Source organism: Corallococcus caeni (genome assembly GCF_036245865.1).
In the GTDB taxonomy this organism is placed as follows: Bacteria; Myxococcota; Myxococcia; order Myxococcales; family Myxococcaceae; genus Corallococcus; species Corallococcus caeni.
Map to the genome: position 1 here is coordinate 746,052 of NZ_BTTW01000003.1, position 57,671 is coordinate 803,722.

38 protein-coding genes (2 of these 38 cut by a window edge) are annotated in these 57,671 nt (G+C 71.9%); 28 read left to right on the forward strand and 10 right to left on the reverse strand.

What is annotated here, in order from left to right:
• Nucleotides 1–916, forward strand: the 3' portion of a protein-coding gene (locus tag AABA78_RS17260) for a PH domain-containing protein (protein WP_338264129.1). It extends 659 nt beyond the left edge of the window; 916 of the gene's 1,575 nt are visible here — the last part of the coding sequence; its start codon lies beyond the left edge, outside the window; it ends in the stop codon at nt 914–916.
• Here AABA78_RS17260 and AABA78_RS17265 read toward each other — a convergent pair.
• Nucleotides 879–2,576, reverse strand: a complete 1,698-nt coding sequence (locus tag AABA78_RS17265; RefSeq protein ID WP_370469469.1) for a dihydroxyacetone kinase family protein — start codon at nt 2,574–2,576, stop codon at nt 879–881. The two genes, AABA78_RS17260 and AABA78_RS17265, sit on opposite strands and share 38 nt — an antisense overlap.
• 290 nt (nt 2,577–2,866) lie before the next feature.
• On the opposite strand from AABA78_RS17265, the gene mxcK reads away from it, so the two are divergent.
• The 10 genes from mxcK to AABA78_RS17315 all read left to right on the forward strand — a co-directional run bounded on the left by mxcK (nt 2,867) and on the right by AABA78_RS17315 (nt 20,012).
• Nucleotides 2,867–4,093, forward strand: a complete 1,227-nt coding sequence (mxcK, locus tag AABA78_RS17270) for a myxochelin export MFS transporter MxcK (protein WP_338264131.1) — start codon at nt 2,867–2,869, stop codon at nt 4,091–4,093.
• Nucleotides 4,094–4,123: 30 nt separating this feature from the next.
• Complete coding sequence (gene mxcL / locus AABA78_RS17275) at nt 4,124–5,407, forward strand: myxochelin B biosynthesis transaminase MxcL (RefSeq protein WP_338264132.1); 1,284 nt, start codon at nt 4,124–4,126, stop codon at nt 5,405–5,407.
• A 91-nt stretch (nt 5,408–5,498) separates the two neighbouring features.
• Nucleotides 5,499–6,272 (forward strand): 2,3-dihydro-2,3-dihydroxybenzoate dehydrogenase, encoded by a 774-nt coding sequence (locus AABA78_RS17280; RefSeq protein WP_338264133.1) that lies wholly within the window; start codon nt 5,499–5,501, stop codon nt 6,270–6,272.
• A gap of 83 nt (nt 6,273–6,355) precedes the next feature.
• The gene (dhbC, locus tag AABA78_RS17285) at nt 6,356–7,639 is read left to right on the forward strand and encodes an isochorismate synthase DhbC (RefSeq protein WP_338264134.1); all 1,284 of its coding nucleotides are present in this window, start codon (nt 6,356–6,358) and stop codon (nt 7,637–7,639) included.
• 74 nt (nt 7,640–7,713) lie between these two features.
• Nucleotides 7,714–9,348 carry a (2,3-dihydroxybenzoyl)adenylate synthase gene (locus AABA78_RS17290; RefSeq protein WP_338264135.1) on the forward strand — a complete coding sequence of 545 codons (1,635 nt, stop codon included), beginning with the start codon at nt 7,714–7,716 and terminating at the stop codon, nt 9,346–9,348.
• Nucleotides 9,349–9,362: 14 nt separating this feature from the next.
• Nucleotides 9,363–10,268, forward strand: a complete 906-nt coding sequence (locus AABA78_RS17295) for an isochorismatase family protein (protein ID WP_338264136.1) — start codon at nt 9,363–9,365, stop codon at nt 10,266–10,268.
• Between the two features lie 19 nt (nt 10,269–10,287).
• Nucleotides 10,288–14,790 carry a non-ribosomal peptide synthetase gene (locus AABA78_RS17300; RefSeq protein WP_338264137.1) on the forward strand — a complete coding sequence of 1,501 codons (4,503 nt, stop codon included), beginning with the start codon at nt 10,288–10,290 and terminating at the stop codon, nt 14,788–14,790.
• Nucleotides 14,787–16,067, forward strand: coding sequence for a 3-deoxy-7-phosphoheptulonate synthase class II (locus AABA78_RS17305; RefSeq protein WP_338264138.1), 1,281 nt, complete (start codon nt 14,787–14,789; stop codon nt 16,065–16,067). Before AABA78_RS17300 ends, AABA78_RS17305 begins: the two co-directional genes overlap by 4 nt.
• Nucleotides 16,068–16,149: 82 nt before the next feature.
• On the forward strand, nt 16,150–18,702 hold the full coding sequence (gene mxcH / locus AABA78_RS17310) for a TonB-dependent siderophore myxochelin receptor MxcH (protein ID WP_338264139.1): 2,553 nt from the start codon (nt 16,150–16,152) through the stop codon (nt 18,700–18,702).
• Nucleotides 18,703–18,755: 53 nt separating this feature from the next.
• Nucleotides 18,756–20,012, forward strand: a complete 1,257-nt coding sequence (locus tag AABA78_RS17315) for a hypothetical protein (protein WP_338264140.1) — start codon at nt 18,756–18,758, stop codon at nt 20,010–20,012.
• Nucleotides 20,013–20,085: 73 nt separating this feature from the next.
• Here AABA78_RS17315 and AABA78_RS17320 read toward each other — a convergent pair whose 3' ends face one another.
• Nucleotides 20,086–22,122, reverse strand: coding sequence for a membrane dipeptidase (locus AABA78_RS17320; protein ID WP_338264141.1), 2,037 nt, complete (start codon nt 22,120–22,122; stop codon nt 20,086–20,088).
• 154 nt (nt 22,123–22,276) lie between these two features.
• Between AABA78_RS17320 and AABA78_RS17325 the strand changes: the two genes are divergently transcribed.
• On the forward strand, nt 22,277–23,425 hold the full coding sequence (locus tag AABA78_RS17325; protein WP_338264142.1) for a hypothetical protein: 1,149 nt from the start codon (nt 22,277–22,279) through the stop codon (nt 23,423–23,425).
• Between the two features lie 3 nt (nt 23,426–23,428).
• On the opposite strand, the gene AABA78_RS17330 is transcribed toward AABA78_RS17325, so the two are convergent.
• Together AABA78_RS17330 and AABA78_RS17335 are read right to left on the reverse strand one after the other, a co-directional pair.
• Nucleotides 23,429–26,215, reverse strand: coding sequence for a hypothetical protein (locus tag AABA78_RS17330; RefSeq protein ID WP_338264143.1), 2,787 nt, complete (start codon nt 26,213–26,215; stop codon nt 23,429–23,431).
• On the reverse strand, nt 26,212–28,851 hold the full coding sequence (locus AABA78_RS17335; protein ID WP_338264144.1) for a hypothetical protein: 2,640 nt from the start codon (nt 28,849–28,851) through the stop codon (nt 26,212–26,214). The genes AABA78_RS17330 and AABA78_RS17335 overlap by 4 nt, the downstream gene beginning before the upstream one ends.
• A gap of 374 nt (nt 28,852–29,225) precedes the next feature.
• On the opposite strand from AABA78_RS17335, the gene AABA78_RS17345 reads away from it, so the two are divergent.
• Nucleotides 29,226–29,981 (forward strand): DUF5953 family protein, encoded by a 756-nt coding sequence (locus AABA78_RS17345; RefSeq protein ID WP_338264145.1) that lies wholly within the window; start codon nt 29,226–29,228, stop codon nt 29,979–29,981.
• Nucleotides 29,982–30,042: 61 nt separating this feature from the next.
• Here the strand turns inward: AABA78_RS17345 and AABA78_RS17350 are convergent, their stop codons facing one another.
• Nucleotides 30,043–30,405: a YciI family protein gene (locus AABA78_RS17350; RefSeq protein WP_338264146.1), complete on the reverse strand. Its 363-nt coding sequence runs from the start codon at nt 30,403–30,405 to the stop codon at nt 30,043–30,045.
• Nucleotides 30,406–30,531: 126 nt separating this feature from the next.
• On the opposite strand from AABA78_RS17350, the gene AABA78_RS17355 reads away from it, so the two are divergent.
• From AABA78_RS17355 to AABA78_RS17385, 7 genes are all read left to right on the forward strand, one after another.
• A complete protein-coding gene (locus AABA78_RS17355) occupies nt 30,532–32,973 on the forward strand; it encodes a penicillin acylase family protein (protein WP_338264147.1) in 2,442 nt (813 codons plus the stop codon).
• Between the two features lie 137 nt (nt 32,974–33,110).
• A complete protein-coding gene (locus AABA78_RS17360; RefSeq protein WP_338264148.1) occupies nt 33,111–34,580 on the forward strand; it encodes a complex I 51 kDa subunit family protein in 1,470 nt (489 codons plus the stop codon).
• On the forward strand, nt 34,568–37,231 hold the full coding sequence (gene fdhF / locus AABA78_RS17365; protein ID WP_338264149.1) for a formate dehydrogenase subunit alpha: 2,664 nt from the start codon (nt 34,568–34,570) through the stop codon (nt 37,229–37,231). Before AABA78_RS17360 ends, fdhF begins: the two co-directional genes overlap by 13 nt.
• 98 nt (nt 37,232–37,329) lie before the next feature.
• Nucleotides 37,330–38,568, forward strand: a complete 1,239-nt coding sequence (locus AABA78_RS17370) for an efflux RND transporter periplasmic adaptor subunit (RefSeq protein ID WP_338264150.1) — start codon at nt 37,330–37,332, stop codon at nt 38,566–38,568.
• Nucleotides 38,565–39,263 carry an ABC transporter ATP-binding protein gene (locus AABA78_RS17375; protein WP_338264151.1) on the forward strand — a complete coding sequence of 233 codons (699 nt, stop codon included), beginning with the start codon at nt 38,565–38,567 and terminating at the stop codon, nt 39,261–39,263. The genes AABA78_RS17370 and AABA78_RS17375 overlap by 4 nt, the downstream gene beginning before the upstream one ends.
• Nucleotides 39,260–40,426 carry an ABC transporter permease gene (locus tag AABA78_RS17380; RefSeq protein WP_338264152.1) on the forward strand — a complete coding sequence of 389 codons (1,167 nt, stop codon included), beginning with the start codon at nt 39,260–39,262 and terminating at the stop codon, nt 40,424–40,426. The genes AABA78_RS17375 and AABA78_RS17380 overlap by 4 nt, the downstream gene beginning before the upstream one ends.
• A gap of 3 nt (nt 40,427–40,429) precedes the next feature.
• Nucleotides 40,430–41,587, forward strand: coding sequence for an ABC transporter permease (locus AABA78_RS17385; RefSeq protein ID WP_338264153.1), 1,158 nt, complete (start codon nt 40,430–40,432; stop codon nt 41,585–41,587).
• Between the two features lie 18 nt (nt 41,588–41,605).
• Here AABA78_RS17385 and AABA78_RS17390 read toward each other — a convergent pair whose 3' ends face one another.
• Nucleotides 41,606–42,697 carry a hypothetical protein gene (locus tag AABA78_RS17390; protein ID WP_338264154.1) on the reverse strand — a complete coding sequence of 364 codons (1,092 nt, stop codon included), beginning with the start codon at nt 42,695–42,697 and terminating at the stop codon, nt 41,606–41,608.
• A 165-nt stretch (nt 42,698–42,862) separates the two neighbouring features.
• Between AABA78_RS17390 and AABA78_RS17395 the strand changes: the two genes are divergently transcribed.
• The 4 genes from AABA78_RS17395 to AABA78_RS17410 all read left to right on the forward strand — a co-directional run bounded on the left by AABA78_RS17395 (nt 42,863) and on the right by AABA78_RS17410 (nt 46,025).
• Nucleotides 42,863–43,567 (forward strand): TVP38/TMEM64 family protein, encoded by a 705-nt coding sequence (locus tag AABA78_RS17395; RefSeq protein WP_338264155.1) that lies wholly within the window; start codon nt 42,863–42,865, stop codon nt 43,565–43,567.
• A 65-nt stretch (nt 43,568–43,632) separates the two neighbouring features.
• Complete coding sequence (locus AABA78_RS17400) at nt 43,633–44,337, forward strand: phosphoribosyltransferase (RefSeq protein ID WP_338264156.1); 705 nt, start codon at nt 43,633–43,635, stop codon at nt 44,335–44,337.
• Between the two features lie 162 nt (nt 44,338–44,499).
• On the forward strand, nt 44,500–44,991 hold the full coding sequence (locus AABA78_RS17405; protein ID WP_338264157.1) for an Hsp20/alpha crystallin family protein: 492 nt from the start codon (nt 44,500–44,502) through the stop codon (nt 44,989–44,991).
• A gap of 74 nt (nt 44,992–45,065) precedes the next feature.
• Nucleotides 45,066–46,025, forward strand: coding sequence for a lysylphosphatidylglycerol synthase transmembrane domain-containing protein (locus AABA78_RS17410; protein WP_338264158.1), 960 nt, complete (start codon nt 45,066–45,068; stop codon nt 46,023–46,025).
• Between the two features lie 197 nt (nt 46,026–46,222).
• On the opposite strand, the gene AABA78_RS17415 is transcribed toward AABA78_RS17410, so the two are convergent.
• A complete protein-coding gene (locus AABA78_RS17415; protein ID WP_338264159.1) occupies nt 46,223–46,645 on the reverse strand; it encodes a CBS domain-containing protein in 423 nt (140 codons plus the stop codon).
• A gap of 264 nt (nt 46,646–46,909) precedes the next feature.
• On the opposite strand from AABA78_RS17415, the gene AABA78_RS17420 reads away from it, so the two are divergent.
• The 3 genes from AABA78_RS17420 (at nt 46,910) to AABA78_RS17430 (ending at nt 51,572) form a co-directional block, all read left to right on the forward strand.
• A complete protein-coding gene (locus tag AABA78_RS17420; RefSeq protein WP_338264160.1) occupies nt 46,910–47,314 on the forward strand; it encodes a lysylphosphatidylglycerol synthase domain-containing protein in 405 nt (134 codons plus the stop codon).
• Nucleotides 47,315–47,549: 235 nt separating this feature from the next.
• A complete protein-coding gene (locus tag AABA78_RS17425) occupies nt 47,550–49,763 on the forward strand; it encodes a Kelch repeat-containing protein (RefSeq protein WP_338264161.1) in 2,214 nt (737 codons plus the stop codon).
• Between the two features lie 99 nt (nt 49,764–49,862).
• Nucleotides 49,863–51,572, forward strand: a complete 1,710-nt coding sequence (locus AABA78_RS17430; protein ID WP_338264162.1) for a glycoside hydrolase domain-containing protein — start codon at nt 49,863–49,865, stop codon at nt 51,570–51,572.
• On the opposite strand, the gene AABA78_RS17435 is transcribed toward AABA78_RS17430, so the two are convergent.
• The 3 genes from AABA78_RS17435 to AABA78_RS17445 all read right to left on the reverse strand — a co-directional run bounded on the left by AABA78_RS17435 (nt 51,539) and on the right by AABA78_RS17445 (nt 56,175).
• Entirely contained in the window at nt 51,539–52,333 is a 795-nt protein-coding gene (locus AABA78_RS17435; protein WP_338264163.1) for a cation transporting ATPase C-terminal domain-containing protein, read from the reverse strand. The genes AABA78_RS17430 and AABA78_RS17435 overlap by 34 nt on opposite strands.
• 99 nt (nt 52,334–52,432) lie before the next feature.
• Nucleotides 52,433–53,755 (reverse strand): cytochrome-c peroxidase, encoded by a 1,323-nt coding sequence (locus AABA78_RS17440; protein WP_338264164.1) that lies wholly within the window; start codon nt 53,753–53,755, stop codon nt 52,433–52,435.
• A gap of 158 nt (nt 53,756–53,913) precedes the next feature.
• Nucleotides 53,914–56,175 (reverse strand): Kelch repeat-containing protein, encoded by a 2,262-nt coding sequence (locus tag AABA78_RS17445; RefSeq protein ID WP_338264165.1) that lies wholly within the window; start codon nt 56,173–56,175, stop codon nt 53,914–53,916.
• Nucleotides 56,176–56,491: 316 nt separating this feature from the next.
• On the opposite strand from AABA78_RS17445, the gene AABA78_RS17450 reads away from it, so the two are divergent.
• Nucleotides 56,492–57,671, forward strand: the 5' portion of a protein-coding gene (locus AABA78_RS17450) for a hypothetical protein (RefSeq protein WP_338264166.1). The gene runs 242 nt beyond the window's last position; the window shows 1,180 of its 1,422 coding nt (coding positions 1–1,180); it begins with the start codon at nt 56,492–56,494; its stop codon lies beyond the right edge, outside the window.

Consider the following 57,671-nt stretch of genomic DNA (forward strand, 5'->3'; position numbering starts at 1 on the left):
GCTGCCGTGGATGGAGGCGCACTGGGAAGCGCTGGCGGCGCCGGGCATGGGGTGGGTGGCCGCGACGGTGGCGGCGCTCGTGGGGCTGTTCGGGCTGTGGCTGGTGAGCGGGGCGCGGGCGGTGCTGCGGTTCCACGGCTTCCGGCTGGTGGACACGGGCACGCACCTGCGCGCGGTGGGCGGGCTCATCACCCGGCGGCAGGTGACGGTGCGGCGGGCCCGCATCCAGCAGGTGGTGCTGGATGAACCGCTCCTGCGCCGCACGCTGGGCTTCGGTTCGGTGGAGGTGGAGACGGCGGGCGTCCGCACGGGCAAGGAGTCCGCGGACCGCGCGGAGCTGCTGGTGCCGGTGGTGCCCACGGCCCGCATGCCGGAGCTGCTGCGGGAGTTCGTCCCGGAGCTGCCCGACGCCATCGCCGCCCTGCCCCTCCAGGGAGCCCATCCCAAGGCGCTGCTGCGAGCGCGGATCCGCGCGGTGGGCCTGAGCGTGCTGGTGGCCGCGCCCGCGACCTGGTTCTGGGGAGCCTGGGGCGCGGTGGCGTGGCTCCTGCTGCCCGCGCAGCTGCTGGGCGCGTGGTTCGACTGGCGCTTCCAGGGGTGGCTCGTGACGGAGGCGCTGGTGGTGGTGCGCCAGGGCTTCTGGCGCAGGCGCACGACGGTGGTGCAGCGCGCCCGCATCCAGTCCGTCCGCGCCAGACAGGGCCCCCTGGAGCGGGGCTACGGTATCGCGCACGTGCGCATCGACGTGGCGGGCTCACACGTCATCCTGCCGAGCGTGGGCTGGACGGAGGCCCAGTCGCTCATCGACGTGCTTCCCGCGCGACGGCCTACGCGGCACGCGCCCCCCGCCAGGCTCCCGGACGCATCGCAACCGGAAGTCAGCGCCCACTGCCCCCCAGCGCCTTCATCCCGATGACGACCGCCACGGCACCCGCGTCCGGAATGCCCTTCGCGCGCTCGCCCAGGTAGCTGGCGCGGCCCAGTCGCGGAGACATGCTCGCGGTGTCCTGCGCGCCCTGCTCCGCCGCGCGCGTCGCCTCCGCCCACGCCTCACCGGGTGACTTTCCCTCGCGAACGGCGCGCGTGAACGCCACCGCCGCCGGGTGCAGCGCGTCCACCATGGTCCGGTCTCCCGGCCGCGCGCCGCCCAGCTCCGACACCGCTTCGACCCCCACCTCGAAGGCCTTGGCCCAGGCCGCCGTATCCACCGGCCTGTTCGCCAGGTAGCGCGCCGCCCGGAGCAACGCCGTCGCGTAGAACGGCCCGGAGCTGCCGCCGATGTTCCGGCGCAGCGCCTGCCCCAGCTCCGTCAACGCACCCGCCGGCGTGGCCCACGCCCGCTCCGGCAGCGCGCGGATGGCCGCCGCGCCTCGCGCCAGACTCAGCCCCAGATCGCCGTCCCCGGCCTGGCTGTCCAGCTCCGTCAGCCGCGCCTCGGCGGCGTCCCACGCGTCCGCCACCGCCAGCGCCGCCGCGCGCACCCGCGCCATCACCGGCTGGGGCTTCGGGTGGCCCTCCACGGTCGGGAGCGCACCGCGCGCGGTCACCACCTTTCGCTGCAGGACCACCTGCCCACGCCCCGGCCAGGCCGGGGCCTCCGTGGGCGCATCCAGCCTCGCGAGCCGCGCGTCATCCACCTTCAACAGCGTCAGCGAGCACCCCGGCATCTCCAGCGCCGACAGGAACGTGCCCTGCCACGCCCGCTCCACCTTCAGGCCCCGCTCCGCCAGGAACGCCAGCGCCCGGCGCGTCATGATGGCCAGCTCCATGGGCGGCGTGCCTCCCAGCCCGTTGACCATCAACGCCACGCGGTCACCCCGGCCCAGCTCGCGGTCCTCCACGATGACCGACAGCAACGTGTCCACCAGCGCGTCCGCGGGCTGGTGCGCCACGCGGCGCACGCCCTGCTCGCCGTGGATGCCCAGGCCCAGCTCCACCTCTCCCTCCCCCAGCGTGAAGCCCGGCCGGCCCGCCGCCGGCACCGTGCACGGCCCCAGCGCCACGCCCATGCTGCCCAGCCCCGCCGCCGCCTCCGTCGCCTCGCGCGCCACCTGCGCCAGCGACGCCCCCGCCGCCGCGGCGGCCCCCGCCACCTTGTGCACCAGCACCACGCCCGCGATGCCCCGGCGCCGCTCGGGCTCCACCGTCTCCCTCAGCGCCACGTCATCCGCCACCACCACCACTTCCGTGGGGATCCCCTCCGCCCGCGCCAGCTCCGCCGCGAGCCCGAAGTTGAGCCTGTCGCCCGTGTAGTTCTTCACGATGAGCAGCGCGCCCGCCGTCCCCGCCACCGCGCGGATCGCCGCCAGCACCGCGTCCGCGCTGGGCGACGTGAACACGTCCCCCGCCACCGCCGCGTGCAGCATCCCCGTCCCCACGTAGCCCGCATGCGCCGGCTCGTGCCCGCTGCCTCCACCCGACAGCACCGCCACCTTCCGCGCGCCCAGCGCCGCCGGCACGTCCGAGCGCACCACCACCGTCTCCCCCTCCAGCAACGCCTGCCCCGGAGCGAGCGCCACGAACCCCTCCAACATCTCCTGGACCACTGCGCGCGGCGCGTTGACGAGCTTCTTCACCATCGACTCCTGGGCGGAAGGGAACGGGGACGCAAACGGTGCTCGGCACCCACCCTTCCGCCCCGCCTCCACCCCGTCAAGCCGGACGAAGGGTGCAAGCCCGCCGCCAGATGATTCCGTGACGGAACCCGCTTTCCCATTGACTCCCGGAGTTTTATGAAGATGATTCTCATTATCATTCGCCACATAGCAACTGCTCACGGCGGTCCGGCGCGAAGCGCGTCTGGGCCTGGCCGAGCCCTGTCTGGCATTGCCGGGCGGGGTCGGGGCCGACGTGTGTCTGGATTCAGGTGATTGTCTTGAGAGCTCCATCCCCCGCCGCGCGAGAGCGCCCGCTGTTGTGGCTGCTGGCCGCGGTGCAGTTCACCCACGTCGTCGACTTCATGATGCTGATGCCGCTGGGGCCGCTCTTGATGCAGCGGCTGGGGCTGTCCGCGACGCGGTTCGGAGCGCTGGTGTCCGCGTACACGCTCGCGTCCGCGGCCATGGGCGTCCTGGGCGTGTTCTGGCTGGATCGCCTGGAGCGCAAGCGCACGCTGCTTTTGCTCTACGCGGGCTTCATCGCGGCCACGCTCCTGTGCGGCGCGGCCACCGGGGCCACGGGGCTGCTCATCGCGCGCACCGTGGCCGGGGCCTGCGCGGGGCTGATGGGCGCGGTCGTCATCGCCATCGTCAGCGACGTGGTGCCCGCGGAGCGCCGGGGCCAGGCCATCGGCACCGTGATGACGGCCTACGCCCTGTCCGCCGTGGCGGGCGTGCCGCTGGGCCTGGGCCTGGCGAACCTGGGGGGCTGGCGCTCGCCGTTCATCGCCCTCGCCGCTGTCGCGGGCGCCGTGTGGTTCCTGCTGCTGCGCTTCCTCCCGCACGTGGACGGGCACCTGTCCCAGGCGTCCGGCGCCGGGGCGTCCACCCCGGGCCTCACGCCCCGGCTGGCTCTGGGCTGGGGCCTCACCTTCACGGTGGTGTTCGCCAGCTTCCTGCTCATCCCCTACCTGGGCGCGTTCATGGTGGGCAACGTGGGCCTGTCCCTCACGGACCTGCCATGGGTGTACCTGGCGGGCGGCGCGGCGACGTTCGTGAGCTCTCGCGGGATTGGCCGGATGGCGGACCGCCTGGGCCCGGCGCGCGTGCTGGCGCTCCTGCTGGTCGCCACCATGGGGCCGCACCTGCTCTTCACGCACCTGCCGCCGTCCCCGCTGCCGGTGGTGGCCCTCGTGTTCGTGCTCTTCATGACGCTCACCTCCGGCCGCGCCATCCCCACCATGGCGCTGGTCGCGTCGCGGGTGCCGCCGTCGCTGCGGGGCCGCTACCTCGCGGTCAACATGGCAGCCAGCGACGGCGCCTCCGGGCTCGCCGCGTGGATGGGCGGCCTGGTGCTCAGCACCGCGCCGGACGGCACGCTCCTCGGCTTCGCGCGGCTGGGCTGGCTGGCGGTGGGCGTGTCCGCGCTCGCGCTCGGTCTCTTGTGGTCCTTCGCGGGCCGCGCCGTGCGGCTGGACGTTTCGCCCGCGCCCTGAATCCCTCTCAACCCCTCACCAGGACCCGCCATGTCCCAGACAGCACCGCGTCACCCGTCCCTGCCCCGCCCCATCGTGGGTGACATCAAGCTGGAGCGCTCCAACCAGTTGCTCGCCGAGGCCCGCCGGTGGGTCCCCGGCGTCACCCAGACGATGATGAAGAAGCCGGACCACTTCGCCCCCGGCGACTTCCCCGTGTTCCTCGCGAAGGGCCATGGCGCGCTGGTGGAGGACGCGGACGGGCAGGAATACATCGACTACATCCAGGCGCTGGGCGCCAACATGCTGGGCCACAACCACCCGGCCGTCACGGAGACCCTCCGCAAGCACCTGGCGGAAGGCATCATCCACTCGCTGCCCACGCCGGTGGAGGTGTCCTCCGTGAAGGCGCTGGTGGAGGTGATTCCGGGCGCGGAGATGGCCCGCTTCTTCAAGACGGGCGCGGACGCCACCTCCGCCGCCGTGCGCCTGGCGCGCCACCTCACCGGGCGCGAGCACATCGTCACCGTCGGATACAACGGCTGGCACGACCACTTCATGTACGACACCCCGGGCGTGCCCCCGACGGTGGCGAAGCTCACCACCCGGCTGCCCCTCTTCACGCCTCCGGACGAGGTCGGGCTCATCATGCACCTGGAGCAGCACGGTCCCCAGCTGGCGTGCCTGCTCCTGGCCCTCCCGTACAACCGCACCCTCACGCGCGAGTTCCTCCTCCGGGTGAAGGAGATCTGCGCGAAGCACGGCGTGATGTTCGTCCTGGATGAAGTCGTCACCGGCTTCCGCCTGGCCCTGGGCGGCGCGCAGCAATACTTCGACGTGCGGGCGGACTTCGTCACCCTGTCCAAGGGCATCGCCGCGGGCATGCCCCTGTCCGCCATCGCGGGCCCGGAGAAGTACCTCTCCCGCCTGAGCGAGCTCCAGGTGTCCACCACCTTCGGCGGCGAGATGCTCTCCCTGGCCGTATGCGAGGCCGTCATCGGCGAGTACCGCCGCACGAACTACATCGAGCACATCGCCAGCCTGGGCCGCCGCCTGCGCGACGGCGTCAACGCCCACGCGCGGGAGACGGGCTCCACGCTGGAGGTCATCGGCTACGACGCCGTGCCCTTCTTCCGCTTCAGCCACGTCATCCCCGAGCACATCGAGAAGATGATCCCCTTCCAGGCCGGCATGGCCCGCCGGGGCGTCCTCCTCCGCCGCGACCTCAACTTCATCAGCGCCGTGCACACCGTGGAGCAGATCGATCACACCATCGCCGCCGCCGGCGAGGTGCTCCGTGAACTGTCCGCGCGCTCCAAGGCCAGCGCCGCCTGAGTCTTGACAGGAATTCATGACCATGGCACTTCCTGATCATGAAAATGAGAACCGTTCTCATCTTCATCCAGACAATCCGGGCGAGCGGGTGATGTCTTCAATGACAGGGCACGCGGTGGTGACGGGCGCGGCGCAAGGCATTGGCGCCGCGGTGGCGCGCAAGCTGGCGCGCACCCTGCCTGTCGCGGTGTTCGACCAGAACGCCGCCGGGTTGGAGCTGCTGGTGGCGGAGCTGCGCCAGCAGGGCCTGAAGGCCACCGCGTTCCCGGTGGACGTGCGGGACAAGGACGGCATCGAGGACGCCATCGGGCACATCGAGTCCAGGCTGGGCCCCATCCAGGTGCTGGCCAACGTGGCGGGCATCCTGCGCGTGGGCTCGGTGCTCACGCAGGGCGACGAGGACTGGATGTCCACGTTCGCGGTCAACACCCACGGCGTGTTCCACGTCTCGCGCGCGGTGGCGAAGCACATGGTGCCTCGGCGCTCCGGCGTCATCGTGACGGTGGGCTCCAACGCGGCCCGCGTGCCGCGCATGCAGATGGCGGCCTACGCGGCGTCCAAGGCCGCCTCCACCATGTTCACCCGATGCCTGGGGCTGGAGCTGGCCCAGCACGGCATCCGCTGCAACGTCGTGTCCCCCGGCTCCACCGACACCGCCATGCAGCGGGGCATGTGGACGGATGACTCCGGCCGCGAGGCCGTCATCCTGGGCTCGCTGGACACCTACCGCACGGGCATCCCGCTGCGCCGCATCGCCACGCCGGACGACATCGCGGACGCGGTGGTGTTCCTCGCGTCCGACCAGGCCCGGCACATCACGATGCACGACCTGTGTATCGACGGCGGCGCCACGCTGGGCGTCTAGCCCGCCCGCGACGCCGCCCTTCCCCACCCGCCTTCCCTCCCGGGACGGCCCCCGGTCCCTCCCCGCATCTCCCCGAGTTGAGAATGATTCCTGATACCAAAATCATTGGGCGCCAGCAGGACGCGCGGACGGTGGACGGCGTGGTGGGCGCGCCGGCCGTGGCGCGGGAGCCGGAGGCGCTGTCGGCGCGGCTCCTGCGCGACTACGACGCGGGCGCGTTCTTCTTCGCGTCGCCCCGGCGCACGATGCTGGCGCGCGGCGTGTTCGCCACGGTGCCGGACGCGGGGGGGAGCAGCTCGCTGGACGGTCTGCCGGAGCGCGTGGCCGCGGTGTTGAACGCCTCGCGCGAGGCGGCGCACGACATCCCGGTGGCGGTGGGCGCGGTGCCGTTCGACGGCAGGGTGGCCGCGCAGCTGGTGGTGCCCATGACGATCCAGCGCGCGGGGCCCCTGGTGTTCGACGGGGTCGCTGCCGCGCGCGCTCCCCTGACCGGGCCGTACACGTTGCGGCCCGTGCCGGAGCCCTCCGCGTATCAGGACGGTGTGTCGGCGGCGCTGAAGCTCATGCGTGAGGGGCCGCTGCGCAAGGTGGTGCTGTCTCGGTCGCTGCACGTGGACACGGCGGCGCCCGTGGACCTGCGGCAGCTGCTGCACAACCTGGCCCGGCGCAACCCGCATGGGTACACCTTCGCGGTGGACCTGCCGCAGCGCGCGGACGCGGCCCCCGGCGCGGGTCGGCGCACGCTCATCGGCGCGAGCCCGGAGCTGCTGGTGGCGCGCTCGGGGCTCCAGGTCCTGGCAAATCCGCTGGCGGGCTCCGCGGCGCGCAGCGCGGATCCGGTGGAGGACCAGGCGCGGGCCACGCGGCTGATGGCGTCGCCCAAGGACCTGCACGAGCACGCGGTCGTCATCGACGCGGTGGCGGAGGCCCTGCGGCCCTTCTGCAGGACGCTGGACGTGCCCAAGGGCCCGTCGCTCGTGAGCACGCAGACGATGTGGCACCTGTCCAGCCGCATCACCGGCGAGCTGATGGATCCGTCCATCACGTCGCTGACGCTGGCGCTGGCCATGCACCCCACCCCGGCGGTGTGCGGCCACCCGACGGCGCTGGCGCACGCGGCCATCGGGAACCTCGAACCGGTCCACCGCGGCTACTACACGGGCACCGTGGGCTGGTGCGACGCGAACGGCGACGGGCAGTGGGCCGTCACCATCCGCTGCGCGGAGGCCGACGAGCGCACCCTGCGGCTGTTCGCGGGCGCGGGCATCGTCGTGGGCTCCACGCCGGAGGCGGAGCTCGCGGAGACCGAGGCCAAGTTCCGCACCATGCTCCAGGCCATGGGCCTGGGCCTGGAGGCGCAGCCGTGAGCACCGCGCGCGGAGACCGAGGCCAGGTTCCGCACCATGCCGCAGGCCATGGGCCTGGGCCTGGAGGTGCAGCCGTGAGCACCGCGCGCGAACACCTGCCCGGCTGCCCCACCTGGCCGGAGGACTTCGCCCGGCGCTACCGCGAGGCGGGCTACTGGCGGGGGGAGACCTTCGGCCAGCTGCTGCGCGACCGCGCCCGGGACTTCGGGACGCGCGTGGCGCTGGTGGGCGGCGCGCACCGCTGGACGTACGCGGAGCTGGACGCGCGCGTGGACCGCCTGGCCGCGGGCCTCCATGCGCTGGGCATCCGTTCGCGCGACCGCGTGGTGGTGCAGCTGCCCAACGTGCCGGAGTTCTACGAGGTCATCTTCGCGCTGTTCCGCATGGGCGCGCTGCCGGTGTTCGCGCTGCCGGCGCACCGCGCGTCGGAGATCGGCTACTTCTGCGCCTTCACGGAGGCCGTCGCCTACGTCATCCCGGACCGCTTCGGTGGCTTCGACTACCGGGGGCTCGCGGAGCAGGTGAAGGCCTCCACGCCCACGCTCCAGCACGTGCTGGTGCTGGGTGACGCTGGGAGCCACACCGCGCTGGCGTCCGTCGCCAGGGAACCCGTGACGCTGGAGGGGCCGTCGCCGTCGGACGTGGCGTTCTTCCAGCTGTCCGGTGGCAGCACCGGCGTGCCCAAGCTCATTCCGCGCACGCACGACGACTACCTCTACAGCCTGCGCGCCAGCGTGGACGTGTGCCGGTTCTCGCGGGACACGGTGTACCTGTGCGCGCTGCCCGCGGCGCACAACTTCCCGCTCTCCTCGCCCGGCGTGCTGGGCACCTTCTACGCGGGCGGCACGGCCGTGATGGCGCTGAGCCCCAGCCCGGACGTCGCCTTCCCGCTCATCGAACGCGAGCGCGTCACCGTCACCGCGCTGGTGCCGCCGCTGACCATGGTGTGGCTGGACTCGACGCTGGCGAAGAAGCACGACCTGTCCAGCCTGGAGGTCCTCCAGGTGGGCGGTGCCCGGCTGAGCGACGAGGCCGCCGCGCGCGTGCGCCCCACGCTGGGCTGCGGACTCCAGCAGGTCTTCGGCATGGCCGAGGGCCTGGTGAACTACACGCGGCTGGACGACCCGGAGACGCGCATCGTCACCACGCAGGGCCGCCCCATGTCGGACGCGGACGAGTTGCGCGTGGTGGACGACGACGACGTGCCGGTGGCTCCCGGCGAGACGGGCCACCTGCTCACGCGCGGGCCGTACACCATCCGCGGCTACTACAAGGCGGAGGCGCACAACGCGAAGGCCTTCACCCCGGACGGCTTCTACCGCACGGGCGACCTGGTGCGCCTGACGCCCGAGGGCAACCTCGTGGTGGAGGGGCGCGCGAAGGATCAGATCAACCGAGGCGGCGACAAGGTCGCGGCGGAGGAGGTGGAGAACCACCTGCTCGCGCACCCCTCCGTCAGCGACGCCGCGGTGGTCGCCATCCCGGACAAATTCCTGGGCGAGCGCACCTGCGCCGTCGTCATCCCTCGCGGCGAGGCCCCCGCCCCCTCCGCGCTCAACGCCTTCCTGCGCCAGCGCGGCCTGGCGTCGTTCAAGATCCCCGACCGCATCGAGTTCGTCGCGGCCTTCCCGCAGACGGGCGTCGGCAAGGTCAGCAAGAAGGCGCTGCGCGACAGCCTGCGCCAGTCCCTCTCCCCCCCTTCTCCCTGAAACAGGAGCCCTCCATGGCACTGCCTGCCATTGCCCCCTATTCGATGCCCGGCGCGGCGGAGCTGCCGCGGAACAAGATTGCGTGGACGCCGGAGCCCCGGCGCTGCGTCCTGCTCATCCACGACATGCAGCGCTACTTCGTGGACGCCTTCACGCAGGGCCAGTCCCCGGTGACGGACCTGGTGGCCAACATCCAGCGCCTGCGCGCGCACGCGGTGAAGCTGGGCATCCCCGTCGTCTACTCCGCGCAGCCGGGAGACCAGACGCCGGAGCAGCGCGGCCTCCAGCTGGACTTCTGGGGCCCGGGCGTCCGCGCCGGCCTGAAGCAGCAGATCATCGAAGCGCTGGCCCCGGCGGAGGGCGACACCGTCCTCACCAAGTGGCGCTACAGCGCGTTCCGCAACACGCGCCTGATGGACCTGATGCGCGAGCAGGGCCGCGACCAGCTCATCATCTGCGGCATCTACGCGCACATCGGCTGCCTCCAGACGGCCAGCGACGGGTCCATGAGCGAGGTGCGCCCGTTCCTCGTCGCGGACGCGGTGGCGGACTTCTCGCTGGAGAAGCACCGGCTGGCGCTCGACTACGCCTCGCAGCTGGTCGCGTTCGTCACCTCCACGCAGCAGCTCATCGACGCCATGCCGGTGAAGGAGGCCGCCCCGTCCGTGGACCGCGAGCAGCTTCGCGCGGACGTGGCGGAGCTGCTCATGGAGTCCGCGTCGGCGATTGGCGAGGACGACAACCTGCTGGAGCGCGGCATGGACTCCATCCGCCTGATGAGCTTGGTGGAGCGCTGGCGGCAGGGCGGCACGGAGGTGTCCTTCGTGGAGCTCGCGGAGAAGCCCACGCTCACCGACTGGTACGCGCTGCTCGCCGCGAAGCAGCCTGTCTCGCTGGCCCCTGGCGCTCGCGCCTCCTAGCCCCCCGGAGTTCCCTGTCATGCGCCCTCCATCCCAGGACCACCGCCCGCTGACCGCGGCCCAGCACGGCATCTGGGTGGGGCAACAGCTCGACCCGCGGAGCCCCGTCTACAACGCCGGGGAGTGCATCGAACTCCGGGGCGCCGTGGATCCGACGTGCTTCGAGTCCGCCCTTCGCAAGGCGGTGGCGGACGCGGACGCGCTGCACTCGCGCTTCGTCGCGGGCGCGGAAGGGCCGGCCCAGCGCATCGACGCGGGGACGGACTGGACGCTCCAGCGCGTGGACCTGAGTGGTGAGGCCGATCCCTGGGCCGCCGCGCAGGAGTGGATGTGGAGGGACCTGGGCCGCACGGTGGACCTGGAAACGGGGCCTCTGTTCGCGCAGGCGCTGCTCACCGTGGGGCCGGAGCGGTCCTTCTGGTTCCAGCGCATCCACCACATCGCCATGGATGGCTATGGGTTCTCGCTGCTCGCCCGGCGGGTGGCGGAACTCTACACGGCGGAGGTGACGGGCAAGGCCGCGCCGGCGGGGTTCAGCCGGCTGGGGCCCGTGCTGGACGAGGACGTCGCGTACCGGAGCGGTCCCCAGCTCCAGAAGGACCGCGACTTCTGGGTGGGGCGCTTCGAGGACGCGCCGGTGCCCCCGCTGCTCGCGGAGACGGCTCCCATGTCGTCGCGCTTCCTGCGGCGCTCGGAGCACCTGCGGCCGGAGTTGATGGCGGCGCTTCAGGCGGGCGCGAAGCAGGCGGGCGTGAGCTGGTCCGACCTGGTGCTGGCGGTGACGGCCAGCTACCTGCACCAGCGCACGGGCGCGGCGGAGGCCGTGCTGGGCCTGCCGGTGATGGGGCGCCTGGGTTCGGCGTCCCTGCGCGTGCCGTGCATGGCCATGAACATCGTGCCGCTGCGCATCGCCGTCCGGCCGGACGCCGGGCTGTACGCGCTGGCTCGTGACGTGGCGGCGGAGATGAAGGCCGCCCGTCCGCACCTGCGATATCGCTACGAGCAGCTGCGCCGCGACCTGCGCCTCGTGGGTGGGCAGCGCAAGCTGTTCGGCCCCGTCGTGAACATCATGCCGTTCGACTACGCCCTGGACTTCGCGGGCGTGCCGGGCACGGCGCACAACATCTCCGCGGGCCCGGTGGAGGACCTGTCGTTCGGCTTCCATGCGCGGTCGGGTGGGACGGGCCTGCGCATGGACCTGGACGCGAACCCGGCCTGCTACACGGAGGCCGCGCTCGAGGAGCATCAGCGAGGGTTCCTCCACCTGCTGGAGTCATTGCTCGCGCAGCCTGAGCGGCCGGTGCGGCGCTCCGCGACCGGCACGGTGGGCTCCGTGCTGGATGGCGGGCCGGTGCCGATGGCGCGCCCGGTGCTGGAGCTGCTGAAGGCCCAGGCCGACATCCGGCCGGACGCGGTCGCGCTGGAGCACGGCCGTTGGCGGATGACCTACCGCGAGCTGGTGACGGCGTCGCAGGCGCTGGCGGCGCGGCTGGTGGAAGCGGGCGTGCGGCCCGACACGGCGGTGGCGGTGCAGGTCCCCCGGGGCATCGACGCCATCGTGTCCAGCCTGGGGGTCCTGTTCGCTGGAGCGGGCTATCTGCCCATCGATCCGGCCGGCCCGGCCACGCGCAACGCGGCCATCCTCCAGGACGCGCGGCCCGCCGTGATGCTGGTGTCCGAGCGTCCATCCCCCGACACGGATCCGACCGCGCCGGGTGTCCTCGTCGTGCAGCGGCTGGAGTCGCGTGACGCCTTCGCGCCCGATTCGACGGAGAACGCCAGCCTGGGGACATCCGCTGACAACAGCACGTCCACCGGGAAGGCATCGGCCACGGCAGTGGACCTCACTGCCGAGCTGGGAGCACGCGATAGCGCCGAAGCCCGGCTCGACAGCGCGTCCGCGGGGAGGGGGCCTTCCACCTCGGTGGAGTCCGTTGCCCAGCGGTCGGAGGCACGCGATAGCGCCGAGGCCCGGCTCGCCTATGTCATCTACACGTCCGGCTCCACGGGTCAGCCCAACGGCGTGCAGATTTCTCACGGGGCGCTGGCGCACTTCGTCGCGGGCGCGACGCAGCGGTACGGCGTCGGTCCCGAGGACCGGGTGCTCCAGTTCGCCCCGCTTCACTTCGATGCCAGCGTGGAGGAGATCTTCGTCACGCTGTGCGCGGGCGCGCGGTTGGTGCTGCGCACCGACGAGATGCTCCAGTCGGTGCCTCGACTCATGGAGGCTTGCACGGAAGCGGGCATCACCCTGCTCGACCTGCCCACCGCCTTCTGGCACGAGCTGGCCTACAGCCTGTCCACCGGCGCCGCCCGGCTGCCCGACGCCCTCCGCACCGTCATCATCGGCGGTGAGGCGGCGCTGCCGGAGCGCATCGCCCGCTGGCGGGACGTCGCGGGCGACCGCGTGCGACTGCTCAACACCTACGGCCCCACCGAGGCCACCGTCGTCGCCACCGTTGCCGCGCTCGCGGGGCCTGACGCGCTGCCGTCCGGTGACGAGGTCCCCATCGGTCGGCCGCTTCCGGGCGTCGTCGCCGCGGTCGTCACGCCGCAGGGCCGGCTGGCCGCCGTCGGCAAGGAGGGCGAGCTGTGCCTCATGGGCGGCGCGCTCGCTCGCGGCTACCTGGGCCGCCCGGAGCTGGATGCCGCCCGCTTCACCCGGCTGGATGCGATGGCGGGAGCGCCCCGCGCCTACCGCACCGGCGACAAGGTACGCGTGCGCGACGACGGCCAGCTCGTGTTCGTCGGCCGGGTGGACGACGAGTTCAAGATCAGCGGCCACCGCATCGACCCGGGCGAAGTCGAAACCGTGTTGCTGAAGTACCCCGGTGTCCGTGAGGCCGCCGTCGTCGGTCAGGTGCTGCCGGGTGGGTCGCGCCGGCTGTGCGCGCACCTGGTGGCCTCCCCCGAGCCCTCGCCGGCGGAGCTGCGCAAGCACCTGCTCGCGGCGCTCCCCGCCCCCATGGTGCCCGGCGCCTTCGCCTTCGCGGAGCGGCTGCCGCGCACCAGCACCGGGAAGATCGACCGCAACGCCCTCAAGCACACGCTGCCTCCGGACGAGAGCGCCGCGCTGCTCGCCTCCGCGACGCCCATGGAGCGCACGGTGCTGGAGGTCTGGGAGCAGGTGCTGGGCCGCGCCGCCACGTCGCTCCAGGACGACTTCTTCGAGCTGGGCGGCCAGTCCCTCCAGAGCATCCAGGTGGCCAACCGGCTGGGCATCGCCATGGGGCGCGAGATCCCCGTGGCCACCGTCTTCAAGCACCCCACCGTGTCCGGCCTCGCGCAGGCGCTCCAGGGTGGAAGCACTGGCGGCGCGGAGCCCGGTGGCCTCACGCCCGCGATGCTCGCGGACGCGGAGCTGGGCGAGGACGTCGTCCCCTCCACCACCGCCGAGGCCTGGGCTCGCGAGCCGCCGCGCCAGGGCTTCCGACAGGTCCTGCTCACGGGCGCCACCGGCTTCGTCGGCGCGCACCTGCTCCACCAGCTCCTGACCCGGACGGACGCGCGCATCCTCTGCCCCGTGCGCGCGAAGGACGAGGCGCAGGGCATGGAGCGGCTGCGCTCGGCGCTGGCTGGGCAGAAGCTGCCCGTGACGGGACTGGAGGCGCGGGTGCTCGCGCTGCCGGCGGACCTCTCCCGGCCCCTGCTGGGCCTGGACGCCGCGCGCTTCCGCGGGCTCGCCGCCGAGTGCGACGCCGTCATCCACAACGCCGCCGTGGTCAGCGTCGTGCGCGAGTACGGCAGCCTCCAGGGCGTCAACGTGCGCGGCACCCGCGAGCTGCTGAAGCTGGCCGCCGCCGTCCGCCCGAAGCCCTTCCACTACGTGTCCACCCTCGCGGTGGCGCCGCAGGCGAACCTGGCTCCGGACGTGCCGGAGGCCTTCGTCCCCGCGCACCCCGGACTGCGCGACGGCTACCAGCAGAGCAAGTGGATCGCGGAGCGGCTGGTGCAGCAGGCGTCGGAGCGCGGACTGCCCGCGACGGTGTACCGCCTGGGCCGCGTGGTGGGCGCGCCCGACACCGCGATCGTCAACACGCAGGACCTGGTGTGGCGCATCGTGCTCGCGGGCTTGCCGGTCCGCGCCCTGCCTCTGCTGGACGTGGGCGAGGTGTGGACGCCGGTGGACTTCGTCGCCAGCGCCATCGTCCAGCTCGCGCGCGCGTCGCATCCGGGCGCGGTGTTCAACGTGACGCCGGCGGCGGAGGTCCGCCTGTCGGAGCTGTTCGGCTGGGTGCGCGACTACGGCTACCCGCTGGACCTGTGCCCCGTGCCGGAATGGCGTGACCGCGTCGCGAAGGGCGCTGGCGGCCACGACGCCACGCTCGCGTTCTTCGACCTGCGCGGCGGGGACTCCACGCCGGCCTTCGGCCTGGGCCCCATCCGCTGCGAACGGCTGCTGGCCGCGCTGGAGCGCACCGACGTCCGCTGCCCTCCCACCGACCGGGAGCTCCTCCACCGCTACCTCGACTCCTGCGTCGCGCAGGGAATCCTGCCCCCGAAAGTGACGGCGCTCCCGTGACGAATCCCTCCTGGTCCCCCTCCTCCTGGCGCGCGAAGCCAGCGCGCTACCTCCCCGACGACTACCCGGACCCCGCGGCCCTGGCGCGCGTGGAGGCGGAGCTGGCGCGCATGCCGCCCCTGGTGCACGCCGAGGAGACCCGCCGCCTGCGCGAAGCCCTGGGCCAGGTCGCCGAGGGCAAGGCCTTCCTCCTCCAGGGCGGCGACTGCGCGGAGAGCTTCAAGGAGTTCTCCGCGCAGAACGTGCGCGGCACCTTCCAGCTCCTGCTCCAGATGGCGGGCGTGCTCACGTTCGCGGGCGCCTGCCCGGTGGTGAAGGTGGGCCGCATCGCGGGCCAGTTCGCCAAGCCGCGCTCCAACGCCACGGAGACCGTCAACGGCGTCACCCTGCCCAGCTACCGCGGCGACATCATCAACGGCATGGACTTCGACGCCCGCGAGCGCACGCCGGACCCCAAGCGCCTGCTGCGCGCGTACCACCAGTCCGCGGAGACGCTGCAACTGGTGCGGGCCTTCGCGCGCGAGGGCTACACGGACCTGACCCGGTTGCTGGGCCACCGGCCGGAGGCCGAGGGCGCCGTGCGCCCCGTGGACTTCTTCACCAGCCACGAGGCCCTGCTCCTCAACGTCGAACAGGCCATGACCCGCGCCGACGAGGCGACCGGCGGCTGGTACGACACGTCCGCGCACATGCTCTGGATTGGCGAGCGCACCCGCCAACTGGACGGCGGCCACGTGGAGTTCATGCGCGGCATCCAGAACCCCATCGGGCTCAAGTGCGGTCCCACGATGGAGCCGGACGACCTGGTGCGCCTCATCGACACGCTCAACCCCCACGGCATCCCCGGGAAGCTCACGCTCATCGGGCGCTTCGGTTCGGATCAGGTCGCCGCGCGCCTGCCCCGGCTGATGGCCGCCACCCGGCGCCACGGCAGCCCCGTGCTGTGGTCCATCGACCCGATGCACGGCAACACGCACAAGGCCAGCAACGGCTACAAGACGCGCTCGCTGGAGCGGATCCTCGCGGAGGTCATGGGCTTCCTCCAGGTCGCCGCCGCCGAGGGCGTCCACCCCGGCGGCCTCCACCTGGAGATGACCGGCCAGGACGTCACCGAGTGCCTGGGCGGACCGCTGGACGTGTCCGAGGACGACCTCTCCGACCGCTACCACACGCACTGCGATCCGCGACTCAACGCGGATCAGGCGCTCCAGCTCGCGTTCCGCGTCGCGGATGGCCTGCACACCACCGTGCGCGCACCCCAGGACCGCGCGGCCTGACGTGCCTCGCAGCCTTGACACCCCGGATATCGAGCGGCTAAACGTCGCGCCGTTGAAAATGATAACCATTTTCAGAATCGAAATGACGGCGAAGCGGCGGTGGCGATCCCGGGTGGGCGTGGCGCTGCTGTCCTCCGTCTGCTTCGGGGGCCTCGCGCACGCGGGCACGGCGCGAACGGAGGGCTCGGGCGCACCGCCTGCGGCGACGGAGGCACCAGCCGAGCCCGTCATCGAGCTGCCCAAGCTGATCCACACGGTGGAGGCGCCCTACCCCGAGGAAGCGGAGCGCACACAGCTGGAGGCGAACGTGCGCCTGCGCCTGCGCGTGGACACGCAGGGCGTGGTGACCCAGGCGGAGGTGATGGAGCCCGTGGGCCACGGCTTCGACGAGGCCGCGCGCACCGCCGCGCTCCAGTTCCGCTTCACGCCCGCGAAGCGCAACGGCGTCGCGGCGCCCTCACGCGTCACGTACATCTACGTCTTCCAGCTCCCCGGCCGCGCGAAGGCCGTGACCACGACGCCCCCACCCGCCCTGTCCAGCGCCCCGCAAGCCACGGCGTCCGGAGACGAGGCTCCGACCGAGTACCAGGAGGACGTCGAGGTCACCACCGTGGGCGAGACGCGCGCCGAGCGCCGCCGCAAGTCCGCGGAGGCCGTGCAGGTCATCGAGCTGGAGCAGGCCGGCATGGAGACCGCCGACCTGGGCACCGCGCTGTCGCGCGCGGAGGGCGTGGACGTGCGCCGCGCGGGCGGCTTGGGCAGCAGCGCGCGCATCTCCATCGCGGGGCTGTCGGATGATCAGGTGCGCTTCTTCATCGACGGCGTGCCGCTGGAGCTCGCGGGCTACGGCCCCGGCCTGGCGAACGTGCCGGTGAACCTGGTGCAGCAGCTGGAGGTCTACCAGGGCGTGGTGCCCATCCGCTTCGGCGCGGACGTGCTGGGCGGCGCGGTGGAGCTCGTCACCGACCAGGACGTGCGCGGCGCGGGCGTGGCGGCGTCCTATGAGCTGGGCTCCTTCGACACGCACCGCTTCACCGCGAGCGCCCGCCACCTCCAGGAGTCCACCGGCCTGCTGGTGCGCGCGCACGGCTTCTACGACGACGCGCGCAACAACTACCCGGTCAACGTGGAGGTGGCCAACGACCTGGGCAAGCCCGTCCCCGTGGAGGTCCGCCGCTTCCACGACGGCTACCGCGCGGGCGGAGCGAGCATCGAGGCCGGCTTCGTGGACCAGCCCTGGGCCCGGCGCCTGCTCGTGCGCGGCTTCATCAACGCGGCCGGCCGGGACGTGCAGAACGACGTGGACATGGAGTCCCCCTACGGCGAGGTGACCTCGGCCGAGGGCTCCGCGGGCGCCACGCTGCGCTACTCGCGAAGCCACGACGCGGGCGTCACCGTGGACGCGGTGGGCGGGTACACGTTCCGCCGCAACCGGTTCCTCGACCTCGGCACGTGCGCCTACGACTGGTACGGGCGCTGCTTCACCACCCTGCCCCAGCCGGGGGAGATCTCCGAAGGCGGCGTGGAGCGCTACATCAACCAGCACACCGCCTTCGCGCGCCTCCACGCGGCCTGGACGCCCGTGCCCGGCGGCGCGCACACGCTGCGGCTCGCGCTGTCGCCCACCTTCGTCACGCGCTCGGGCGAGGACCGCCGGCTCCAGGCGAACAACGTGCTGGATCCGCTCTCCGCGGGCCGGGGCGTGACGTCGCTGGTGACGGGCCTGGAGTACCAGGTGGAGTCCTTCGACGGGCGGCTGCAGAACATCGCCTTCGTGAAGGACTACCTCCAGGACGTGCGCGCTCAGAAGCTGCTGCCCAGCGCGGAGTTCCTGGACCTGGGCCGGACCGCGCACGAGCTGGGCGTGGGTGACAGCCTGCGCCTGCGCCTCGGCTCCACGCTCAGCGCCAAGGCCTCCTACGAGTGGGCCACGCGGCTGCCACGCCCGGACGAACTCTTCGGTGACGGCCTGCTCATCGAGGACAGCCTGGAGCTCCAGCCGGAGACCAGCCACAACTTCAACCTGGGGCTGGGCTACGTGTCGGAACCTGGCCGCGCCGGAAGCTTCCGCGCCAACGCCGGGGGCTTCGCGCGGCTGGCCGAGCAGCTCATCTTCCTCACCGCCCGGGGGAGCTACTACGCCTACGAGAACGTCGTCTCGGCCCGGTCGCTGGGAGTGCTGGGCGCCGCGGGCTGGACGTCGCCGGGCCGCTACCTGTCCCTGGACGGCAACGCCACGTGGCAGGACCTGCGCAACACGTCCTCCGAGGGCCGCTACGGCGCCTTCCAGGGCCAGCGCCTCCCCAACCGTCCCTACCTCACCGCCAATGGCAGCGCGCAGGGGCGGCTGACCGGCCTGCTGCGCTTCCAGGACGAGCTGCTCGTCACGTGGCGCACGCGCTACGTCGACAGCTTCCTCCTTGCCTGGGAGGGGGTGGGCAGCCAGGACTCCAAGCTGCGCATCGACGCGCAGCTGACGCACGCGCTGGCGCTCACGTACGTGATTCGCGACATGACGACGCGGCTGAGCTGGACGCTGGACTGCCAGAACCTCACCCACGCGCGGACCTTCGACTTCTACGGCGTCCAGCGCCCCGGGCGGGTCATCGCCGCCAAGTTCACGCTGGAGCGCTGAGCGCGCCGCTCCCGGTCTTCGCAGCACCTCCACCCCCACTGAAAGGGAAGTCCTTGAAGCCCTCACCCTTCTTCCGCACCTCCGCGCGTCTCGTGACGGCGCTCGCCCTCGCCTTCACGGCGGCCTGCAGCGACGACACGGATCCCGACGACAACACCCCGGACGCGGGCTCCAACCCGGACGCGGGCACGACGGCGCCGCTGTACGCGTTCGTGGCGCAGGTGAGCACCGACACCACGTCCACCAGCTACGTCATCCTCACGGAGACGCTGGACCCGGCCACGCCGCTGTCGCTGACGAACGCCACGGAGATCAACGGCCGCGCGCTGGGCTCCGGCATTCCGAAGTCGGGCTCCCTCTTCGTCTCCAGCAGCGCCGGCGCCACCGTCACCCGCTACAACGTGACGGCCAGCAACACGCTGGAGAAGGCGGGCGAGGTCAGCTTCGCGGGCAAGGCCGTCACCTCCATTGGCGAGTACCAGAACCAGTTCCAGTTCGTCTCCGAGACGAAGGCCTACTACTTCGACGGCCGCAACTCGCAGATCATCGTCTGGAACCCGAAGGACATGACGGTGACGAACAGCGTCTCGCTGCCGGACATGACCCTCGCCGGGAGCACCCTCACGTTCGCCTCCAACCCGCTGAGCGTGGGCACCAAGGTGCTGATGCCGCTGGGCTGGCGCGCGGGCGCCGCCGTCAGCAAGCAGGCGGGCATCATCGTGGTGGACACCACGAACGACAGCGCCGTGGTGGTGAAGGATGATCGCTGCGGCTACGTGCGCGACGGCATCGTGGGCACCGACGGCAAGGTGTACCTGGCGACGGAGGCGTACGGCGCCGCGGAGAAGCGCGTGTCCGGCAGCAACCCCACCGTGCCCACCCCCTGCCTGCTGAAGTTCGACCCGGTGACGAACAAGTACGACGCGACCTTCTTCAAGGAGCTGGGCACGCTGACGAACGGCGGCGCCACGGGTTCGCTGCTCGCGGGCCCCAACGGCACGGGCTACCTGCGCGTGCTGGATGAGACGCTCTACCCTGTCCAGGCGGACACGAACGCGCGCGCGCTCGCGAGCAGCGTGGCCTGGAAGTGGTGGAAGCTGGACCCGGCCGCCGGCACGAACGCGACGCTGGTGGACACGCTGCCGGCCAGCACGGGCAGCTCCTTCCTGTACCAGGTGAACGGCCGCACGGTGTTCACCGAGTTCACCAACGGCGGCGGCACCACCAACTACCGCGAGCTGACGGACCTGAGCGGCAAGCTGGTGGCGACGCACCAGGGCCTGTCGTTCTCGTTCCTCCAGGTCCGCTAGTCCTCCGGACCGCTCGAAGCCTCCGGCCCCCGGGATGCTCAGCGTCCCGGGGGCCGTCTTCATCGCGGGTGGATCAGGTGCACATCAGCCAGGAGCACTTGCCGGACTGGCACTCGCGGCCGGAGGAGCACAGCGAGCCCTTGGGGCGCTTGTTCACGCACTTGCCGTCGTTGGTGCCCCAGCCGCAGAACTGGTTCGAGGCGCAGTGCGAGTCCGAGGAGCAGGTGCAGACGCCCGGGATGTCGCCGCAGTCGTCCAGGGCGCTGCACAGGCTGGACTTGCACTCCGCGTCGAAGCGGCACGTCTCCGACACCAGCTTGGTGCTGGGGGCGTAGGCCTTGCCGCAGATCTTCGGGTACGCCGCCTCGCGGGTGGCCTTCGGGACGTAGGCCGCGACGCCGCTGGTGTCGATGTCGTTGGCCGCGTCCGCCATGCCGGTGCGGGTGCTGTTGGCGCGCTCCCACATCCGGATGAAGTTCTCCGCGGAGCCCTCCAGGCCCGCGGTGTTGACGCCCAGCTGCTTCAGGTCCTTCACCACGTCCGGCAGCAGGCCCACGTGGGCCAGGCCGTACACGTCGAAGTCGGTGCCCAGGGGCGGCGGGCCGGCCGTGCGCTGCTGCTCCTCCTGCGAGTCCGCCTCCGCGCGGAAGCCCGCCGAGCACGCGCCGAAGTCACCGAAGCGCGGGCGCGTCTGCTGGATGAAGCCGTTGAGGTCCGCGCCGAAGCCCATGTTGACCTTGAGGCCCTGGCGGCCGAACTCGTACGCCTGCGCGAGCGAGCGCGTGGAGCCCTGGCAGGTGTTGGCCACCGTCGTGCGCGTATAGGCGCGCGTCTCGTCATGCGCGGTGCGCAGGCCGAACATGCCGCCCGTCTGGCGCACGTAGCGGACCACCCACGACGGCGTCGTCTTCTCGTTGGCGGCGAGGTCCGGGTTCATCACCTCGCGGAAGTGACCGTGGGAGATGAACAGCGGGTAGTACGTCCGCCCCTGGGACAGGGCATACGCGTCCTGGACGCTCTTCTCGGACATGTGGGCCATGTCGATGAGCATCCCCTTGTTCATCATCTCCTGGACCAGCGCCTTGCCGTCCGCGGTGAGCCCCTTCACGTTGCGGCAGTTGGCGTCCACGTCGAAGCCGAGCGTGAAGCCGTTGCCGGTGAGGCCGCAGTCCGTGTCGATGTGACAGTTCTCCAGGAACTGGGCCACCTGGAAGATGGCGTTGTGCGGGGCCGCGCCGCCAAAGCGGTTGTCCAGCTGGTGCACGGGCTGCAACGAGCGCACGCCCAGCGAATAGACGCGGTTCAACTCCGCGCGCCAGTCCTTGGTGCCGAACAGCTTGCTGGACTCGATGGAGAGCACCATGGCGAGCTTGCCGGACGCGATGATCTGCCGGGCGTGCGCGGGCGACAGGGCGATCTCCGCCCAGTCCGTGCGCGCGTCGAAGTCGCGCGCCATCTGGAGCTGGACGTCCACGTCCATCATCTCGTCACAGGGCCGCTTGAGGTTCTGGTACGGCAGCGCCTTGCAGAGGAACTCGTTGCTGACCAGCGACACCATGACCAGGGACATGCCGCCCTGGCGGGCCTTGTTCAGCCAGCCCTCCCACGCCTGCTGATGCGCGATGGTGTCCCAGCGCGGCCACTGGGTGGGCGTCTCCATGCGGCCCAGGTGCAGGCCGGTGTCGCCCTCCGTGCCCTCCACCTGGCCAATCACCTCCGACGCCACCGCGCCGCCCACGCCGAAGACGTCCGACAGGATGGGGATGCCGCCCAGGTTCACGCTGCCGGCGTTGGGACAGATGTTGAGCATGTCGCGCAGGTCCATGCGGACGCGCGCGTGGTCGCTCTCCGGCATGCCGCCGTCACAGCTCGCGAGCGTGCCGGTGTGGCTGCCGTGGAACCACCCGCCGGCGAAGGCCTCCTCCGCGAACATGTGGTGGTGCATCTCCGCGAAGCCGCTCACCGCGAGCGGCTGGGCCGCCTGGGCGGGCGCCTCCTCGGGTTGCACGGGCGGCTCGTCCGTGACGGGCCCACAGGCCAGCGCGAGCGACGTGGCCGCGAGCAGCGGTGAGAACAGAAACCTTGAGACAGTTCGGGAGCGACGCGACATGCGATGCACCTTTCCGGGTGGAGGTGCACCGGGCGTATCAGCACCGGTTCCGGCTAATCAAATCTCGCTGTCTAAGCACGGTGACGCATGACATTGACGCACCGCGCGGCACGGGTGGGTTGTCACCTGCTCGCGCCGTGGCCATGTGTCCTTCATGGCGGCCACCGACACGCTCCCCAACGCTCCGCTGCCGGAGCTGCTGAAGCGCGTGGGCTTCCAGCGGCGGCGGCGGGGGTTCGGCTCGGCCACCCAGTTGCTCTGGAACAGGGTGGAGAGCAACGCCTCGCTCCTCGCGCTGTGCCGGATCCGCGAGGACCTCACCCCCGAGGACGAGGCCATCCTGGGGCAGTGCCAGGAGAAGCTGGAGGCCGCCCGGTGGTGCCTGGACAAGCCCCTGGGGCGCTGGTCCTTCTCCTTCTGGGAGCTCATCCACGAGGTGGACGGGCTGCTGTTGCTCGTGATGCCCGCGTCCATGCTGGTGCCCCGGGCGCTGGAGATTCAACAGCAGTTCGAGCGCCGGGTGTCGGACGGCCGAGCCCAGCTCTGGCTCGGCGCGGACAGGGTGAGCGGTCCCCTGCCCCGCTGCGTGCGCAGGCTCGCCCACGTGGACGAGCCCGGCAGTGGACCCGCCGCCCCGCCGCCCTTCGACGCCGGGCAGGACCGCTACTGCCGCAGCGTGCTTCGCGGGGCGCTCGACAGCGTCAACCAGCAGGTGGACAAGACGTTCTGGCAGCTCTCCATCAACGTGTCGCTGCAGGTCTTCAGCACGCTGCTGTTGCTGGCGGTCTTCGTCGTCTCCATCGTGATCCTCTCGCCAGCGCTCATCGATGGCTGGCCAGACACCCTGGTGCCCAGGGGGCTGTTGCTGGTGGGGTTCGCGGGGGCGTCGGGGGCCATCGTCTCCAACATGCTGTCGAAGGAGCGCTTCGTCGTCGCCACGGGCGCGACGAGCCGCTTCTTCGCCTACCACCTGCTGGTGAAGCCCGTCCTCGGCGCGTTCGCGGCGCTGATGCTCCTCTTCCTGGAGCAGTCCCGCATGTTGTTCTCGGTGGACACCCAGACCGGGAACATGACCGGGGACACCAGCTCCGCCATCCTCCACATCGTCGTGAGCGGCCCCCAGGCCGTGTTCTTCACGCTGATGGCGCTGGCGGTGGTCGCGGGCTGGTCCGCGGACAAGCTCCTGAGCTCCATCATGGACAAGGTGCTGGGCCGGCTCCTCGGCCAGTCGGAGAAGGTGCTGCCTCCGTCCAGGCCCGTGGGCACGCCGGCGCCTCCCCCCAAAAGTGCGGTGCCGCCGTGACGCTCACGGAGACGCGTGGGCCTGGGGGCGGTGCACGGCCCTCCGGGTGAAGCGGGCCAGCGCGTCCAGCAACTCGTCCGCCATGTGCAGGGCGTCCGGCCGCCAGGGGGCGGTGAAGCGCGCGTCCATGCTCGTCTGGCGGATGTTGGACAGCCACTCGTGCACCACCCGCTCGGAGTAGCCCGCGCTGCGCGCCGCTTCGTGCAGCAGGGAGTATTCGCGCAGCAGGAAGGTGGAGAACGTGACGGGGTCGTCCGCGCCCAGGGCGATGGGCACCGGCGGCGGTGCGCCGTCCTCCGCGCGCGGCGGGTTGAGCCGCAGGATGGGATGGTTGCGCAGATCCAGCAGGTTGCCGATGAGCAGGTTGCTGGACGGGTTCACCTCCACCACCGTCCCTCGCGCCCCCACGTACCGGCGCATCGCGTCCTGCACCGCGCGAAGGGCGGCCACCTCCGACGCATCCAGGGGGATGTCCACCAACTGCTGGCCGCGCTGGAACACGCGCTCGTCCTCCCGGTACGCCACCAGGAGCCTCCGGACGTGCCTGGCGTTGAGGACCCGGCTCCAGTTCAACCGGTGGAAGGTGCGGCTGAAGGCATCCAGCCCCACGCCGCCCTCCTCACGCGCCAGCGGCGGGCACCAGAGGTTGTGCAACACGTGATGCGCTTCGGCCAGCACGTGCGGCGCGACGCAATATCCGAAGACGGACTCGGACAGCTCCCGCAGCTGGTTCTCCACCCGCTGCGTCCGTCCGGGGGGCGCCTCCGCGGCCAGCGCTGGCGGCAGCCGGTGGTCGCCGTACAGCCGCCACTCGAAGACCAGGTCCCATAGCCGGTCCTCGGCGGGCATCATCACCGCGCCCACGGACTCGGCCCACATCCCGGGCTCGACTCCAAGCGCGGTGGCGTGGCCCAGCCGTCCTCCCGTGCGGTCCAGCAGGTAGTGCACGCTCTCGTAGATGCGGCGCAGGCCCTCCATGAGGTGCCGGTAGTCCTCGCCCACGTGCGACGTCAGCCGCAGCGGCGGAGCGTTCCGGGCCTCCCGCTTCGTGGCGGCGCGCGCGGCGCCCCACCGCACGTAGCGGTACAGCGGCGCCAGCACCCACGTGGGCACGCTCAGCTCGTCCGACGCCACGTCCAGCCCCCGCACCAGCCAGAGCGACAGCGGCACCGCCCGCAGCAAGTCCACCAGCGCCTCCACCTGCACCGACTGCGCGGCGAAGTAGTCGGAGAACCGGCCGCCCAGGCGCACGCGTCCCTCGGGGACCGGCTCCGCGTACGTCCCCATGCCGTGCGCGGGCGGCTCGCCCTGCGTCCAGTGCCGGGCGGGATCCCGCGCCTTGATCAGGTGCATCACCACCCCGAACTCCGGCGGGCGTCCACCGACGGCGCGCTCCCCCGTGCGGCCCAGCACGCCCCGCCACGACTGCGTGAGGGAGGCCAGCTCCTCGGCGATGCCGATGGGATCATCCTCGAGGCTCGTGCGGACCTCCAGCGCGGCGATGGGCTGCTCCCCTCCGGCCACCGCGTAGGACACCTCCGCGCGCACGGCTCGCAGGGGGCGCTTCATCAGGCTCGGCCGTCCGTAGAAGCGGATGAACCACTGGAGCCCCGCGGTCATGGGGCGCTGCACATAGGCGCGATAACTGAGGCACCGCACGCGCTGGACCTGCCAGAAGAGGCGGTCGAAGTGCATGTCGTCGAGGCCCGCGTGCTCCAGGCCCGCCAGGTGCTTCAGGCCCGCGCGCACCAGCCAGCGCTCCCCTCCGTTGGGGGTGCTCAGCCGAAGCCGGAGCGCGATGGGATCGCACCGCCGCCACACCTCGTCGAGCGTCCCGGGGGGATCCGACACGTTGCTCGCGGCCAGCGGATGCAGGTCCGCGTAGAGGCCGCGCAGTTCGTCCAACGTGGGGAGGACCTCGCGGCGGCCACGAGAGAGCGCCTCCAGCGTCCGTGAGAGCACGCGCCGCCGCTGCGGCAGCCACGCCTGGGACTCCGAGAGGCCGCGCACGAACTCCAGCAGCGGAGGCGTCTCGCGGCGCAGGAGGAGCTCCGCGAGGACGCAGCGGGTCACCGCGGTCGCGATCAGCCAGCGCAGCATCACCTCCGCGTCGTCGAAGGGCAGCCCCGGCCCCGCCAGCATGCGCGGATCCAGCCCCGGGTCGCCCACGGCGGACAGCAGCGACGCCCACAGCAGCGGAAAGTCCATGCCCGCGCCCACGTGGTGGTGGACCTCCGCCACGCCGCGATCCAGCAGGTGGCGCACCAGCAGGGGCGGTTCGATGTCCACCCGCGTGGGGGGAGGCTCCACCGGCACGGCCGCGAGCAGCAGGTCCTCCGGCATCGCGAAGGTGAGCCAGCGGTAGTGCGTCAGCGCCTCCACCGCCTCCGCGCCCGTGCCCTGGAAGATGACGGTGACGCCGGGCCGGCGCTCCAGGTGGGTGTCCGCCAGGTGCCGCAGGTAGTGGAACATCGACACGCCCTGGCGCGGCGCCCGCCGGTGGCTGATGTGCCCGCGCGAGGGAAACCAGAACGCGTCGCGCACGGCGATGATCCGATCCAACGACCAGCCGCTGGCGTGCTCCGACAGGGTCTTCTCGCACTCGCGCCAGAGCGCCCGCGTGGGCCCGCCGGCCTCCGCGTCCAGCGACGGTACCAGCTCCGTCAACGCCGAGCGGAAGGCCCCGAGGCTTGTCAGCGGGAAGCTGGCCACCTCCGCGCGCACGTAGGCCTCCGGGATGCGGCGCGGGGCCAGGCTGCCCGGCGGTGGGCTGGAGCCGTCGCGGATCACGCGTGCTCTTCGGCGGACGCGGAGTCCCCTGGGGACGTCGTGCCCAGCACCACGCCCGTCAGCGGATCCCCTTCGTGGTCCACGACCGCGAACCAGGCCTCCACCACGGTGTCGAGCCAGCCGTAGTAGGTGTCCGACGCGCGCCCGCCGCCCGCGCCGAGCGCCTGGCGGAGCGACTCGGCCGCGCTGGAGCGGTTCACCGCGTCGCGCACCCGCTGCTGGCGGAAGGCGGCAAGCCTGGGCGCCAGGGCGCGCCAGTCCTTCATCAGCAGGTCCCAGCCTCCGCCCGCGGGGGCCTGTCCCGGCGGCTGGCGCAGCAGCCCTGGCGCATCCGGAGCGAGCGCGAGCTCCGGCAGCACCTGGAGGGGCAGCGTGTCGCGCAGCCAGACCTGCGCCGTCCACAGCCGGTCATATCCGGCGCTGTGCTCGCGGATCCGCGTGACGAGCTCCGCCACCGTGTCGCGCACCCGCTGCTCATACGGCGCCAGCGCGGCGGCCAGCCCCGGTCCCTCCAGCGCGGACGCGGCGCCCCGCCGCGCGTCTCCCCAGTCCCACCGGCCCAGCGCCCCACCGGCCACGGAGCAGATGTTCTCCACCCACGCGGCCTGGACGAGGCGGGCGCGCGCGGCCGCGTCCTGTCCGTCGCTCGCGGTGAGGAACCCCTTGGAGAGCCGCACGAGGAACGCGCGCCACTGCGCGGTGAGGACGGCGAACTCGATGAAGGTGTTCCAGGCGGGAGGCGTCCACCAGAAGCTGGCCTGGATGAACGGCTCTCCGCGCGCCTGGCCCGCCCAGAGCTCGTGCACGGTCACGACCATCTCCGGGCTCATCTCGAGGGGCGTCACGTCCGCGCTCAGCACGCGGGGGCGGTCGAAGAGCATCAGCACGTCATGCAGCAGCATGAACCAGCCGGCGACGCTCGCGGGCAGGGGGGCCTCGCGGCCAGAGTCCTCCAGCACCAGCACCACGTCGTGGAAGCGGCGCAGGTGCACCTCCGTGCCCAGCACCCGGTCGTGCGCGCCCGACCCGTTCCCCCCCGGGCCGCGAGGCGGCCCCCGCAGGACGCCGTGAAGGCTGGTGCGCTTGGAGCGGTGGATGGGCTTGCCCGTCAGGTCCAGACAGACGCGGCCCTGGTCGTCCTGCCGCAGGACGCGGTGGTGCAGCTGCTCGCTGGCCCAGGCCGGCAGGTCGCTCTCGTCGATGGCGTTGCGAAGCATCTCCGTGGCCACCCGGACCGCGGACTCGCCCTGCTCCGGAGCGCTGGCGCCGGGGCTGGGGGAGACGGAGGACAGGACCTCCCGCCGGACGGCGTGCCAGAGATCCTGCAGGGTCCGCGCGGGCAGCGTGAGTGCGAGCCGTCCCGCGTGGGTGAGGAGCGGCTCGCCCTCGTGCGCCTGGGCTTCGTGGGCCTCCGTGCCGTCGGTGCGCAGGGCTTCCCGGTAGCAGCGCGCCACCCCGGGGGTGAGCCGGCCTTCCAGGTCGAAGAGGTCCGCGAAGGAGTCCAGCACCCGCGCCTCCGTCCGCTTGCCGCGCGGCAGCTTCATGGTCCGCAGGAGTGCCCCCAGCGACTCCCCCTGCCCGTCCAGCGGGAAGCGCCACGCCTCATGGGGCTCCACCGGATCCAGCGCGATGCGGTAGCTGGGAGGCAGCGCTCGGCGCAGCGTGGTGGCGGCCTGACGCCGAGCGATGGCGAGCGACTCCTCCTGGCCGCGCGAGCCGATGCCGGCCTGTCCGGAGACGATGAGCTCCTTCTGGAAGGAGCGCTCCATGAAGCGCTGGAACTCCTGGTGGCCAGCGGCCAGGACGAACCAGAGGTGGCGGCTGGCCACCATGCGCGTGAGCTTCACGATGTTGTAGAGGTGCTCGATGCTGCGGTCCACGTTGTCGATGGGCAGCACGAGCAGCACCTGATCGCCGCCGGACGCGCCGAAGCGCGGCATGGACAGCGTCCGGGCCACGTCCTCCATGGCGTCGGCGAAGCGCGGCTGGAAGTTGGCGTAGATCTCCGACGCGCGGATCTGCTGCTCCGCGCGCACGCGGGCATCGGTGGTGGACGGGATGTCCTCCCACATGAACGACGCGTCGCGGATGAGGTGATCCAGCTTCCCCCACGTCTCCTCCGCGCCCTCCTCCAGGATGGAGGAGGCCCACCGCGAGGACTCCCCGCGCGCGCCCTTCGCGTGCCGGGGGTGGTCCAGCGCGGCCCGCACGCGGACCAGCAGCGTAGCCAGCAGGTTGGCCTGGGACGGGACGGGCTCCAGGTCCAGCGGCTCCAGCCAGAGGATGCGCCGTTCGATTCGTGCGAGCGTCCGCGACAGCGCGGCCACGTCGGGGCCGCCGGGCCCGCCGACGAAGCGCTTCCAGTCCTGCAGCGCCTGCACGGCGCTGAGCAGGAGCGTGGTCTTCCCGGAGCCGCGGGCGCCGGAGATGAGGAGGCTGGTGGAGAGGTGTTCGGTGCTGGTGCCCGCCGCGTTGGCGCCGTCCTCGCAGGCGGCCTCCAGCCAGGAGAAGAGCTCCCGGAGGCCCCGCTGGGTGGGCGTCAGCAGGTCGGCCCACGCGAAGGCCCGGGCCTCCGGGAGGGGGGTGGGCAGGTACGGCGTCCCCGCCTCCGGGGCATCCTTCGGGGTCGTGGCCATGGCCCCGGAGGATGGGCGGGGGATGACGCCGTGCGAATCACCCTGGAGTCAGGAGAGGTGTCGCAAGGTGGAAGCAGGGCGGGCGCGATTCTCGGAGCCACGTGCAGGCATACTCCTGAACGGGCCATCCCTGCTCCGTAGCTCCCTACCTTGGTGGAAAGACCGTGGCCGTGCGTCCCCGCGCTTGCATCGGACTCCTCCTCATTCTTTCGGCCTGCGCTGACACCGAGAGGCGATGCGCGGTCGCCTCCGCTGACGCCGCTGCCGTAGGCCTCGGACCATGATTTTGCAATTGGGGTGAGCACCCCATTGCACAGAGACGCGCTACTGCAAGCGGATCAGTCTCTGAATGTTGTCGTCACAGGGTGTAAACGATGACTCCGCGAAAGAAGCTTGCCGTCCTTGTCTACGCGCCTGCGCTCGCGGGCAAAGACCGCCGCGCAATCGATAGCGTTCATGGAATCGAGAAAGCGCTTCCCGAGTTGCGCCTGGAGTGTCGACTCTCCAAGGGCGGGCGCCCCATCGCACTACCGCAGCGTGACGCGTGGCTCATCGAAAGCATCGAGGACGGCGGATTCCCCATGGTGTGCAACGGGGACCCGAGTCACCCCGTGACGGTCTGGGGAAGGGAAAGAGACGGACTCTTCAGCGCAGGCGGTCAAGCCCAGTTCGAGGTGCATGCAAAACTGCCCCTGGACGAGCCGGTGATCACGTCAGCGGCGGCTGTGCTCGAGGGCGTGGCGGAAGGAGCGGGTGCGCTCTGGGGCCGAGCGACGCCCTACGACGCCGCGGTGGACATTGCGTCTCAGACGGCCCCCACGCTGGAGGGGCCGCCCGCCCCACGCAGGGGACTGCCAGCCCTGAAACTCTTCGAGCACATCCGCGCGCCCGAGATTCCCTATTACCTTGGGTGGCTGAACTACTGGTCTGCCGCGGCCGCGCAGGCCATCGGGTTCCCGGACCCGACCCGTGACGCCGAGCTGCTATCACGGTCGCGGCGCACAGCGACGGGCGGGTGGGTCGTGCAGCTGACGTCCGAGCCGCTCGACCTGGACAACCCCGCCCACCTGGACGCGCTCCTGCGGGCCTACGAGCGCTTTCCGGAGATCGGCGGACGCGCAGCGCCTTGAATGCACTCAGGGGACTCGTGGAGAGCCCTGGTCACGTGGACACCCAAGATGGGTGAGCACGCTACCCGTCGAAGCACGGCCCGCTCTGGCGGACCTCGACGGTGGACCACTCCGCCGCGGGGCACTGGGTGGCCAGCTCCAGCGCCTCCTCGCGCGTCTTCACGTCCACCAGGAAGAAGCCGCCGATGATCTCCTTGGACTCGGTGAACGGCCCGTCGCTGAAGCTGAGCTTCCCGTCGCGCCGCTCCACCCGGACGCCCTCCGCGTCCGAACGCAGCGAGTCCGCCGCCTGGAGGATGCCTCGCGCCTGGAGCGCCGCGCCGAAGCTCAGCATCCGCTCCATGCGCTCCGCCGCCACCCGCTTCTCCTCCACCGTCTGGGGCTTCCCACCCCCGGTCTGCATCACCACCAGCATGTACGACATGGCCTGCTCCTTGTTGGGCGCAAGCCTATGCCATCGGTCTGACGAGACCGCCACTACCCGCAGGGCCATGAATACCGGGCTTAAAAAGAATAACCTTGTCAGCCCTGCTTGCGAGGCTGACGACCCATGCGCACCTCCCCCTTCTCCATTCCCCTGCTGCTGACCCTGGCGGCCTCCGGCGGCTGTCGGAACGACGACCCACCCGCGCCCTCCCCGCTCAAGGCCACCCTCCACCGCACCGCCTACGGCGTCCCCCACATCGAGGCGGACGGGTATCGCGGCCTGGGCGCGGGCATCGGCTACGCGCAGGCGCAGGACGCGGTCTGCATCCTCGCGGATCAGTTCCTCAAGGTCCGTGGCGAGCGCGCGCGCTACCTGGGCCGGGGCCCCGGGGACGCCTTCCTCGAGAGCGACTTCACCTACCTGGGGCTCGCGCTGCGCACCCGCGCCGAGGCCTCCTTCGCGGAGCAGTCGCAGGAGCTGCGCGACCTCGTGCAGGGCTATGCCGCCGGCTACAACCAGTACCTCAAGGACGTGCCGGCGGATCAACGTCCCGCGCCGTGCCGTGGCGCGGCCTGGGTGAAGCCCATCAGCGCGTATGACCTGCTGGCGTACCACCTGGACCTGTCGCTGTTCGACACGCTGGTGCCGCTGCTCGGCTACGTGGGCAACGCCCAGCCGCCGGGCGTGGAGGCGGGAGGCCAGCGGCTCCCGTCGCGTCCGCTCGCGCTGCCGCGACGCAAGGACACGCTGGGCAGCAACGGCTGGGCGCTGGGCCGGGAGAAGACCGCCAGCGGCCGGGGCATGCTCGTCGCCAACCCGCACTTCCCCTGGGAGGGCAGCCTCCGCTTCCACGAGAGCCACCAGACCATCCCCGGCAAGCTCGACGTGTACGGCGTGTCCCTGCTGGGCGTGCCGGCCATCAACATCGGCTTCAACCGGGACCTCGCGTGGACGCATACCGTGACTGCGTCGAGCCACATGACGCTGTACCGGCTCAAGCTCGTGCCGGGCGACCCCACGGCGTATGTCTACGACGGCGCGATCCGCCGCATGACCTCGCGGACAGTCACCGTCGACGTGCGCGGGGACGACGGCGGCATGACGAAGGCGACGCGCACGTTCTGGCGCAGCCACTACGGCCCCATGCTCGCGGGCCCCGGCGCGGACTGGACGGGGGAGCTCGCGTACACGACGCGCGACGCCACGGAGAACAACGACCGGTTCGCGGAGCACTGGCTGCGCCTGAACAAGGCGAGCAGCCTCAACGAGGCGGCGGACGTGGAGCGCACGGTGCGCGGGGCGCCCTGGGTGAACACGCTCCTGACGAGCGTGGCCGGCGACACGCGCTACGTGGACGCGTCCCGGGTCCCCTTCCTGAGCCCCGACACCGTCGTGGCCTACCGCGACTCGCTCGAGTCCACGCCGGACGCGCCGGTGTTCGCGTCGCTGGGGCTCATCCTCCTGGATGGCAGCACGTCCCGCGACGAATGGGTGGGCCTGGACGGCGAGTCGCAAGGCCTGGTGCCGACGACCGTCATCCCGCAGCTCGCCCGGACGGACTTCGTGATGAACGCGAATGATCCGGCGACGTTCGCGAACCCCGCCCAGCCCCTGCTCAACCTGCCCTTCCTCTACGAAATCTTCGGGACGCGGGGCCGCATGAGCACGCGCTCGCACATGAACCTCACCCTCATCACCGAGCAGGGCGAGGCCGCGGCGTCCGGGAGCGACGGGCGCTTCACGCGCGAGGAGGCCGAGCAGGCCATCCTGAGCAACCGGACCTGGGTGGCGGAGCAGCTGCGCGCGGCCGTCGCGCAGCGCTGCCAGGGCGCGGGGCCGGTCGTCGTCGACGGCGCGCCAGTGGACATCACGGAGGCGTGCCGGTTGATCGCTGCGTGGGACGGCCGCCTGGAGCTGGATCGCCAGGGCGCGATCGTCTGGCGCGAGTTCCTGAACGGCTTCAGCCGCTCCGACCTCGTGGACAAGGGCGCCCTCTTCGCGCAGCCCTTCGACGCGGCCCGGGCGGCGGTGACGCCGGCCGGACTGGTGCCCGCCCCGGCGGTTGGCGTGGATCCGGTGAACCAGAAGCTGGCGGAGGCCGTGGCGCTCCTGGGCAAGGCGGGCATCGCGGTGGGAACGAAGCTGGGGGACGTGCAGTTCGCGTGGAAGGGGGACCGCAAGGTGCCGCTGCATGGGGGCGCGGCCTTCGAGGGCGTCACCAACGTCGTGGGCTATTCCGGCGTGAACGCGACGCTGCTGCCGCAGTCCCAGCCGCAGGGTCCGCTGCTCTCCCCGGGCACGGGGCTCACGCCGGAGGGCTACCTGGTCGACTTCGGGACCAGCTTCCTGATGGTGATGGAGTTCACGCAGGACGGCCCGCGCGCGAACGCGGTCCTCTCCTACGCGGAGTCCGCCGACCCGGCCTCCCCGCACTTCGCGGACCAGACGGACCTCTTCTCCGGCAAGCATTTCCGGCCCGTGCTCTTCAACAAAACGGACATCCTCGCGGACCCGGCGCTCACGACGACGGAGCTGCGCATCGACGCCACGTCGAAGCTCCAATAGCGGCGCGTGCACAGGTTGTGGGTGAGCCCTTCGTGCCCAAAGGGGGGAGCACCCGTCATGGAAACCCGCCGTCCCCTTCCCTGCCCTGACGACCGGGGAGGGCCGCCGTGCAGCGCCCGTCCCGGGGGAGGCGGCGCATGAAGCCGGGACAGCACACGCCGGAGGCCGAGACCTTCTTCCACCTCGGGCAGGGGCCGCTCGGGACGCATGCCTGTCACGGCACCGCCTGCTTCGTCGCGCGGCACCTCGACCCCGCGCGCTGGCGGCAGGCCACGTCGGGCGAGACCCGCGTCTACTGCCTGGGCCAGTGCTACCGCGCCCCCTCCATCACCGGCGAGGACGCCCGCCCGGAGGTGCACGTGCGGGCCCCTCGCGCCATCACGCTGGGGCGCGTCGCCAGCGGCGGAGCGCGCGCCCTGCCGGAGGCCACCCGTCAGGGAGCCTACGCGGCCCTGGAGCAGGCGCTGTCCTCTCTGCCCGAGGCCTTCATCGCGCAGGTGGAGCGCTCCGGGCTGCGCGGCCGAGGGGGCGCGGGCTTCCCCACCGGACGCAAGCTGCGCGCGGTGGCCGCCGCTCCGGGCGAGGAGAAGTACGTCGTGGCCAACGCGGACGAGGGCGACGCGGGCGCGTACATCGACCGGTTCCTGATGGAGGAGGACCCCCACGCCGTGCTGGAGGGCCTGCTGCTGGCGGCGTACGCGGTGGGGGCCCGCCGGGCAACGGTCTACGTGCGCAAGGAGTACCCGCTGGCCGCCTGCGTCCTGCACGTGGCCCTACACGAGGCCCACCGGGCGGGCCTGCTGGGGCCGCGCATCCTGGGCAGCGACTTCTCCTGTGAGGTCTCCGTCGAGGTGGGCCGCGGCAGCTACCTGTGTGGCGAGGAGACGGCGCTGCTCAACGCCCTGGAGGGACGCCGGCCCTTCGTGCGCGCCCGGCCTCCCTACCCCGCCCAGGCGGGCCTCTTCGGTCAACCCACGCTGGTGCAGAACGTGGAGACGCTCGCCAACCTGCCGTGGATCGCACGGCATGGCGGCCAGGCCTACGCCGCGCTGGGAGTCCCGGGCAGCCGGGGCACGAAGGTGCTGTCGCTCAACTCCCTCTTCCACCACCCGGGGCTCTACGAAGTGGAGCTGGGCACGCCGGTGCGCACCGTGGTGGAGGAGCTGGGAGGCGGGCTGAGGACCGGGCCGCTGAAGGGCGTCCTCATCGGGGGGCCGCTGGCGGGCATCCTCCCTCCGCACCTGCTGGACACCCCGCTGGGCTTCGACGAGCTCCAGGCGGTGGGCGCCTCCGTGGGCCATGGCGGCGTGGTGGCCTTCGACACGCACACGTCCATCGCCGAACTGGTGCACCACGTCTTCTCCTTCGGCGCGTATGAGTCGTGCGGGAGGTGCACGCCCTGCCGCCTGGGGGCGCGGCACGTCGAGCAGCTCTTCGCGCGCGTGCTGGACGCCGGCACCGCGCCCCGCTCCAGCGCGGCGGACTGGGAGGAGGTCGCCGAGGCGCTGCGCCTCACCAGCCTGTGCGGACACGGCACGGGCCTGGGCGACTTCGCCCGGAGCGTGCTGCGCCACTACCGGGAGGAGGTGGCGGCATGCTTCGGGTGACCATCGACGGACAGCCGCGCGAGTGCGCGCCGGGCACCGTCCTGGAAGCGCTGGAGGCGCTGGGGGTCGGCGTCCCCGCGCTCTGCAACGATTCACGCCTGGCGCCCGTGGGCGCGTGCCGCACCTGCATCGTGGAGGTCGAAGGCCACGAGCGCCCGGTGGCCGCCTGCACCACCCCGCTGGTGGAGGGCATGGTGGTGCGCACGCGCAGCCCCGGGGTGGAGGCGCAGCGGCGGGTGCTGCTGCGCCTGCTGGCCTCGGAGTACCCGGCCGAGGCGGTGGCGCGCCATCCGGACAAGCCCTTCCACCGCGCGCTGCGCGAGTACGGCCTGGACGGCGAGGCGCGCGGCGAGCACCGGCCGGAGCTGCGGGACGACTCGCACCCGTACATCCACGTGGACATGTCCCAGTGCATCCACTGCTACCGCTGCGTGCGCATCTGCGACGACGTGCAGGGGCAGTTCGTCTGGCGCGTGTGGAACCGGGGCGCGGACACGCGCATCCTCCCGGACGGGCCCAGCCTGAAGGAGAGCTCCTGTGTTTCCTGCGGCGCGTGCGTGGACAGCTGCCCCACCGGCGCGCTGGAGGACCGCACGCTGCTGGACCGGGGCTGGCCCGAGACATGGACGCGGACGACCTGCTCCTACTGCGGCGTGGGCTGCGAGATGGACGTGGGCACGCGCGCGGGCCGCATCGTCACCGTGCGCGCCTCGCGCGAGGGCCCGTCCAACCAGGGCCACCTGTGCTCCAAGGGCCGCTACGCCTTCGACTTCGTGACGGCACCGGACCGCGTCACCGTGCCGCTCCTGCGCGAGGCGGGCGGCTGGCGGCGCGCCTCCTGGGACGAGGCGCTGGGCTTCATCGCGCGGCGGCTGCGCAGCCTGCGGGACGCGCACGGCCCGGACGCGGTGGGGATGCTGGGCTCCGCGCGGGCCACCAACGAGGAGAACTACCTGGCGCAGAAGCTGGCCCGCGTGGTGCTGGGGACGAACAACGTGGACTGCTGCGCCCGCGTGTGCCACGCCCCCAGCGCCGCCGGGCTGAAGCAGATGCTGGGCACGGGCGCGTCCACCAACTCCTTCGAGGACGTGGACCACGCGCGCACCCTGCTGGTGGCCGGCAGCAACACCACCGAGTGCCACCCTGTCGTCGGCGCGCGCATCAAGCAGGCGGTGCTCAGGGGGGCGAAGCTCATCGTCATCGACTCGCGGCGCACGGAGCTGGCGCGCTACGCGGACGTGCACCTCCAGCCCCGGGCCGGCACGGACGTGCCGCTGCTCAACGCGCTGGCCCACGTGGTGGTGGCCGAAGGGCTGTGCGACGAGGACTTCCTGCGCGAGCGCGTGGACGCGCTGGAGGACTTCCGCACCTTCATCCACGGCTGGACGCCCGAGCACGCCGCGCGGCTGTGCGGCGTGGACGCGGACGCCCTCCGCCACGCGGCGCGCCTGTACGCCACCCACGGCCCGTCCATGATGGTGCACGGGCTGGGCATGACGGAGCACGTCCAGGGCACCGAGACGGTCATGGCGCTGGTGAACCTGGCGCTGCTGACGGGCAACCTCGGCGGGCCGGGCATGGGCGTCAACCCGATGCGCGGCCAGAACAACGTGCAGGGCTCCGCGCACATGGGCTGTGAGCCGGGACAGCTCACCGGCTACGTCCCCCTGGAGCAGCACCGGGCGCGCTTCGAGGCGGCCTGGGGCGCGCCCCTGCCCTCCACGCCGGGGCTGGACCTGATGCGGATGATGGAGGCGGCGCGCGGCGGGCGGCTCCACGCGCTGTGGGCCTTTGGCTACGACGTGCTGCTCACCAACCCGGACGCGAACACCACACGCGAGGCGCTGGAGCGGCTGGAGCTGCTGGTGGTGCAGGACCTGTTCCTCAACGAGACGGCGCGCGCCCTGGGCCACGTCTTCCTGCCCGCGTGCACCTCCTTCGAGAAGGACGGCACCTTCATGAACGGCGAGCGGCGCGTGCAGCGGGTGCGCGCGTCCCTGCCGCCCACGGGCGACTGCCTTCCGGACTGGGAGATCCTCTGCCGCGCGGCGCGCGCCCTGGGACACCCCGAGGGCTTCGCCTTCCAGTCCCCGGAGGAGGTCTGGGACGAGGTGCGGCGCGTGTGGCCCGCGGGCGCGGGCCTGTCCTACGCGCGCCTGGAGCACGGCGGCCTCCAGTGGCCCTGCCCCGACGAGCGCCACCCGGGCACGCGGGTGCTGCACACCGGGGCGTTCGCCCTGGGGCCCAGGGCGGCGCTGCGCCGCATCGGCTACGCGCCCTCTCCGGAAGCGCCCACGGAGGACTTCCCCTTCGTGCTGATGACGGGCCGGCGGCTGTATGCCTTCAACGCGGGGACGATGACGTCTCGCACGCCGAACGCGCGGCTCCAGCCCGGCGACTGGCTGGACATGGCCGCACCGGACGCGGAGCGGCTGGGGCTGGAGGACGGCGCGCGCGTGCGGGTGCGCAGCCGCTACGGAGAGGCGGTGCTGCCCATGCGCCGCGCCGAGGGGCTGCGCCCCGGGGAGCTCTTCACCACCTTCCACACGGTGGAGGTCTTCATCAACGCCGTCACCGGTCCGCATCAGGACGGGTACACCCATACGCCCGACTACAAGGTCACGGCCGTCCGCGTGGAGCGCGCGGAGTAGCGGAGGCGCGGCGGCGAGCGGCGCCCCGCTCGTGGCACCCCGCACTCCGCCTCCCTACCCTCATTCCCGAGGACCCGGGGTCCTGGCCGGGAGGAGCCTTGAGCGACGCACAGTCCCAGACCGCGCTGAGCGCGCTGCGCATCGACCGCTCCGCCGCCCCCCTGAAGCGACAGCGCAGGCTGCGCTGGCTCATCCCCGCGGCGCTGCTGCTCGCGGTGCTCATCGCAGTGGCGGCCGCGGTGGCACGCCGCGCGCCCACCGTGCGCGTGGCGGAGGTGCGTGAGCCGCTCCCCGGGGAGCAGCAGACGGAGCTGTCCGCGTCCGGCTACGTCGACTCGCGGCGCCGCTCGGTCATCGCGCCGCTCATCGCCGGGCAGCTCGTGGAGGTCACCGTGGAGGAGGGAGAGCCCGTGCGGCAGGGGCAGGTGATGGCCCGCCTGGATGACCGGGACGCCCGCGTGGTGCTGGACCGCGCGGAGGCGGAGGTGCGGTCCGCCGAGGCCCGGCTCGGCGCCTCCCAGGCCCAGGCCCTCAACGCCGAGCGCACCACCGAGCGCACGCGCAACCTCACGAGGCAGGGCGCCGTCGCCCGGGCCCAGCTGCTCGACGTGGAGACCGCGGGCCGCGCCGCGCTGGAGTCCCTCAACCTGGCCAAGGCGCAGCTCGCCGTCGCCCGCAGGGCGCGTGAGGCGGCCCGCCTCCAGCTCGCGCACACCGTGGTGCGCGCGCCGTTCGACGGCACCGTGTCGAAGAAGCTCGCGAACGAGGGCGCGGTGCTCGCGCCCGCCGCCCTCACCGGCACCAACCTGGGCGGCATCGTCGAGCTGGTAGACCTCCGGGCCCTGGAGGTCGAGGCCGAGGTCAGCGAGGAGCAGCTGTCGCGCATCCACACCGGCCAGCCCACGCTCATCTTCCTGGACGCACTGCCCGAGCGCGCCTTCCCCGGCCAGGTGGCCACGGTGCGCCCCGCCATCGACCGCTCCAAGGCCACTGCCACGGTGCTGGTGCGCTTCCAGTCCGTCCCCCAGGGCGCGCTGCCGGACATGGGCGCCAAGGTGTCCTTCCTCCGCCAGCCGCTGCCCCCGGGCGAGCTGGACGCCCACGGCCAGCCTCCGCGCGTGCCCGCCAGCGCGGTGGTGCACGACGGCAAGGGCGACGCCGTGTGGGTGGTGAAGGACGCGCGGCTCACCCGCCAGCCGGTGCGCGTGGGCGAGCGCGTGGGCGACGAGGTGTCCCTGACGCAGGGGCCCCGCGCGGGCACGCAGGTGGTGGTGGCGCCGGACCCGAGGCGCCTGCGCGACGGCCGGCGCGTGAAGGTGGAGACGGGGGGCGGATGAGCCAGGACGCCCTGTCAGTCCCGGCCCCCGCCATGGTGCGCCTCCGGGGCGTGTCCAAGACGTACCGGCGCGGCACGGTGGAGGTGCCCGTGCTGGCGGGGGTGGACCTGACCATCGACACCGGCGCCTTCGAGGCCTTCATGGGGCCGTCCGGCTCCGGCAAGTCCACGCTGCTCAACCTCGTCTCCGGGCTGGACCAGCCCACCACCGGCAGCGTCGAGGTGGCCGGCCGCGACCTGGGGCAGATGGACGACCGCGCGCTGAGCGACTGGCGCGCCGCGCACGTGGGCTTCGTCTTCCAGCTGTACAACCTCATCCCGGTGCTCAGCGCCGCGGAGAACGTGGAACTGCCCCTGCTGCTCACGCCGCTGACGCGCGCGGAGCGGCGCCGGCACGTGGCCGCCGCGCTGGAGCTGGTGGGCCTCACCCACCGCGTGAGCCACCGCCCGCCGCAGCTGTCCGGCGGCGAGCAGCAGCGCGTGGCCATCGCCCGCGCCATCGTGTCCGACCCGGACCTCATCATCGCGGACGAGCCCACGGGGGACCTGGACCGCAAGGCGGCGGAGGCCGTGCTGGACCTCTTCGGCGTGCTCCACCGGGACCTGCACAAGACGCTGGTCATGGTGACGCACGACCCGCACGCCGCGGAGCGCGCCGGGCGCGTGCACCACCTGGACAAGGGGGTGCTCCAGTGAACTACGTGGGACTGGCGGGCCGGGACCTGCTGCGCAACCCGCTGCGGCTGACGCTGACCATCCTTGCGGGCGCGGTGGGCGTGACGGCCTTCATCTTCCTGAGCACCGTCGTCGACCTGTTCTATTACAACGCGCGGGCCGCGCAGGTGGACCGGCTCATCGTGCGCAACAAGGTGTCCTTCACCCAGCCGCTGCCGCTGTCCTACTACGCGCGCATCGCCGCGCTGCCGGGCGTCACCTCCGTCACGCACCAGGAGTGGTTCGGCGGCACGCTGGGCGACACGCAGAAGGACTTCTTCGCCAACTTCGCCATCGACCCCCACACCTTCCTGGACGTCTTCCCGGAGTACCTCGTCCCGCCTCAGCAGCTGGCCGCCTTCCGCGGCGACCCGTGCGGCGCGCTCGTGGGGGAGCGGCTGGCACGGCGCTTCGGCTGGAAGGTCGGGGACCGCGTGACGCTCAAGGGGCAGATCTACCCCGGTGACTGGACGTTCAACGTGCGCGGCATCTACACCGGCGCGCGCCCCGGCGTGGACACCACCGCGCTGTTGTTCGGCTACCGCTGCCTCAACGAGAGCGACCGGCTGACGGAGGCGCGCAAGGACCAGGTGGGCATCTACGCGGTGCGCGTGGATGACCCGGCGCGCTCGGCGGGGGTGGCGGCGGCCATCGACCACCTGTTCGACAACAGCCCCTACCCGACGAAGACCGAGAGCGAGAAGGCCTTCCAGCTGGGCTTCGTGGCCATGTCCTCGGCCATCGTCACCGCGGTGCGGGTGGTGTCCTCCGTCATCCTGCTCATCATCCTGCTCGTCATCGGCAACACGCTGGCCATGGGTGTGCGCGAGCGCACCCGCGACATCGCCACCCTGCGCGCCATGGGCTTCCGCCCTCGCACCGTGGTGGCGTTGGTGCTGTCCGAGTCCGCCGTCATCGGCCTGTGCTCCGCGGCGCTGGGCGCGACGGCCGCGCCGCTGCTGGTGGGCGTCTTCGCGAAGCTCATCGCCTCGCGGTTCGGCCCCATGCCGGACCACCTCACGCGCGGGCACACGCTCTGGGTGTCCGCGCTCGCGGCGGTGATGGTGGCCCTGCTGGCGGGCGTGGGGCCGGCCCTGCGCGCGGTGCGGCTGCCGGTGGCGGAAGGCCTGCGGAAGGTGGCCTGAGCCATGGTGCCGCTCTTCTACAATGCCCGCAGCCTGTGGGCGCGCCGGCTGTCCACCGGCCTCACGGTGGTGGGGCTGGGGCTGGTCGTCTTCGTCTTCGCCGCGGTGCTGATGCTGGCCAACGGCATCGAGTCCGCGCTCGCCTCCGGCGGGGACCCGTCCAACGTCGTCGTGCTGCGCAAGGGGGCCACCAGCGAGCTGGTCAGCGGCATGGAGCGGGACGCGGTGCGCATCCTCACCACGGACCCGCAGGTGGCCTCCGGGCCGGACGGCACGCCGCTGGTGTCCGGGGAGCGGGTGGTGCTGCTGACGCTGCCCAGCGGCCGCACGCAGGCGATGAACACGTCCGCGCGCGGCATCAGCGCGGAGAGCTTCGCGGCGCGGCCGGAGGTCCAGCTCGTCTCCGGGCGCAGGCCCCGGCCGGGCACCAACGAGGTGGTGCTGGGCCGCTCGCTCGTGGGCACCTCGCCGGAGGCCACGTTGGGCGGGGAGCTGCGGTTCGCCCAGCAGCGCTGGCCGGTGGTGGGCGTCTTCGCAGCCCGGGGGGGCGCCTTCGAATCCGAGGTGTGGGCGGACGCCCTGCGCCTGGGCACGGCCTTCGGGCGCGACGACTTCAGCTCCGCGGTGGTGCGGCTGCGCTCGCCCGCGGACGTGGACGCCTTCGTCAAGCGCGTGGAGGCCAACCCGCGCTTCACCCTGGAGGCCAGGCCGGAGCCGACGTACTGGGCGGATCAGGCCAGCGGGCTGGCCGCCTTCATCCGCGTGCTGGGCCTCTTCGTGTCCTTCGTCTTCAGCCTGGGCGCGGTGCTGGGGGCGATGATCACCATGTACGCCCAGGTCGCGACGCGCGTCGCGGAGCTGGGGATGCTGCGCGCGGTGGGCTTCCGGCGGCGCAGCGTGCTGGCCAGCGTGGTCGTGGAGTCCGCAATGCTGGGCACGGCCGGCGGCGTGCTGGGCGCGCTGGGGGCGCTGGCCACGCGGTGGATCCACATCCGCACGCTCAACTTCCAGACCTTCGCGGCGGTGAGCTTCGGCTTCTCCCCCACCCCCGCCATCCTGCTGGGCGCGCTGCTGTTCGGCACGGCGATGGGGCTGCTGGGAGGGCTGCTGCCCGCGCTGCGCGCCTCGCGCCTCTCCATCCTGGACGCGCTGCGCGCCTGAGCGGCGGGACGGAAGGCCTCAGCCTTCCAGCTGCTCCGCGGTGAGGCAGCCCGCCGCGAGGTCCAGGTCCTCCAGCGGGATGCGCTGGATGTGCTCCCGGGGCTCGTCCACGTTGTCGCGGTACTTGTGCGAGCCGCTCTCGTAGGTGACCCACAGCTCGCCGTCGATGACGTTGATGCCCTGGGCGTACGGGTCGATGAGCCCGTTGCCGATGTCCACCCGCTTGTCGATGTCCGCGGAGAAGGTGTCCTCCGTGGACGTGAACGGCTGGTAGACGAGCTTCTGGTCGCCCGTGGTGAAGAGGATGCCGCCGTCGACGATGGTCATCCCCTGCGCGCGGTCCGGCGCGCGGATGGGGCCCTCGCGCGAGTCCTCGATGAGCGCGCCGGTCTTCTCGTCGAGCTTGTAGCGCCAGACGGCGCCCGCCTTGCCATCGCCGTCCGGGCTGTAGCCACCGATGTACGCGTAGCCGTCCTTGATGGTCATGTAGCTGCCGGAGGACACGAGCCCGATGCCGGTGGCGGGATCCGTCAGCCCCTCGGGCTTGGGGACATCCATGACCTGGGAGGGCATGGCCTCGCGGCACTCGTTCTGGGCCGCTTCAATCTCTTCGCGCGTGTAGACGTAGATGTGGTCCGTGTCGGAGACGTAGACGTGGTCGCCGTCCGTCGACACGCCGCCTCCGTGGCCAGGCGGACCCGCCGGCGGCGGCCCGCCGAGCACGGCCTGGTGCGTCTCCTTGCCCGAGTCCTTGTCCTGCACGGACAGCAGCACCCGGTGGTCGTCGTTGTAGTAGGTCGTGAGCACTTCGCCGCGTTTGGCGTCGTAGCCCTGGCCCTGGGGCGTCCACCCCGCGTCCAGGTGGATGAACTCCGGGCCGATCTTCTCCCCGCTGCTCGCCTTCGTCAGGGGGGAGTCCACGCTCGCGGGAGCCGCGGCCGACGGCGTCTTCCCGAAGCCGCTGAGGTCCACGGGGCGGGCCTTCGCCTGCTCCAGGCCGTCCTGGAAGTAGGGGGCGGCGGTGGGCGGCGGCGCGGGCGGGGCCACCGGAGGCTTCGTGACCGCCGTCTGGACCGTGCTGACGACCTGGCGGATGAGGGAGCTGATCAAGGGCGGACCTCCAGCGGGATGCGCTTGGGGCGCGAAGCATACACCAGGGCCGGCATCCCCCCGGGTGCACTGTCCGCCAGTGGAAGCCGTGCCACGCCCGGGCACGGCTTGCCGCTCCGGGCGCCTTCCCCAGATTGCCGCTCCGGGCGCAAGGACCTGGAGCCCATGAACGCCTCGCCCCAGCCCCAGGACTCGCGTCGCGGGCTCCCGGCCATGTGGGGCCGGGCGCTCCTGCTGGGGTTGCTGCTCGCGGGCCTCGCGTTGCTCACGTCCTCGGAGGCGTTCCAGTCCCAGCTGCGCCGGGTGCTCGACGCGGCCGCGCCCGTCATCTCCGCGCATCCCTTCTGGGGCGCGGTGCTCTTCGTCCTGCTCTCCGCCCTGTCCGCGATGCTGGCCTTCTTCTCCAGCGCGCTGCTGCTGCCGGTGGCGCTCCAGGCCTGGGGAAAGGCGGTCTGCGCGCTGCTGCTCTGGGTGGGCTGGATGCTGGGCGGCGCGTGCGCGTACGGCATCGCCCGCGCCTGGGGCAGGCCCGTCATCCGCCGGCTCACCTCCGCCAGCCTGCTCGCCCGCTACGAGGAGCGCGTCTCCCGGCGCACGCCCTTCGGCGTGGTGCTCCTCTTCCAGCTCGCCGTCCCCTCCGAGATCCCGGGCTACGTGCTCGGGCTGGCGCGCTATGGCCTGCGTCGCTACCTGGCCGTGCTCGCCCTGGCGGAGCTGCCCTACGCGGTGGGCACTGTCTACCTGGGGGCCAGCGTCCTGGCGCGGCGCACGCCCGCGCTGCTGGGCCTGGGCGCGGCCGGCATCCTCGCCGGCCTGCTCGCCTTCCACCTGCTGCGCAAGCGGCTCGGCGCGCGGCCGCCGTCCGGCTGACGGCGGCGGCCCGGCGGGTGGACAGACCTCCCGGCCGTGCTTCTCCTGAGCGAGGGGGGCACACCATGTATTTCGAGGACCGGGTGGACGCGGGCCGGCGGCTCGCGCGAAGGCTGCTGGAGGCCGGGTACACGGGCGAGGACACCGTCGTCGTGGGGCTGCCACGGGGCGGGGTCCCCGTCGCCTACGAGGTGGCGTCGGCGCTGGGCGCTCCCCTGGACGTCTGCGTGGTGCGCAAGGTGGGCGCTCCGAACTACCCGGAGCTGGGCCTGGGGGCGGTGGCGGAGGGAGGCGTCGTCTTCCTCGACCGCAAGCGGATGGACGAGGTGGACGTCACGGAAGACGACCTCCGCGGGCCCATCCGCCAGAAGACCGAGGAGGTGGAGGAGCGCGTGGCGCGCTTCCGCCAGGGCGCGCCGCCGCCGCGCGTGGAGGGACAGCGCATCCTCCTCGTCGATGACTGCATCGCGACCGGCGCCACCGTCTGGGCGGCCCTCCAGGCGCTGCGCGCGCGGAAGCCCGGGCGCATCGTCCTCGCCGTCCCCGTGGCGCAGACCCTGACGCTCAACGCGCTGAGGCCGCTGGTGGATGACGTGGTGTGCCCGTTCTCCACGCTGTCGCTGTTCTCGATTGGCCAGTGGTACCTGGACTTCCGGCAGGTGCCCGACGAGGAGGTGGTGGACCTGCTGACGCTGGCGCGGAGCACCTTCGAGCAGCGCCGGCGCGCGTCCCCTCCCGGCTCCGCCCACCCCGGTCCACCTCCGAGATGAGCACGGGGAGGCCCGTCGCGAGGGTGGGACAGCGCGGGGACCGGGCGCACGGCGAGACCGCCCCACCGCCTTGCACCCGGACGGAGGCTCCCCACCGTTTCACCGGTGCTGGGGTCCGCCGTGCATCCCGCGCGGCGACCGGCGCCACCGAGGTGATGAGTCATGGCAATGCATCCCATCCGGCGCGCGCGGGAGCTCGCGCGCAGTGAGCAGTCGTGGGACCCGTTCGCGCAGATGCACGAGTTGCTCCAGGCGGATCCCATGGCGCTGCTGCGCAAGATGATGCCGGGCGGCGAGGAGGGCTGGTCGCTCGCGCCGGACTTCGACGTGAAGGAGACCAAGGACGCCTATGTCTTCAAGGCGGACCTGCCGGGCGTGAAGCAGGAGGACCTGGAGGTCTCCGTCACCGGGCAGCGGCTGATCATCAGCGGCAAGCGCGACGAGGAGAAGCGTGAGGAGGGCGAGCGTTATTTCACATACGAGCGCAGCCACGGCAGCTTCAGCCGATCCTTCACCGTCCCGGAGGGCGTGGACGTGGATCGAGTCAACGCGGAGCTGAAGGACGGCGTGCTCGTCCTGAGGATTCCCAAGCGCGCCGAGGCCCAGTCCAAGCGCATCCAGATTGGCGGGGGCGGGGCCAAGGGCAAGGCGTGAGTGGAGTCCGGCCGCGTGTCAGGCGCGGCCGGCTCGCGGCCCTCGGGGTGGGGGCGGGAGGTGGGCTGCCTGAAGTGGCGGCCCGGCAGGGCTGGCGGGGCTGGGGCTTCGGGCTGGCCCTGCTGGCCGCGCTCATCCTGGTGGTGGCGCGCGCCTCCGACGAGCGTGAGTTCGCGCGCCTGCTGAAGCAGTCCGCCCCCGCGTGGCTGTTCGTCGCCGTGCTGCTCCAGGCGGCGACGTACCTGTCCCAGTCCGCGGTGTGGCGCGCGGTGTTGCGACGGACGCGCTTCCACGTGCCCCTGGGCGCCCTCTACACGATGAGCTTCGCGAAGCTCTTCGTCGACCAGGCCCTCCCCTCCGCGGGCATCAGCGGCGCGGCGCTCATCGTCCACGGCCTGGAGCGGCGCGGGGTGGCGCGGGGGCCGGTGATGGCCTGCGTGGTGGTGGAGACGATGACCAACTACACCGCGCTCATCCTGGCGCTGCTCGTCGCGCTGGGCATGGAGGACTTCATTGGCGAGGCGCGGCGGCTGGTGTGGATGGCCACGGCGGTGCTCATCGCGCTCAGCGGCGCGCTCATCGTCTTCCTCCTGCGCCTGTCCCGGGGCGACGGGGACCACCGGCCGCCCCGGGGCTTCGCGAGGATCCCGGGAGCGAGGACGCTGCTGCACGCCCTTTCCGAAGCCCCGCCGGAGCTGGCGCACAGCGCCCGCGTGCTGACCGAGGCGACTGTCTTCAACTTCATCATCCACCTGCTCGACGCGGCGACGCTCTGGACCCTGCTGCGTGCCATTGGCGTGGACGCGGCGCCCACCCACGTCTTCACCGCCTTCATGCTGTCGGCGCTGGCGCGGGTTCTGGGCGTCATCCCCGGAGGCCTGGGCACCTTCGAGGCCGCCTCCACCGGTGCGCTGACGCTGATGGGCGTGCCCCTGGCCGCGGCGCTCTCCGCGACGGTGCTGTTCCGCGGCTTCAGCTTCTACCTCCCCCTGCTGCCGGGCCTCTGGCTCTCGCGGGGAGTGCTTCGCGAGTGACACGCGGAGATAGCGAAAGACATCGGATCACCCAGGCGGACCGCTCGGCGTTCGGCCGCCGATGCTTGCCCGGGCTCCATGGCATCCTCTTCGGCGTAGCGGCCTTCCACCTCTTGCGCAAACGCCTCGGGCCGTAGCCCCCGGGCCGTCCCCCGCTCCACCGACGCGGGCCCGGCCGTGCCGAAGCGACAGGCAGCTCAAGGTCCCTGGTTCTCACGCACGGCGGCGGCCGTCTGGTCCAGCTCCGCGGACAGCAGCACCAGCAGGTCGTCGAGCGACACCAGCCCTGCCACGCGCCCCTGCCCATCGACGATGGGCAGGCGGCGCACGCCCTGCTTCCGGAAGGCGAAGAGCGTCTGGTCGAGCGTATCCTCCACGCGCATCACCGCAGGCGCCCGCGACATGACGTCCGAGATGGCGACGGCCGTGGCGTCCCTGCGTTCCGCCACCAGCCGGGTGACGATGTCCCGGTCGGTCAGCACGCCCACCGGGCGCAGGTCGTCCTGGACGACCACCAACGCCCCCACGTGCTGATCCCGCATCCGCTGCGCGGCCTCGGCCACGCTCTGCCCGGGCAGGATGACGGCCACCGTCTTGCGGCAGAACCTCGCGAGCGACATGGAGCCTCCCAGGACGCATGGCGAGGGTGTCCCGCGCACGTCCTCCTCCCAGGAAAGCAGCGCACCGCCCCGGAGGGATGCAACCCCGCAGGGCAGAGCGGAGCGGCGAGCACAGCTCCTCCCCCTGGTGACCGCGAAGCCCTCGTCTCCTTCCCGGGCACGTTGTTGGACGGCGACGCGCGGCGCGAGGCGGAGTGAGTGTGGCGGCGGCGCAGCCTCCGGACCGGGCCCGTGCCCTCCGCGAGCCCGGAGCCCGAAGGGCTGTTGGCTGACGCTCCTGCGCGACGTGGCTGGGGCTTCGGGCTGGCCCTGCTGGCCCTGCTGGCCGCGCTCATCCTGGTGGTGGCGCGCGCCTCCGACGAGCGTGAGTTCGCGCCCCTGCTGAAGCAGTCCGCCCCTGCGTGGCTGTTCGTCGCCGTGCTGCTCCAGGCGGCGACGTACCTGTCCCAGTCCGCGGTGTGGCGCGCGGTGTTGCGGCGGACGCGCTTCCACGTGCCCCTGGGTGCCCTCTACACGATGAGCTTCGCGAAACTTTTCGTCGACCAGGCCCTCCCCTCCGCGGGCATCAGCGGCGCGGCGCTCTCCGCGACGGTGCTGTTCCGCGGCTTCAGCTTCTACCTCCCCCTGCTGCCGGGCCTCTGGCTCTCCCGGGGCGTGCTCCGCGAGTGACAGCGCCTGACGACTGCGTGCGGCTCGCCCGCGATGGCGGTTGCCTTGTCGCAGGGGTGTTCGTCCAGCAAGCAACGGCAGCACCGCTTTCCGGGTGATGGCCCGCGCATCTTCCCGGGCTCAGTATCCCCGGCCGCCCTTGTCGCGGAGCGCTCGTTGCTGGATCGACGCGAGAGGCGCTTCCTCATCCCGTCACAGCTCCGTGGATAGGGATTGAAACCTCCGGAGGGTTCTCATGAGAAATGCATTCACCCGGTGGATGCTGGTGCTCGGGGTATCGCTGCTGGCGGCTTGCACCCTCTCTTCCTCCGACTCCGAATCGGACGAGGTCGGGTACGCGGACGCCGCGCAGCAACTCCTCTCACCCGACGGCGCTCCCGACTCCGCCATCTCCAGCACGCCCCAGGGCTGTTCAACGCCGGGAGGACAAAGCTGTGCGGGATGGAGTCCGGCGGGCTCCATGTCGACACCTCGCAGTTTTCACACCGCGACGCTGCTGCGCAATGGCCGGGTCCTCGTCGCGGGAGGCGACACCGCGAGGGCGGACCTGTACGCCCCGGCCTCCCGGACCTGGAGCCCGACCGGCTCCATGACCGTGTCCCGCTACGATCACACGGCGACGCTGCTGCCTGACGGAAAGGTCCTCGTCGCGGGGGGCATCAACCCCACGGATGGCGTCCTGGCGACGGCGGAGGTGTACGACCCTGCTTCAGGAACCTGGTGCCCGACGGGCTCCATGACCACGGCGCGCGTCGCACATGAAGCGACGCTGCTCTCCAACGGAAAGGTTCTCGTCTCGGGGGGGTCGGACGGCAGCGGCATCGGCTTCGCGACAGCGGAGGTGTACGACCCGGCCTCGGGCACCTGGAGCACCACCGGCTCCCTGGCGGCGGCACGCTCCAATCACACGTCGACGGGGCTGCCTGACGGTAGGGTGCTGGTCGCGGGAGGGTACAACGTGCTCTTGTCCCTCGCGTCCTCGGAACTGTACGACCCTGCCTCGGGATCCTGGAGCACTACGGGATCCATGGCAATGGGTCGCGGCGAGCACACGGCGACGCTGCTGCCCGATGGCAACGTCCTCGTCGCGGGAGGGCTCAACTTCGGCACGGGCGGCTACCTCGCGACGGCGGAGGTCTATGCCCCAGCCACGGGAGCCTGGAGCACGACGGGTTCCATGGCTTCGGTTCGAGGTCAGCATGTCGCGGCGCTGATCACTGACGGAAGAGTGCTTGTCGCCGGTGGCTGGACGGGGACCCGCGCGCTCGCGGAGTCGGAAGTGTACGAGCCGACCTCGGGGGCCTGGAGTGCGGCCAGTTCCATGGCCGAGCCTCGGATATCGCCCACGGCCACGGCGTTGCCCGACGGAAGGGTCCTCGTCGCAGGGGGATTCGGCTCGGAAGGAGCCGTCACCTCGACCGCGGAGGTGTACGGCCCGCTGCGGGGCACCTGGAAGGCAACGGGTTCGATGCGCGAGCCTCGCCGTGAGCACACGGCGACCTTGCTGCTCAACGGCAAGGTCCTCGTCGCGGGGGGCGCAGACGAGAACTACAGCGCGGTTGCGACAGCGGAGCTCTACGACCAGGCCTCGGGCGCCTGGCGCGCGACGGGCTCGATGACCGGGCCCCGCTTTCGCAACACGGCAACGCTGTTGCCCAACGGAAAGGTGCTGGTCGCGGGGGGCATCAGCCGCACCGAATCGCTCAGGACGGCGGAGCTCTATGACCCGGTCTCGGGCACCTGGCGCAGGACCGGCTCGCTGGCAGCCCCGCGTTGGAGTCACGTGGCGGTGCTGCTGCCAAATGGGAAGGTCCTCGTCCTGGGTGGTGACGACGCCGACGGGAAACCACTCGCGACCGCGGAGGTGTACGACCCGGCCACGGACACCTGGCGCACGACGGGCTCCATGGCTTCAGCCCGCGTCCAACACGCGGCGACGCTGTTGCCCGACGGCAGGGTGCTCGTCGCGGGGGGAGCCAACCTCGACAGTGGCGCCCTCGCGTCGGCGGAGGTGTACAACCCGGCGTCGGGGACCTGGCGTGCCACCAGTTCCATGTCCGTGCCGCGCCTCGTCCCCACGATGACGCTGTTGTTCACCGGAAAGGCCCTCATCGCCGGGGGATGGTCCGGTGAGCGCGAACTGGAGACCGCGGAGACGTATGACTTTCGCTCGGGCACCTGGCGCGCGACGGGCTCCATGACCGGACCCCGCGTCAGTGCCCAGGCAACGCCGCTGTTCAACGGAGGGACACTCGTCGTCGGCGGTTATAACGAGCGCGGGATCCTCGCGACGGCGGAGGTGTACGACCCGCTCTCGGGGACGTGGCGTGCCGCCTGCTCCATGTCCAGACCTCGCTATAACCACACGCCAACGTTGCTGTTCAACGGGAAGGTCCTCGTTGCGGGGGACGACGAAACGACTGGGACGGCGGAGCTGTACTCACCCTGAACTCCGTCCGGGGAACCCTCCCGATGTCAGCTGCCCCATCGGCGCTGGCGCCGGAGGGGGGATTGCCGCAATTCCTCTCAAAGCGCAACCTCTGACGTTATGCAATTCCCCAAGCTGGCGCTGGCCTGTCTGTTGTTGGTGTGGAGTCAGGTGGCCGGGGCGCACTCGTCGCGTCCGGCCGTCTGGACCGAGAGCGCGATGGTGAAGGTGCGCCCGGAGACGCCTCCCCGCTCCCAGCGATCCATTTCGCTCACCGCCGCGCGCAACGAGTTCGTGTCCTTCCAGGTGGTGCTCCACGGCGGCACGACGGGCCTGCGGGGCGTGAGCGCCGCGCTGCCGGAGCTGCGTGGGGGCCGGTCGCGCATCCAGGGCGGAGACCTGCTGCTCTACCGGGAAGCGTTCCTGGACATCACGACCCCCACGCCTCCGGGGACGACTCCCGGGCGGTGGCCGGACGGCTTGGTGCCGGACGTGGACGAAGTCGTGGGCGAGAAGCGTCTGGCCTTTCCCTTTGACGTGCCCGCGGGCGAAGCCCGTGCCATCTGGGTGGACGTGCACGTGCCGTCCAACGCGCGCCCCGGCAACTACCGGGGCACCGTGACGGTGAGAGGCGAAGGCTTCACTTCGCGGGTGGAGGTGCGCCTCCAGGTGGTGGACGCCGTCCTGCCGAGCACCTCCTCCCTGCGCAGCGCCTTCCTGCTCTGGCCGCCCCACGTGTGCCGCGCCTTCACGGGAGATCCGGTGTGCCCCGTGGACACGCAGGTGCGGCTCTTGAAGCTGTTCCACCGGATGGCGCTGGAGCACCGCATCACGCTGGCGAGCGCCTTCCCCCGGGAGGTGAACCTGCCCACGTGGGACCTGCCGGACTACGACACGTTCAATGAGCGCTGGGGGCCGTTCCTCGACGGCACCGCCCCCAACCGGCTGCAAGGGGCGCGCATGACGGCCTTGCAGTACCTGGGGCCGGCCAACGGCGCGTCCCTGACGGAGTTCCAGACAGAGGCGGAAGCGCGCGGATGGCTGTCGCGCTCCTTCGACTACGTGGGGGACGAGCCGCCCTATGGCACCAGCTGGGAGGCCGTGGCGGCCCGCGCGGAGCTCACCCGCACCGCGGCCCCGCTTCTGCGCACGCTGCTGACCAGCACCGTCACCGAACTGGAAGCCCACGGGCTCCTGGAGGAGATCGACATCATCACCGTGCTGGTGAACTTCATCGACGGAACCAAGCCGCCCTACGTGGGCGACCAGCGCCCCAAGTACGACGACTTCCTCGCCCAGCCCCGCCGCGAGCTGTGGCTCTACCAGAGCTGCGCCAGCCACGGCTGCTCCCCGAACGAGCCGCCGCCTCCGGAGAACATCCCCGGCCAGGGCTGGCCCTCGTACATGGTGGACCGCTCGGCGGCCAAGGCGCGAGGCATGCAGTGGCTGGACTTCATCAACGGCGCCAGCGGCGAGCTGTACTACCAGACGGTGGGCCTGCTCTACACCGCGTGGACGACGCAGTTCCGCTTCAATGGCAACGGCGACGGCACCCTCTTCTACCCGGGGCTGCCCTCCATCATCGGCGGCACCACCGAGATCCCCCTGCCCTCGCTGCGCATGAAGCTCATCCGGCAAGGCATGCAGGACTACGAATGGCTCAAGCTGGTGAGTGACGCGGGCGACCCGGCGTACGCGCGCGCCGTGGCCCGGAAGCTCATCCCGCACGCCTGGGCGGTCCCCGACGACGGCGAGGCCTTCGACCGGGCGCGGCTGCTGCTCATCAAGCGCTACCGTCAGTTGTGCCGGGACCGCGTGTCGCCTCCCTGAGGCCGGACGCGGCGGACCCACGCCTTGCGCGCCTCCTCCAGCGCCAGCATCCCGGCGGCGAACGGCAGCACGAAGAGCCACGCCGCGGCGGGCACCGGGGCCGTGGCGAAGACGCGGTTGCCCCACGGCGTGTAGAGGATGAAGCCGAGCAGCAGCAGCTCCACCGCCACGCCCACGAACAGCAGCGGGTTGTCCCTCGGCCGCACGGAGAAGGTGGGCGCGCGCTCCGTGCGGCACAGCAGCACGTTGCACACCTGCATCACGACGATGGCGCCCTGGCACGCGGCCATGGCCGGCAGGTGCACCAGCGCCACCTCCATCGGGTCGCCGACCAGCACCGGCGCCCCGTCACGGCGCACCTCCTGGAGCGTGTGGCACAGGCGGGCGCCCTCGAAGAGGCGCGGGGACGACGCAGCCAGCGCGGCCAACTCCGGAGGCGAGGCGGCGTGCCGGCCGCTGGCGACGAACAGGGCGCGCGCCTCCATCCGGTTCTCGGTGAGGGTGCCCGTCTTGTCCGTGCAGATGACGGTCGCCGAGCCCAGCGTCTCCACGGAGACCAGGTCGCGCACGACGACGTTGCGCCGGGCCATGCGCTGCGAAGCCATGGCCAGCGCCAGCGTGACGGTGGGCAGCAGCCCCTCGGAGACCGGGTTGGGGCCGAACTCGCGCTGGCGGCGCTCCCCCTCCGCGCTGGCCAGCCCCTGCGCGCGGCTGTCCAGGCTGCGCAGGCTCTCGGCCACCGTGAGGTGATGGATCTTCATGGGCGCCCGCCTCCCCTGGAAGCTGCGCAGTGGCAGCCTCCGGGAGGGACGTTCAGGCGGCGGTGGCGGGATCCGCTCGCCCTGCCGGAGCGGCTCCCGTCAGTGGGAGTAGCCGTCCGACAGCGTGCGCATGAAGGCGACGAGGGCCTGCTCCTCCTGGGGCGACAGGCCCAGGTCGCCCACGTCCTGCGTGTTGACGTTCAGCCCCACCTCCGGCAGCGGCCAGCAGTCCACGCCAGGAGCCCCCGACGCGCTCCCCAAGCAGGCCGGCAGCACGTCTCGCGTGTTGTAGAAGTGGACGACGGACTCCAGGCTCTTGAAGGAGCCGTTGTGCATATAGGCCTTGGTGAAGGCAGGGAACGGGCGCTTGTCCACGTTGCGCAGGGTGGGGACCTTGACCTTGCCCAGGTTGACGCGCGCGAACGGCGCGTAGTCCTGGCGCGTCTGGAGGAAGCCTCCCAGGCCGGGGTCGATCCAGAAGGGGCCGTCCGGGTTGAACTGGAGCTGCCAGTACCAGGGATTGAGCAGGTTGCGCGGCACGCCCAGGTTTTCGAAGGTGTAGTCGGTGAAGAGCGGCGGCTCACCGCCGGGGCCACGCTGGCTGGGGTGGCACCTGTCACAGTGGGCCTTGCCCTCGAAGAGCTCCCGGCCCCACCGCTCCTGGGGTGAGAGCCGCGCGCGGCCCGCGAGGAAGGCGTCGTACTTCGAGGAGAAGGCGTTCACCTCGCGAGAGGCCTCATACGAGGCGATGGACCTCGCGATGTCGTCATACGCGCGCGGCACGTCGCCGCAGATGTTGGCGCCCCAGACCGCGCGGAAGAGATCGCCGTACGGGCCTCCGCAGACCTTGGCCACGACGGCGGCCTCGCTGGGGTTGTTCTGCTCCACGGGGTTGAGGAAGGGGCCCTGCGCCTGATCCGCCGCGGGGTTGCCCAGCTCCTCGCCGGTGGCGCGGCCGTCCCAGAAGTTGCCGCCCACGAACGTGGCTTCACCGGGGGCCGTCCGGTGGAGGATGGGCGCCTGGGTGGCGTAGGCGGACGAGGGCGGCTTGCGGTTGCCGAAGCGCCCCCGCACGGCGCCTTCGTACACGGAGCCCGTGAGGTTGATGAGCAGGCTGGGGCCCGTCCAGCCCACCTCGGGGCCGTGACAGACGGCACACGCCTGGCCCATGGGCTCGGAGAGCCGGCGGTCGAAGAAGAGCAGCTTGCCGAGCCGCTCCACGGGCTTGAGCCCATTGGGCGCCGACGTGGCCTCCTCGCGCAACGTGGCCTCGAAGATGGCCGAGGCCTGGACGGCCTCCGGCGTCTCCTGTGCCTTCGCGTCACCGGCGTCCCCAGCCACGAGCGGCTTCGATGGCAGCGTCCCAGGTGCCGGAGCGACCTCGCACGCCAGCGCCCCGCCCAGCGTCAGCAGAAGAGACAACCTGCACCATGACCGTGACCCATGCATGTCCAGCACCTCGGTTTGGGAGCGGCGGCCAGGGTGCTGTCTCGACCAGGCCCCGGCCATGGGCCGGGAGCGCGATCGTGTGTTGCATTCCGCGGAGCGGATGGTCCACCGGGATGGGGAAGCCGCCTGGCTCAGGGGGTATAGAGCTCGGAGGAGGTGGAGGTGTAGTTCCCGCCCACGGCGAGCACCTTGCCGTCGGGCAGCAGCGTCGCCGTGAATTCCCCAGGGGAGCGGGGCTCGATCATTGATCCGGTCGTGCTCCAGGTCCCCGAAGCCGGGTCGTACCGCTCCGCCGTGGTCAGGGTGCCGCCCTGAGCGGAGCCCGTGACGAGCACCGTGCCGTCGAGCAGCAGCGTCATCGGGCCGCCGAGGGGCTCGACCGGAGAGCCCGTGAGGCTCCAGGTGCCCGTGGTGGGCGAGTACAACTGCGCTGCCGTCCCCTCCACGACGAGCACCTTGCCGTCAGGCAGCAGCGCGGCCCATTCGCTGGCCGGCGCGACCAGGGAGCCCGTGAGACTCCACGTCCCCGAAGCCGGGTCGTACAGCTCCACCGTGGCGAGGGGGCCGTCCAGGTTGCGTCCCCCCGCGACGAGCACCTTTCCGTTGGGAAGCAGTGTCGCCGAGTTCTCCCAATGAACCACCGCCAGTGAGCCCGTGAGACTCCAGGTCCCCGAAGCCGGGTCATAGAGCTCCGCCGTCATTCCGCCCTGGACGAGTACCTTGCCATTTGGGAGGAGCGTCGCCGTGTGGCCGGCGCGCGGTTCCGTCATGGAGCCCGTCGCGCTCCAGGTGCCCGTGGCCGGGTCGTACAGCTCCGCCGTCGCAGTGTTGACGACCTGGCCCCGTCCTCCCGCGACGAGCACCTTCCCGTCGGGCAGCAGCGTCGCCGTGTGCCCATAGCGACAGTCGAGCATGAAGCCTGTCGCGCTCCAGGTATTCGAGGGCGGGTCGTACAGCTCCGCCGCGCTGCCGCAGGTGTGTCCCTGCTCCTGCCGTCCCCCGGCGACGAGCACCTTGCCGTCGGGCAGCAGCGTCGCCGTGCTGACCAGGCGAAACAAGTCGAAGGCCCTGGGAGCCGTCAGCGCCCACATCCCCGGCGTGGAGCAGGCCGGCAAGCCCGCCGCGGTGAAGCTCTGGGTGGCCGTGAGGCCAAAGGCATTCGTGACGGTGACGGTGATGGCCGGGGCCGCGACATCGAGACACGGAGGCGCCGTCCAGGTGATGCGGCTGTGTGTGGAGTCCCCGGTCGGCGTGCCTGGCGTGCCAGCGGTGGCTCCCCAGGAGAAGGTGAGCGCGGAGCCCTGCGGGTCGCTGGCGGCCACCTCGAAGGTGAGCACCTCTCCCGGGAGGGCCGTGTCCGAGGATCGATAGGAGCGCAGGACGACGGGCGCCAGGGGATTGGACGGAGGCGTGGTGCTGACACACAGGGCGACGGTGCCCGTGTTGTGCCCTCCGCGTCCGTCGGACACGGAGACGGTCAGGCGGCAGTTGTTGCAGGCCTCCGCGGGCACGTGCGAGGGCGTGAACCCAGCGGTGCTGGAGGACGCCCCCACCCAGGTGCCCGCGCACGAGGCGCTCCAGGCGTAGGTGAGGCTGTCTCCATCCAGGTCCGTGGCCAGCGCGGCGACGGTGGTCATCTGCCCCACGGCCAACCGCGTCGCCGTCGCCGTGATGGAGGACACCTGGGGAGTGCTGTTGAAGGAGATGGACAGCTCGGCCTCGCCCTCCCCTTCTGGCTGGACGTTGATGGACAGGGTGGCGCTGGAGGACAGGCCACGTGAGTCCGTCACCGTCACCGTGACCCTCTGGATGCCGGTGGCGGCGGGCGCCACCCACACGGCGAAGCCGTCGGAGATCGAGGAGAACACGCCCGCGGTGGCGCTCCACGCGTAGCTGAGCGTGTCCCCCGCGTTCGGATCATGCGCGGTGGCCCACAGGAAGAGCGAGCGTCCCGCTGGCACGGTGGTCGTGGAGGCCACCAGGGAGTCGATGAGCGGCGCTTCGTTCTCGAACGGCGGCGGCGGGTTGAGCTGCTGGAGGGTGATGGCGACGAAGGCCGTCTGGTTCGCGGCGATGGTGACGCCGGAGGCGGAGCCCGCGAAGAGCAGCGTGCCCGAGGCGTCATAGGCTCGCGCGGCGAAGGCACGGCCGGTGCCCGCGGGGATGTTGCCGATGGTGCCGCCCCACATGCCGTCGGTGGGGGCCAGGTCCACCCAGACGGTACGGATGTCCGGTCCGCCCGAGGCGACCGACACGCGGGCGATGGCGGTTGAGAGGGATTGTGGCACGGACACAGCGAAGCGCGCGGTCCCGGTGTCCCCGGAGGAATCCCCGCAGCCGGCGAGCAGCGCCGCCGTGAGCGTCAGCATCAGGTGAATGAATGCTCTTTTCATGTAGCCCCCCGTCGCGAACGTGATGCTCGCGAATCAACCGGAAGCGGATGGGCCTCGAGCGGGCCACGCTGGCAGCACCGACGAGCGCTCACCCTGCAAGCGATTGGACATGGACTATCCAGGCGGAAGGACTGCGCTGACCATGACCTGAAGAGGTGGGCCGTCGTCCTCTACGGGACGAAGCCTGGCCCTGCCGCTCGCGACGACACGCCGGTGCGACCTCCGCACGGGTGTCCGGAGTGTCTGGCATTGCCAACCCTCCTTTTTCGGCACCGCGTCCATCCCTGGCGCGGGTTCCAGTGGGCGGGAGGCGACGATGACAGGCATGAAGGCGTGGGCCATCGCGGTATGCGGCGTGGCGCTGGGCGCGGGCTGTGGCAAGGGTCCCATGGAGCCCTCCGGGGTGCAGGCCTCGGAGGCCTCGCTGGAGACGCGGCATGCCGGGGGCCAGACGCGCTGGGTGCGCCGGGGCGTGGGTTCTCCGGGAGGGGACGTCCTGCCGGGGGACGTCACCACGGACCGGGACGGCGCCAACATCGTCGTCGGCACGTACGAGGGCTCGCCGGACTTCGGCGGCGGCGCGCTGCCTGCGGTCGCCGCGGAGGCCGGGAACAACGCCTTCATCGTGAAGTACGCGCGCGACGGGCGGCTGCTGTGGTCCCATGGCTATGGCGCGGCGGCGGGAGCCCTCTTCCCGGACACCTATTTCGAGGTCGCCGCCACGGACCGCCAGCGCAACATCACCGTGCGGGGCAACACGTCACACCCGGTGGTGCTCGGCGGCGTCACGGTGACGGGCTTCTTCCTGGCGCAGTTCACGCGCGAGGGCGAGGTGCGCTGGGTGCGCAACCTGGGAGGCAACTACGACGGCACCTCCGGGCTGGCCGTCGACAGCGGGGACCACGTCATCCTCGCGGGCGCCGTGGAGGGGCCGGCGAACTTCGGCGGCGGCCCGCGCACCACCGGCCCCGTCTCCGCCTTCCTCGTGAAGTACACCCGCGACGGGGCCTGGCTGTGGGACCGCGTCTTCACCTCCCCGGCCACCGCCTCCCTCGGAGGCGTCGCCGTCGACGAGCAGGACCACATCTACATCGCCGGCTCCTTCGATGAAGCGACGGACTTCGGCGGAGGCCCGCTGCAGCCATCCGTGCCGGGCGTGGAGACGGCCGTGGTGGCCCGCTTCAGTCCGTCCGGACGGCATGTCTGGTCTCGCACGCTGGAGGACGCGACGGCCCTCAGCCGGTTCACCGACGTCGCGGTGCACGGCAACCGCGTGGTGCCCGTGGGCCGCTTCACGGGCCGCTTCGACTTCGGGGGGCGCACGTTCATCGCGCCCGCGGTGGGCAGCGCGGGCATGGTGCTCGCGATGACGCGCGACGGGGAGGACCGCTGGGGCCGCAAGCTGGGCTGGACCGTCTTCGAGGTGCGCTCGGACCACGAGGACCACATGACGGTGCTCGGCGTGGCCATGCCGGGGGACGACGTCGGCTCGGGCC

Bases quoted from the DNA above. Each gene is read 5' to 3' on its own strand.
- mxcL (WP_338264132.1), top strand. From the start codon at position 4,124: ATGTCCCAGACAGCACCGCGTCACCCGTCCCTGCCCCGCCCCATCGTG.
- AABA78_RS17280 (WP_338264133.1), top strand. From the start codon at position 5,499: ATGTCTTCAATGACAGGGCACGCGGTGGTGACGGGCGCGGCGCAAGGC.
- dhbC (WP_338264134.1), top strand. From the start codon at position 6,356: ATGATTCCTGATACCAAAATCATTGGGCGCCAGCAGGACGCGCGGACG.
- AABA78_RS17295 (WP_338264136.1), top strand. From the start codon at position 9,363: ATGGCACTGCCTGCCATTGCCCCCTATTCGATGCCCGGCGCGGCGGAG.
- AABA78_RS17300 (WP_338264137.1), top strand. From the start codon at position 10,288: ATGCGCCCTCCATCCCAGGACCACCGCCCGCTGACCGCGGCCCAGCAC.
- mxcH (WP_338264139.1), top strand. From the start codon at position 16,150: ATGACGGCGAAGCGGCGGTGGCGATCCCGGGTGGGCGTGGCGCTGCTG.
- AABA78_RS17320 (WP_338264141.1), bottom strand. From the start codon at position 22,122: ATGTCGCGTCGCTCCCGAACTGTCTCAAGGTTTCTGTTCTCACCGCTG.
- AABA78_RS17325 (WP_338264142.1), top strand. From the start codon at position 22,277: ATGGCGGCCACCGACACGCTCCCCAACGCTCCGCTGCCGGAGCTGCTG.
- AABA78_RS17335 (WP_338264144.1), bottom strand. From the start codon at position 28,851: ATGGCCACGACCCCGAAGGATGCCCCGGAGGCGGGGACGCCGTACCTG.
- AABA78_RS17345 (WP_338264145.1), top strand. From the start codon at position 29,226: ATGACTCCGCGAAAGAAGCTTGCCGTCCTTGTCTACGCGCCTGCGCTC.
- AABA78_RS17350 (WP_338264146.1), bottom strand. From the start codon at position 30,405: ATGTCGTACATGCTGGTGGTGATGCAGACCGGGGGTGGGAAGCCCCAG.
- AABA78_RS17355 (WP_338264147.1), top strand. From the start codon at position 30,532: ATGCGCACCTCCCCCTTCTCCATTCCCCTGCTGCTGACCCTGGCGGCC.
- AABA78_RS17360 (WP_338264148.1), top strand. From the start codon at position 33,111: ATGAAGCCGGGACAGCACACGCCGGAGGCCGAGACCTTCTTCCACCTC.
- fdhF (WP_338264149.1), top strand. From the start codon at position 34,568: ATGCTTCGGGTGACCATCGACGGACAGCCGCGCGAGTGCGCGCCGGGC.
- AABA78_RS17375 (WP_338264151.1), top strand. From the start codon at position 38,565: ATGAGCCAGGACGCCCTGTCAGTCCCGGCCCCCGCCATGGTGCGCCTC.
- AABA78_RS17385 (WP_338264153.1), top strand. From the start codon at position 40,430: ATGGTGCCGCTCTTCTACAATGCCCGCAGCCTGTGGGCGCGCCGGCTG.
- AABA78_RS17395 (WP_338264155.1), top strand. From the start codon at position 42,863: ATGAACGCCTCGCCCCAGCCCCAGGACTCGCGTCGCGGGCTCCCGGCC.
- AABA78_RS17400 (WP_338264156.1), top strand. From the start codon at position 43,633: ATGTATTTCGAGGACCGGGTGGACGCGGGCCGGCGGCTCGCGCGAAGG.
- AABA78_RS17405 (WP_338264157.1), top strand. From the start codon at position 44,500: ATGGCAATGCATCCCATCCGGCGCGCGCGGGAGCTCGCGCGCAGTGAG.
- AABA78_RS17415 (WP_338264159.1), bottom strand. From the start codon at position 46,645: ATGTCGCTCGCGAGGTTCTGCCGCAAGACGGTGGCCGTCATCCTGCCC.
- AABA78_RS17425 (WP_338264161.1), top strand. From the start codon at position 47,550: ATGAGAAATGCATTCACCCGGTGGATGCTGGTGCTCGGGGTATCGCTG.
- AABA78_RS17430 (WP_338264162.1), top strand. From the start codon at position 49,863: ATGCAATTCCCCAAGCTGGCGCTGGCCTGTCTGTTGTTGGTGTGGAGT.
- AABA78_RS17435 (WP_338264163.1), bottom strand. From the start codon at position 52,333: ATGAAGATCCATCACCTCACGGTGGCCGAGAGCCTGCGCAGCCTGGAC.
- AABA78_RS17445 (WP_338264165.1), bottom strand. From the start codon at position 56,175: ATGAAAAGAGCATTCATTCACCTGATGCTGACGCTCACGGCGGCGCTG.